The sequence below is a fragment of the Paenibacillus sp. JMULE4 genome (genome assembly GCF_013337105.1).
Taxonomy (GTDB): Bacteria; Bacillota; Bacilli; order Paenibacillales; family NBRC-103111; genus Paenibacillus_G; species Paenibacillus_G naphthalenovorans.
Genome location: NZ_SGWF01000014.1, coordinates 515,971 through 573,641, shown reverse-complemented (window position 1 = coordinate 573,641; position 57,671 = coordinate 515,971). Strand labels below are relative to the sequence as shown.

Below are 57,671 nucleotides of genomic sequence, written 5' to 3'. Positions count from 1 at the left end.
CAATTGGACAAAGGCATGAAGTCATATGCTGACCTGCTGGAGGCCCGAATGTCCCTTAGTCTGCGGGATCAGCCGGGAGCCGGTGCCGCAGGAGGGCTTGGCTTTGCGCTGTTGGCCCTGGGAGCGAATATGGTTCCCGGCGCTCGATTGGTGGAAGAAATGTCCGGTTTGAAGCAGCGGATCGATGAGGCGGATTGGGTGATGACCGGAGAAGGCCGAAGCGACGGGCAGACTTTGTTCGGCAAGCTTCCATATCATGTGGCGCAACTGGCCAAGGAAGCAGGAAAGGAAGCTATCCTGATCTCCGGCAGTCTCGGAGACGGCAGCGAACGGCTTACGCCCCATTTTGCCGGCTGCTTTTCTGTCGTACGCGGCCCCTCGACACTTGAGGAATGCATGGAGGATGCCGAGAACCATTTGTTTCAATGCACGCTGAACGTAGCCCGTTTGTTGTATAAAGCTTCAATCAGATCATAAGGAGGAACCATGCGTACATGAAAATCGTTGTGTTGGACGGATATACCCTGAATCCGGGGGATTTGAATTGGAAGGGTCTGGAGGAACTCGGGGAAACGGTCATTTATGACCGTACCCCTTCAGACGAAATCATTCGTCGGGCCGCGGAGGCCGAGATTGTGCTTACAAACAAGACGCCGCTCTCGGCGGACACGCTTTCGCAGCTGCCGAAGCTGCGCTATATCGGTGTTCTGGCTACCGGATATAATGTGGTAGATATCCAGGCGGCCAAGGAGAGAGGAATTCCCGTTACGAATATACCGGCATACGGAACGAACTCCGTGGCGCAATTTGTATTCGCTCTGCTCCTGGAGCTGTGCCACCGGACACAGTGGCACAGCGATGCCGTTCACGGGGGGGAATGGTCGCGAAGCATTGACTTTTGCTTCACCAAGACGTCCCAAGTAGAGCTGGCCGGCAAGACGCTGGGCCTGATCGGGCTTGGGCGCATCGGTACCCAAACGGCCAGGATTGCCCGCGCTTTCGACATGCGGGTCATCGCAGTCGGCAGCGGCAGAAGCGTACCTCCGCAGGTGGAGGGAGTCGAATGGGTGGAGCTGAATGCGCTTTTGGAGCAGTCCGATGTGGTCAGCCTTCACTGCCCGTTGACACCTTCCACGGAAAAGTTCATCAACGCGGAGCGAATCTCGCGTATGAAGCCTTCGGCTTTTCTGATCAACACCTCGCGAGGTCCTTTAATTGAAGAGAAGGATTTGGCGGCAGCGCTCAATGAAGGGCGTTTGGCCGGAGCGGCTCTGGATGTGCTCTCCGTCGAACCGCCGACGCAGGACAATCCGTTGTTCGGAGCCCAAAACTGCATCATTACTCCCCATATGGCTTGGGCTACTAGAGACGCGAGAGCAAGATTATTGGATACAGCCGTAGGCAACGTGCGGGCTTTTCTTGAAGGCCGGACGGTTCATGTGGTAAATTTGTAAAAAACAATCCTTTTTTATCCAATTTGGAGGGGGAAAAATGACCATGAAACTGGCTTTTATCGGACTTGGCAATATGGGGCTCCCAATGGCTCGGAATTTGGTGAAGGCGAATTACGAAGTGTACGGCGTCAATCGAAGCAAGGCCAAAGAAGATGCTTTCGTGAATGCCGGAGGGAAAGCGGGACGATCCGCAGCTGAATTGGCTCAGGATGTGGATGTACTGATGACCTGCCTTCCCATGCCCGCTGATGTGGAAAAAGTGTTCCTCGGTGACGACGGAGTCATTCCAAACGGCCGGAAGGGATTGATCCTGATCGACTTCAGCACGGTATCTCCCGACCTGAACCGAAAGATCGCAGCCAGAGCGGAAGAAGCCGGCATGTTCTTCCTGGATGCTCCTGTCAGCGGGGGAACCGTAGGAGCCGAGCAGGGCACGCTGTCCGTTATGGTGGGCGGGGAGAAGGCTGTATTTGATCAGGTTCTTCCCATTTTAGAGGTCGTCGGAAAGAACATTTACCATGTTGGCGCGACAGGCAGCGGTAACGTGGTGAAGCTGATCAATCAGCTGATGGTCGGAATACATACCCAGGCCGCGAGCGAAGCGATGGTGCTCGGTGAAGCTATGGGCGTTTCCAAAGAGACGCTGCATCAAATATTAAGCGCCAGCTTCGCTCAGAGCCGGATTTATGACCGGCACTACACGCAATTTGTGCAGAAGAATGCATTCGAGCCGGGCTTCGCTTTAAATTTGCTGCACAAAGACATGACCTTGCTCGAGTCGATGGCTCAGGAAAGCGGCACCCCGATTCCGCTCGGTTCTTATGCCGGGACGATGCTCGCATCCGCGAAGGCCGGAGGATTCGGCGACAAAGATATGTCGTCCATGTACTTATACAACAAAGAACGCGCAAGCGTGAAGACAGAGCGGAAGTATTTTGCCGTGTTCCTTCCCATGAAGGATGCGGAAAAAAGTCAGATCTATCGTCCTCAGCATCTGGCCTTTCTGGAGGAGCAGCGCAATGCGGGCAGGCTCTTTGCGAACGGCCGCTTCGCGGACGGAGGCGGCGGCTTGGTCGTTTACATCGCGCAAAACGAAGAAGAAGTGAAATCGTGGGTGGAACAGGATCCTTATATTGTTCAGGGGGCCAGAAGCTACGAAATTCACGAGTGGGATCTGGTGAAAGGCCACTTGTTTTAAGGTTTCATTGTCCTTAAGGCCGTCCGGTTTCCATACGGTTTCATTCGATAAAAAAAGCCTGCAGCTCCTTCCGTCAGGAAGGTTTGTCTGCAGGCAGGAGGATCCGCTTCGGCGGATCCTTATCATTTTATAAAAGATGATAAAAGCTGGATGTTATTGGTTAGTTCACGATGACATATACCGTCGTTTTCTTCTTGGCATAGCTTACCGTAACCGTCGCCTTCCCTTTCCCGGTAGCTTTGATGATCCCGTCCTTCACATCGGCAACGCGAATGTTGGACGAGGTCCATAGCGCCGGAACGCTAACATCTTCCTCCGACAGGTCAGCAAAGGTAGCGGTCGCTTTTACCTTTGCAGTGGCCCCCTGCTTCAACTCTACCTTAACAACGTCCGTTTTCAAATATTTCAGCTTGTCGACCTCTGTAGGAATCGCAATGCTTTTGCCGCCAAAAGATACGGAGATCGTCGCATTGCCTGCGGATACGCCCGTTACTAAACCATTGTTTACATTGGCGATTTTATAATTGCTTGATTTCCATTGAGCGCTGGCGGTTACGTCTTTTTTGCTTCCGTCCGAAAGCGTGGCGGTCAGCGTAATTTGTTCCGTAGACCCGGATTTCGTGGAAATGAACCGCTTATCCACCTCCAACGTCTGTACGACACCGATCTCTACAGATATCGAGACCGTTTTGCCGCCGTATTTTGCCGTAATCGTAGCTTTTCCGCGAGAGACTGGAGTCACCGTGCCCTTATCCACCGTGACGATCGCGGTATTGCTCGATGTCCAATCCGCTTCCGCCGTTACATCCTTGACCGTTCCGTTTGCATCGGTGGCATTTAACGTAATCGCCCTCGTTTCGTTCAAATCGAAGTGAAGAAAAGCCGGATTTGCCGTCAGCTTGTCGGCCATATCCACTTGAACCGTAAAGGTCACCGTCTTGCTTTCAAATGACGCCGTAATGGTCGCTTCCCCGGAGCCAACAGCAGTAACCACACCCGCATCAACCGATGCCGCTTTGGCATTCGAGCTTGTCCATTCGGCTTCCGTGGAAACCTTCTTTGTCGTACCGTCCGTATACGTTGCAGTCAAGTCAAGAGCTTGAGCCGCTCCTTTTTTTAAAGACAGGATGGTCTGGCTTGTTGTAGTCAAGCTTTTCAGCACGCCGACGGATACTTGGACGGTTGTCGATCTTGTTCCGTACTTGGCCGTAATCGTAACAGCCCCGGTACCTACACCGGTAATCTGGCCTTTGCTTACTTCGGCGATGGCCGAAGAGCTTGTCGACCATTCCGCTTTATCGGTAATATCCACGGTTCTTCCGTCGCTGTAAATGGCGCTTAGTGTAACCTGTTCGTAGCCGCCGACTTGAAAGCTGACGGTTTTCAAGCTTGGCTTGATCGTAATCGGGATGTCCACGGATACTTTAATCGCAACGCTTTTACCGCCGTAATTGGCCGTCACGGTTGCTTCACCGGCTTTATAAGCGGTTACCTTGCCGCTCAAAACGGAAGCGACGGCATCATTGTCAATCGACCATTTGGCCTGGTCCGTTACATCTTCCTGCGTACCATCAGCATATGTGGCCCATAATACGATGGAATCGCTTTTGCCCGTTTGCAGATCCAGCGTATCCTTTTCCGGCTCCAGCCTTTTCGGCACATCGACGTCGACGGTCACGGCCGCTGTTTTCTGACCGTATTTTGCCGTAATGATCGCTTCGCCCGATGCATTGGCAAACAATTTGCCTTTGACGACGCTAACGACAGCTTCATTGCTCGAAGACCATTCCGCCCGGCCGGTAATTTCCTCTGTGTTTCCTTCGGCGTAGCTTGCCGTCAGCTTCAACTGCCGGGTGTCGTTCTTTTTCATTAATATGTTTTCCATTCCGAGATCGAGCTTGATGGCATGATCGACATCCACTTTAATCGTGGCCGATTTCGTTCCGTAAGATCCGGTGATCGTCGCCTGTCCCGGACCGTATCCGGTAATTTTTCCCTTCAGAACGTCGGCGATATCCGGGTTGTCCGATTCCCATTCAGCCTTGTCCGAGACGTCTTCCGAGGACCCGTCCGGATAAGTGGCCAGCAGCTGTACGGTATCCGAATCGTTTAATAATAAAGATACTTTCGATTTATCCGGATCGACGCGCTTCACAATTTCGATATTGACCGGGATAGATACGGACTGGTTGTTATATTTGGCCGAAACGATAGCCGTACCTGAATTTTGCCCCGTAACCAAGCCGTTGACCACCGTAGCGACCTGACCATTATCGATATTCCAATCGGCTTTCGAAGTCACGTCTTCCGAAGCACCGTCATCATAATAGGCGGTAAGGGTGACCTGTTCCGATTTGCCTTTGCGTAAATCGATGGTTTGCTTATCCTTGATCAGCGACCGGACACGCTTGTTCACGGTCACGTTTACGATCACGGTTTTTCCCAGGTAAGTCGCCGTGATGACGGCTTTTCCTTCTTTTTTTGCGGTGACCACTCCCGCGTATACCGATGCGATATCCGATGCTCCTGAATTCCAGTCCGTTTTAACCGTCACCTCTTCTGTCGTTCCGTTAGTATGCACGGCCGTAGCTGTTAAAGCTGCGGTGCTGCCAACCTCCAGCGTCAGCTCGTTTTTATTCAGCACCAGACTGGAAATTTCCGCAGCCATCGCGCTCATTGCGCCAAAGCTGCTTGATACGATCGTCAAAACAAGTAACCCCAGCAAAAGCTTTTTTGCCCGCAAGCCCATATAGTACCATCTCCTTAGTCATTTTTCTGATAGGTCAATCTTTGTCAAAAAAAGACCTTCTCCAGTCTCCCGGCTGCAAGCCCAATTTGGGCATTCTTCGTGACTTTGAAACCGCAATCCTCCTTTTAGATGAAAAGTCTTTCGTCTGAATAGGGGTCTCCATGAGCTCGTTTTCCTGCTTTGATCGACGACATAATTTTGGAAACCTCACCCATCGTATATCGACGGGATTCTTCAAAAATTTTAGTTTTGGAAGCTGAAAGAATGCTGAAAATGTACTCTTCGGATAAAACACTTAAGAAATAACGCCATCAGCATAAATAGAAATCTGTAAACTACCTTCAAAAACAAAAACAGGGCCGTCCCATAAGTCAACCCTGGAGTAACTGGATGACTGAGGGACAGCCCTTGTGATTTTCAGCGTAACAGTGACAATCTGCCGCCGAAGGCGGTTCTAGCCCTTTCAGCTGCTCCGGTTCGAGCGTCCGTGAAGAGAGGCATTGTGTGAGAGGATCCGTTTAATGCCTTCCGCTACACCCGATACAGAGTGCGCCGCTTTTGCCTGAACGTCAGGGTGGCTGGCAGCCATCGCAAAGCTGTGCGGCGTGACTGCGAACATGGATAAATCATTAAACGAATCGCCAAAGCAGGCGGTCTCCTCCAGCTTCATGCCCAAATGTTCAAGAAGCGAGAGCAGTCCGGTGCCCTTGGAGGTGTGCCGCGGCATGACATCCATGCAGTCCACATCAGAGATATAGGCATCAATGGCTTCGCCATACTTGCCTTTCAACACCTTCTGGAACTGCAAAAGCTCGCCGACATCGCCCATGAAGGAGATTTTGCCGCATACCAGCTGCCGGCCCAGCTTTTCCTGCAGGTCGTTCATTTCCACAAGCGGAGCCATCAGACGGCTGCTCAGCTCTTCCGCCCGTTCGCTCCAGCGTTCTACGACATAGCTGTCGGGGGCGGCGATCAGGGTCAGGAAGGGTGTACCGGAAGCCGCCTGCGCAAGATCCGCGATCAGCTCGCGTTCAAATGCGCTTTGATGAATCAGCTTTCCTTCCGCGGTGTGCACGTAAGCGCCGTTTTGGGAGATCGCGTGACCGGTAATCCCCAGCTCCTCCATGACGCTGACGATTTCGGGCCGCATTCTTCCGGAAGCGAATGCAACGGCAATCCCTTGTGCCTTTGCTTCTTGGAGCGCCTGTCTATCTTCCGGACGAACGGCCTTATGGTTGTGCAGCAGAGTGCCGTCCAAATCGCTGACAATCAATCGGATCATGGTTCGTTCTCTCCTTTGGCAATCATGATATTGATATCGTGGCGCAGCAGCGCTTCTTTCATCCCGTCCTCCGGCTCGCGGTCGGTGATCAGAATGTCGATGCTTTCCAGTCCGGCTACCCGGTAAAATTGGCGAAGCCCGAATTTCGTATGGTCCGCCAGCACAATGACCTGATCGCTTCTGCGCATCATTTCTTTCATCACATACCCTTCTTCTTCAAAAGGGTTTGTCAGTCCGTCGGGGGTAATCCCGCTGGTGCCGATGATCAGCTTGTCGGCCTGATAATCACGCAGCATTTCGAGAGTCCGTGCGCCAAAGATAAACCGGTGACGCGGATGCACGACGCCTCCGAGCAGATGGACGGTAATGCCCGGTCTTTGCGAGAGAAGTCCGGCGATGTCGATGGAATTGGTCACGATCACGTGCCCGTCCGTGCGCAGCTCTTCCGCCGCATTCATGACGGTGGTCGAGGCGTCCATGAACAAGTAGTCTCCTGTCTGCACCAAGGAGGCGGCCAGACGTCCGATGGCCCGTTTTACGGCGGGCTCCTCCTGAAGCCGGTCTCCGTAGCCCGAGACATCTTTATTGAGCCCGCGCCATATCGCGCCCCCGCGGGTACGCAGAATCTGGCCCTGCTCCTCAAGCTTGACGATATCCCGGCGAGCCGTATCCCTCGAAACCTGAAACAACTCGCAGATGTCTTCGACGGAGATTCGCTGATGCTGCCGAATATGCTCCAAAATGGCGATCAATCGCTCCTCTTGGTACATGGTCCGCTCCTTTCAACCCTTCGTTTTTATCAATTATAAGCATTATTACTTAAATTGTGCAAGCATTTATAAGTGATTGTAAGTATTTTCTCGCAGATATGGCAAATCAGAGATTCGTTCCATGCTCCCGAATATGTTACAATGTCATGAGAAGTTGCAAAGTGATTATTTTCAAAGGAAGGAAAAACCTGATCGTGGCTACTGCAAAACCGAAATCAAAACCGAAGCTGTTAGAACTGGACGTCGTCCGGGCCATCGCCATACTGGCGGTGCTGATTATTCATTCGACGTCGGATGCTACCGTGGAGCTTCCGATTGGAAGTGGCTCACAGGCCATGTATTTGGCGCTGAACAAGCTGAGCAATTTTGCCGTTCCGGTCTTTATTATCGTGAGTGGAATCGTACTTTTTTACAAATATCAGGGCGAAAGCTTTGGCGGCAAGCAGGTGCTTCAATTTTACGTCAAGCGTGTGAAGCATGTGCTCTTTCCCTATGTGCTCTGGTCGTTGTTCTATTACTTGTACAACCAGTGGATTTTCGACAGGGAAAACTTGCATATGGATTGGTCCAGGTTCGCCGATTTGCTGCCATGGGCCGAGGCATCTTATCATTTGTACTTTATGGTGATTATCGTCCAGTTTTATTTGCTGTTTCCGCTGATGATGTGGCTCTGCCGGTTTGCCTGGTTCAGGAGAAGCCTGATATGGATCGGTCTTGTCATTCAGGCGGTCTTTTACTCCTACAACCATTGGGTGGAGCCGATCAACCACATGCCGTCGCTTTGCGTCAATTATTTCAGCATGTTCACGCTGGGCGGCTGGATCGGTCTTCATTATGAGACGTTTGCCGCCTGGCTGAGAAGACATACCGCATGGGTGCTGCCGGCTGCCGTCGTCATAGGCTGCAGCTTCCTGGGACTGTTCATGCTGGAGGGTCGGACAAGCATTGTTCTTGACGGAGCCTGGTATCATGTGCTCTTCTTCGTTTATGCGGCGTTCGCAGGGCTGAGCTTGATCCGGCTGGGACAATTGCTGATTCGCTTCGCCATGCCTGCGGCCCGGGCGCTAATGGCGCTGGGGGCCGTTTCCTTCGGGATTTATTTGATTCATCCGGCGGTGCTGACTTACTACCGCACTCATTTTCCGAATGAAAGCGGAGCGATCGGGCAGTACCATCTGTATACCTTTACGGCGTTCGCTCTGAGTCTGATCATTCCATGGATTCTGACTTACGCATACGGATTGGCTGTCCGGCTGCTGCGCCGTCCCAAGCCGAAGTCGTCTGCACAAGGAGCCTGAACGGTGATATTCGGACCTCATCCTTCATACAATGGATTGTACAAGTCTTTTGAGAGGGAGGAGGGCATGCAATCATGAAAGGAATCAAAAATATCGTATTTATAGGGCTGACGCTGGGCATGCTGATTTACGCTGTACCGAAGCTTAAAACGACGGGGCTTGACTGGTCGCTTGAATCGGTATTCGGACTCGGCTGGATCGCTTTTGCTCTGCTTGTAGTGGCGGCCCATTTGCATCAGCTGCTGGGCGTGGAGGAAGAAACGAAACGGGAGCTTTTGAAGGTGAAGCGCATGAAGCGGTGGAAGATGGAGCAGGCGCTGCAAGGCAGACGCAAGCTGCTGCAGGTAAAAAAATAATGGATACGCAAAAAAGGCCTTTTTTCCTGTACAGGGTGAAAATGGCCTCTTTTTTGCGTACCGTTGTCCTTGTTCGGTTCTGCCGGATTAAATGAGCAGGGTGATGGCAAGCAGATCGAATAATACAAGAGGTAAAATGACATTGCTGTAGTACGAATAGTACGGAAAGTAAGGATAAGGACCAGGCAGTAAAGCCCGGCTGTGTCCCGGCAGCGTTTGCAGGTATAAGTGGTGGTTGTCGACATGCACGATGATGCCGTCGAAGGTCTGGCCGTGAACGGTTTGTACGCGCACGGGCTTGTGTACGTGTTGGGAGCACACGTGAAGAAGTTTTTCTTTGCACTTGCCGATGACTTCCAAGGCATTGGCTTCCAACTCGTAAATGGGCTGCTGCTGCCCTGCATGGGGAGCCTTCTCCATGATGATCGGACACCTCCTAAGGATGCAAGCTACTTCCATCCTATGCAGGCAAATCACGAAATATTAAGTATAAAATGTTGTAAAACGGTCGTATGAAAAGCAAAAACCGCCGGAAGCCCCGGACGGTTCGTATGGCTTTTAGCGCTTGAAGTGGAAGTAATTGCGAAGACCTGCGTAGAAATTAAACAATCCCAGAAGAAGGCACACCGTACCGAAAATTCGCCTGATAACCGAATCCTCAAAGAAGAACAACTGGGTGATGGAGATGATAATCAGCATGATCCCCATCGCAATATTCATCTTGGATGAGAGCAAGCCTCCGCGCTTCGGGTCCGTCTCTCTGCGGAAGCGATAGCTGTAAAAAACGGAAAAGCCAAGTGCGATGAAAATGAGTGTGCTGAGAGCGATCTGAATATTGGCAATCATGTTGGAAAGGCACATCCTTGTCGACAGGTTACATTCTTTAGTAATCACTTTACCGATTTCCGCCATGAAAATCAACCGGTTACCACCTGATGAATCGGGGGCGATCACGCCATCGGAATTCGTTTCCATTCCTTGACCGTGACCCAAACCTTGAGCTCCGTTTGCGTCAAGACGATCCATCTGACCGATTGGACGATGTAGTCCTTGTCCAGAACCCCTGTATACGGTTTTTCTTTTAGAATCTGCTCGTACACATCCGGCATGGCTGCAAAATCCGAAATTTTGCGGCCGACGATAATTTTTTTGAGCTCGCCGTGGATTCGGCGCTTCAGCTCGCTTTCCGTTATTTTATCCAATGGAGAATCGTCGGCCGATTCCACATAAATATTCAGCAGGTTGATCGTATTTTGTTGATTTTTGTTTTTTTTCAAGTCCTCCACTTCCCCCTCCAATCTGACATTTTCAGACACGAGTTCCCTGTTCTGAACGATCATCATATTAAGGCGCTGGTTATAGATACTTAGAAAAAGTGCGGCGCCGATGATCATGCCGGCAATCAGCAATCCTACCGCACGCAAAACATTTCCTGCCGATTCGTGAGGGGGAATTTTCAACCGCTGCTCCCTCCCTTGCAGATCCATTGAATAAGCGTCGTGCCCATATGGGCCCCGATAAATGCGCACACGATGTACATGATTTGTTGAATGGCAGGAGAAATGTGGCCGTCATGAAAATGAGTTTCGATCGCCCGGATCGGATCAATCGTTCCGCCGATGGCGGCAACCATAGCCCATATTTTGATCTGCTCCGACACATTCATCATTTTGTATACGGGAGGCTCCAATGTAATGACGGCGCTGATTCCCGCCAGCATGGTTCCCCCAAAAACAACCCCGAACGCCACGAAAAAATCCAGCAAGCATTTGGATAAAAATACCGCCATCATTTCCACCCTTTCCCGTTCTTTGACTGTTCGCTATAGGGCGGACCCATGCTGAAAGAGGTTGTCCCCCGTAAGCAGCCTGCCGGCCCCGACCCTCGAATGCTTCTTCATCTAAATATATGGCACACTTGTTCGCCTTATGCTAAAATAGGTACAAGATTTTTTTTGAGGGATTCAGTAAGTATAGGAGGCGGCCCGGATGGGCGATATCGATTTTGTCCATTTGCATGTGCACAGCGAATACAGCTTGCTTGACGGCGCCGCACGCATTCAGGATCTGGTTCAGCAAGCGGCCGAGCTTGGCATGGAGGCTTTGGCGCTTACGGACCATGGCGTGATGTACGGTGTTATTCCTTTTTACCGCGCGTGCAAGGAACGGGGCATCAAGCCGATCATCGGCTGTGAAATGTACTTTACTGCGGGTTCATTACGTACAAAGGGCACCAGACAGGAGCAGCCCATCTATCATTTGATTCTGCTCGCCAAAAATCAGACCGGCTATCAAAACCTGATGAAGCTTTGTTCCATTGCGCATATGGAAGGCTATCATTACAAGCCGAGGATCGATCTCGAACATCTGGAGCGCTATTCGGAAGGACTGGTGTGCACGAGCTCCTGTCTGGGGAGCGAGGTATCCCAGCATTTGCTGCACGGACGCTATGAGGAAGCGAAGGAAGCGGCGCTCAGGTACCGGGCGATATTCGGAGACGATTTTTTTCTGGAGCTGCAGGATCACGGGCTTCCGGAGCAAAAAAAAGTGATGTACGAGATGATCAGGCTTGGCCGTGAGACAGGGATTCCGCTGATCGCCACCAATGACGTGCATTACGTACGGGAGCAGGATCATGCGGTGCAGGATATATTGCTGTGCATCGGCACGGGCAAAACCGTGGAGGACGAAGAGCGGCTCCGCTTTCATTCTTCACAGCTGTATCTCAAGAGTAAAGACGAGATGGCACGGATGTTCGCCCATGTACCGGAAGCGATAGCGAACACGGCGGCTGTTGCTGAACGCTGCAATCTGGAGCTTGAATTTGGGCGGTTCATCCTCCCGCAGTTCGATCCGATTCCGGAAGGGTTAACGGCCGGCGCGTATCTTGCGGAGCTTTGCGGGCAAGGGCTTAAAAGACGCTACTCCGCTCTCAAGGAATGGCAGGACGCGGCGTGGAGGGAAGCGGTGGAGCAGAGGCTTCAGTATGAGCTCGACGTCATCGAAAGGATGGGTTACTCCGATTATTTTCTGATCGTGTGGGATTTCATCCGTTTTGCGCATGAACGGGGCATCGCTACGGGACCGGGACGCGGCTCGTCCGCGGGCAGTCTGGTTGCCTACACGTTGAATATCACGAATGTGGATCCGATTCGCTACAACCTGCTGTTTGAGAGGTTTCTTAATCCCGAGCGGGTGTCGATGCCCGATATCGATATCGATTTCAGCGATCTTAGACGCGATGAAGTCATTGACTATGTGGTTCAAAAATACGGCAGGGATCGGGTCGCCCAGATCATCACCTTCGGTACGATGGCCGCTAAAGCGGCGGTAAGGGATGTGGGACGGGCGCTGAATGTGCCGTATAACGAAGTGGACCGCGCGGCGAAGCTGATTCCCAATCAGCTCGGCATGACGCTGGAGGAAGCGCTGCGCGTCAGTCCCGAGCTGAAAGCGCTGGCCGACAGGCAGCCCAAGACGGCGGAACTGCTGTCGCTTGCCATGAAGGTCGAGGGCATGCCGAGGCATGCGTCTACACACGCGGCGGGCGTCATCATTTCGCGCGAGCCGCTGACCCAGTACGTGCCTCTGCAGGAAGGAAACGAGCAGACAGCGCTGACGCAGTATCCGATGGAGCATTTGGAAGCGATAGGGCTGCTCAAAATGGATTTTCTCGGACTGCGTACGCTTTCCATCATTGAGCGTACAGTGGAGTGGATCCGCGAGCAGACCGGTAAGGCTCCGGACTGGACACAGGTGCCGATGGACGATCCGGCGACCTACGAACTGTTGGGCCGCGGAGACACGACTGGCATATTTCAGCTCGAATCGCAAGGGGTTCGGCGCGTGCTCAAGGAGCTGAGGCCGTCGGATTTTGAAGATATTGTCTCGGTTCTCGCCCTGTACCGGCCGGGCCCGATGGAGTTTATTCCGAAGTATATCGGGGGCAAGCACGGACAACTGCAGGTGGAATATCCGCATGAAGCGCTGGAACCGATTCTTCGGGATACTTACGGCATTATTGTTTACCAGGAACAAATCATGCAAATCGCTTCGCTGATGGCCGGCTTCAGTCTGGGGGAAGCGGATTTGCTGCGCAGAGCGGTCAGCAAGAAGAAACGCGAGGTACTGGATCAGGAACGGTCCCACTTCGTTCAAGGCAGCTTGGGACAGGGCTACAGCGAAGCCGAAGCGAACCGGGTGTACGACATGATCGTCCGCTTCGCGGACTACGGATTTCCGCGGGCTCATGCGACGGCTTACGGCGTTTTGGCGTTCCAGACGGCTTATTTAAAGGCTCATTATCCTGTGCAGTTCATGGCTTCGATGCTTACCGCAGTCATGGGCAGCCACCATAAAGTGGCGGAATACGTGGACGAATGCAGGCGGATGGGCATAGCGGTACTGCCGCCGGATGTGAACGAGAGCGGCTTTTTGTTTACCCCGGTCCAAACCCGGGAGGGCGGCGCCATTCGTTTCGGGCTGGCAGCCATCAAAAATGTCGGCACAACCGCGATCGAATCGATCCTGAAACAGAGGGAATCCGGTCCCTACCAAAGCTTGATCGACTTCTGCCGACGCATCGATCTGCGGGTATGCAACAAGCGCGTGATGGAATCATTGATTCAAGGGGGCGCCTTCGATTCGCTGCCGGGACACCGCGCTCAGCTGCTGGCGATGCTGGAGGAGGCCATCGATGCGGCCGTCAAGTGGCGAAAGGACCGCGAGGATCTGCAGCTCGTTCTGGAAGGATTTGGGTTTACGGAAGAGGTGAATTGGGAGGTAGAATATCCGGATATCCCTCCATTTACGTTGACGCAGCAGCTTGAGCTGGAAAGAGAACTGACCGGTCTTTATATCTCCGGCAGTCCGCTTGACGAGTTCGAGTCCAAACTGCATAAGCTTGAGCTTGATCCTTTGTCATCGCTGCAAGAATATCCTGACGGAAGCGATGTGATGGTAGCCGGGCTGGTCACGGCAAGCAAGACGATCGTGACCAAGAAAGGCCAGCCGATGGCGTTCATGGAACTGGAAGACCGTGTCGGCAAAACGGAGGTTGTCCTCTTCCCGGAGGTGTGGAAAAAATACGCTCCGCTCGTGCAGAAGGGAAAGCCGGTGCTCATCATGGCCAAGCTGCAGCTCGGAGACGAGGACTATAAGCTGTTTGCCAACCAGCTGCTGGCGCTGGACGACCCGCACCTGGAGCAGAAGGCGGTCAAACCCGCTGCTTCCGCGGCGGGAGGCAAGTTTTCCCGAAGCGAACGAGGGCCGTCCCCGCCAGCCCGCAGGCAGCCGGCTGCGCCGAAGGCCGCCGGGGCCTCGGCTGCTCCGGTATCCCAGCGGGTGTATATCCGAATCCCCGCGCAGCATGAGCAGCCCGGCGTTCTCTCCGAGCTGAAGCGGCTGATTGCGCAGCATACAGGGGCACTGCCGGTTGTACTCTACTATGAGAAAAGCCAAAAAACGCTGGGCTTAAGCGATAAATACAAGGTAAGGCCCTCTCCGGAGCTTTTCCGGCGCATTGAAGAGCTGCTCGGTAAAGAATGTGTAAAAGTGAAATAATTCCGTCTTCCTCCGCATACATTTAATAACCCGTACGGCATCGGCGTGCTGCCGACCGATCTGATGGAACTGGAGGAGGCGTTGTTTTTATGCCGCATCAATCAATTGTCGAATATCTGGAGAAGCGGGGCGTGAGTGTCGAAAGTATTGCCGATATCGTGTACAAGCTGCAGCATCCCTATAATCCGGCGCTTTCCAAGCAAGCTTGCGTGAACAGCGTAATGACCGTTTTAAAAAAAAGGGAAGTGCAATATGTGTTGTACACCGGAATTGCGTTGGATGAGTTGGCGGAGAAAAAGCTGCTTCCCGAACCGCTGCAGGGATTGATGGAAACAGACGCCCCCCTGTACGGTGTGGACGAAACGCTCGCGCTTGGGATCGTTCATGTGTACGGAATGATCGGACTGACCAGCTTTGGATTCCTGGACAAGCAGAAAATAGGCATTATCCGGGACTTGAATAACCATAAAACGGGGATTCACGTGTTTCTGGATGACCTTGTTGCGGGACTTGCCGCAGCGGCTTCGGCGCGCATTGCCCACAAGCACCAGGATGAATTGGACGGCCTTCCTCCGGTTGAATGAAGTCTTTTTTGGCGAAATGCCGATGATATTTAAGAAATCAGATCTCCCCGAAAAGCGCTAAGGTTCGGTTGCGGGCAAAAGAGCACTTATGATATCATTAATCCAATATGTCCGTGATTCAGAACGTGGGCCATAAGTTGTATCCACATTACTGAATCACCTTGACAAACGCTCGCGTCCTCAGCTTTCCTTATGAAAAAGGTTGATTTGCCAAGCTTTAGGACAGCGCTGCCGTTTTAACCTTGGGGAGGTCTTTTTTTTCATGTGGACGGTAATCTATATCGCTCCGACAGCCAAAATCGCTGAGAGAATCAAGCAAAGACTGACGGAAGAGGGCTTTCTTGTACAGGTGCGCGCGATCAACATGACAAAAAATCAATTTGAAATTTTAGTTCCCGAAGGCGAATTGGAAGAGGTTCAAGAGGTTCTAAACACCATTTTGCATAGATCATAGCCACAAGTACCGTTTGGGCACGGACAAGTCCATCATTCGCAAGTGAGGTGTAGACGTGCAGTTCAAAGATTTATTTCAGAAAAAAAGAAAATACGCCACTGTTCCATCGGCGGACAGGCCTGCGCCCAATGCTCCGGTTGATGGAGCGATCGACGTTCCCGAGGAGCGTCCGAAACGTGAAATTCCCGAAGGACTGATGAACAAGTGCCCGAGATGCGGGACCATCCAGTATAACAAGGAACTGGACAAGAACCTGAAGGTGTGTGCCGCGTGCGATTATCATTATAAACTCAACGCGGTTGAGCGCATCCAGATGACGATGGACGATGGCGAGTTCACGGAATTCGATAGTGAATTGGGCTCGGAAGATCCGCTGGGCTTTCCCGATTACGTGAACAAATATAACAAAGCTGTTGAAACTACGGGGATGCAGGATGCGGTGATTACCGGCGAGGGAACCATCGGCGGATACCCGGTTATCGTAGCGGTGATGAGCTTCGATTTTATGGGAGGCTCGCTTGGCTCGGTCGTAGGAGAAAAAGTGACAAGGGCTATTGAACAGGCCATTGCCAAACAGCGGCCGGTCATTATTTTCTCGACGTCGGGCGGAGCGCGGATGCAGGAGAGCATTCTCAGCTTGATGCAGATGGCCAAAACGAGCGCGGCCCTGGCCAAGCTGAATGAGCAGGGGGGACTGTACATCTCCGTTATTACGGACCCGACATTCGGAGGCGTGTCTGCGAGTTTCGCTACCTTGGGCGATTATATCATTGCTGAACCGGGAGCGGCTTTCGGCTTTACAGGACGCCGGGTGATCGAGCAGACGATTCGTCAGAAGCTACCGGATAACTTTCAAACCGCCGAATTCAATCTCAAGCATGGACAGGTCGATTTCGTGGTGCACCGAAAAGAAATGCGGACCATGCTGACCAAGCTGCTTAGCATGCATACGGTAAAGGAGGAGACGGCCAGTGGCAAGTGAAATGCCTTTTGAGCTGCCGCTTGTCGAGCTTCGCGCGAAAATCGATGAGCTGCGCAAATTCGGAGAGGAAAAGAAAATTGATTTCTCGGACGAAATTGACCGGTTGGAGCAGCGATATCAGCAGTTGGAAGCCGAATTGTACTCAAGCATGACCACACAACAGAAGATGCAGGTGGCCCGCCATCCTCAACGTCCTACGACGCTCGATTACATTCAATACTTATTCACGGATTTTATTGAGCTTCATGGCGACCGTGTTTATGGGGACGACTTAGCCATCGTTGGCGGAATAGGCCGTTTTAACGGGATTCCCGTGACGGTCGTCGGACACCAGAAGGGCAAGGATACAAAGGATAATATCGCCCGCCATTTCGGCAGTCCTCACCCGGAAGGATTCCGTAAAGCGCTGCGTCTGATGAAGCAAGCCAATAAATTCAACCGGCCCATCATTACATTTATTGATACCAAAGGCGCTTATCCAGGGAATGCGGCAGAAGAACGGGGTCAAGGTGAAGCCATCGCGCGCAATCTGCTTGAGATGGCGTCCATGCGAGTGCCGATTTTATGCGTGGTGATCGGTGAAGGCGGCAGCGGAGGTGCGTTGGCGCTTGGCGTCGGCAATCGCGTGTTTATGCTTGAAAATTCGATCTATTCCGTGATCAGTCCGGAGGGTGCGGCCTCGATTCTATATAAAGACGCGTCGAAATCGATGGAAGCGGCCGAAGCGATGAAGATTACGGCTGATGAAATTTTAAAGCTCGGTGTGATCGACGCGATTATTCCGGAACCGAAGGGCGGGGCTCATCGGGATGTTGTCATGCAGGCTGAATCCATAAAACAAGTATTATGGGCGCACTTGCAGGAGTTAATGAAAATGACAGAGAAAGAATTAATGGAAGACCGTTATAAAAAATTTAGACAAATCGGTCGGTTCACAACCATTCAGGAGGGTAACCACAACCATGCGTAAAACCAAAATTGTTTGTACCATCGGACCGGTCAGCGAATCGCTGGACATGTTCAAGAAGTTGATCAACGCGGGAATGAACGTCGCGCGGCTCAACTTCTCCCACGGCGATTTCGAAGAACATGGCGCCCGGATCGCCAATGCCCGTAAAGCTTCTCAGGAGCTGGGAAAGAACCTTGCGATTTTGCTGGACACAAAGGGTCCGGAGATTCGCACAGGCAAGCTGAAGGACGATCAGAAGGTCGAGCTGATTCAAGACCGGCTGATTACGCTCACGACTGAAGAAGTGCTCGGCGATGCTGATCGCGTGTCTATTACATACAGGGATTTGTACAAAGATGTAAGAATCGGTTCCACGATCCTGATCGATGACGGCTTAATCGGGTTGAGTGTTGAGGATATTCGCGGTACCGATATCGTTTGCCGGATTAAGAATGGCGGATTGCTTGGCAGCAAGAAAGGCGTAAACGTACCCGGCGTCAAAATCAATTTGCCGGGGATTACGGAAAAAGATGCGAACGATATTATTTTCGGTATTCAGCAGGGAGTTGATTTCATCGCTGCTTCTTTCGTGCGTAAAGCGAGCGATGTCATGGAAATTCGTGAAATTTTGGAGCGTCATAACGCTGCTCACATTCAGATCATCTCCAAAATTGAAAATCAGGAAGGCGTAGACAACCTCGATGAGATTCTGGAAGTATCCGACGGACTGATGGTGGCGCGGGGAGACCTCGGTGTGGAAATTCCGGCGGAGGATGTACCGATCGTACAAAAAGCCATGATCAAAAAATGTAACCAGGTGGGCAAGCCGGTCATTACGGCAACGATGATGCTGGATTCGATGCAGCGCAATCCGCGTCCGACCCGTGCGGAAGCAAGCGACGTAGCCAATGCGATTTTCGACGGATCCGATGCCGTGATGCTGTCCGGTGAAACGGCGGCGGGAAAATATCCGGTCGAGTCCGTGCTAACGATGGCCCGGATTGCGGAGCGTGCGGAGCAGGCATTGGAACACCGTGAAATTTTCATCCGCCAAAGCAATGCTCAGCAAACCACGGTGACGGAAGCGATTAGCCAGGCGGTTGCCAACTCCGCTTTGGACCTTGATGCGAAGGCGATTCTGACCGCTACCGAAAGCGGCTATACGGCACGTATGGTTTCCAAATACCGCCCGAAAGCACCGATTATTGCCGTTACCCCGGATGACCGGGTATTGCGCCGATTGTCTCTCGTTTGGGGCGTTATGCCGGTTAAGGGCGAATCTTGCTCCTCCACGGACCAATTGTTCGAGCATGCGGTTGACGCCAGTGTCAAAACCGGTTTAGTCAGCCTTGGCGATCTGGTTATCATCACAGCGGGCGTACCGGTAGGACGTTCCGGAACGACAAACCTGATCAAAGTGCATCAAATCGGCGAAATGATTGCCAAGGGACAAGGAATCGGTACTCAGATCGCTACCGGAAAAGTGATCACGGCTCGCAGTGCGGAAGAGGCGAACGCCAAAGCAACCGAAGGGTGCATTCTTGTCACTCCTACGACAGATAAAGAATATATGCCGGCATTCGAAAAGGCCGCAGCCGTCATTACGGAAACGGGCGGGATTACTTCCCATGCAGCCGTGGTTGGTATCAGCCTTGGCAAGCCTGTGGTCGTTGGTGTAGTTAACGCGCTGGAGATTCTAAAGGACAATGAAGAAGTCTCCATATATCCCGAAGTGGGCGTCATCTACTCCGGACGGGCTCGGGTACTGTAAGAATGCCCCGGGCATACAAAAAGAGCGGACCCGCTTGCGGGTGCGCTCTTTTTTCTATAATATAAGACTTTATAAGTTGATCGGCAGGGTCACGATTCTGATAGTTGAAGAAAAGGTTCATCCAAAACACGGACCGTTCTTCATTGAATGGGCTTCGATCGGAGCATTTATCGAATGAGAGGTGAAAACATAAACTATGAAAACATTTCGTCATCACATACGTGTGCGGTATCAGGAAACAGACCAAATGGGAGTCGTGTATCACGCCAATTATTTAAACTGGTTTGAAATCGGCCGAACGGAGATGATCCGGGAGATGGGCATGCCGTATCGGACTTTAGAGGCCAAGGGGCTGCTGCTTCCTGTTATTGAAGCGGATTTGAAGTTTCATCAGCCGGCCCGTTATGACGATTCGATTACAATCCTTACCCGGATTGCAGAGTTTAGTCACCTGCGCATTCGTTTTGAGAGCGAAGTTCACAGGGAAAGTGAGCTGCTGGTCAGCGGAGGCACCCGGCATGTGTGGCTGAACCGCGATTGGAAACCGGTCCGAATCGATAAAGAAGCGCCGGATGTATACACGCTGATCAAGGAATGGAGCTGATCCGTCCATGTTACGTTATGTTGTCATCGCATTGATTGTGATTCCGGCTTTGGAGCTGATCGTTATCTTTCAAATGGGTAAGCTGATTGGCGGTTGGCCCACCTTCGGATTGATGATCGTGACCGGTTTTTTGGGCGCATGGCTTGCGCGCAGAGAGGGCCTCAAGGTGTGGCGGCAGGCACAGAATCAGCTTTCTCTGGGCCAGCTTCCCGGGGATTCGATTGTGGACGGAATATGTGTGTTTACCGGAGGAATACTGCTGTTAACTCCCGGCCTTTTGACGGATGTGCTTGGATTTCTTCTCGTGTTTCCGCTTAGCCGTCCAATGTTTAAAGGTTGGATATACGCGTTATTACGCAAAATGGCAGACCGGGGAAATACTTATTTTTTTTGGCGCAGATAGGTCCTGACTATTTTTTCAGACATTTACATAAAATTAACAAAGTCTGCATCATCTCTTAACAATATCGAATTATGATGAACAATGTAGAAAAGGACAAGCGAAAACGGTGGATTTTCATGGAGGTCATAATGCGAATATGAAAGATACAACGGTCCGTGAAACGTCGAACAACTATTTGAATCGTGATTTGAGCTGGATTGAATTCAACAGACGTGTGCTTGAAGAAGCGCAGGATGCGGGGACGCCGCTGCTGGAGCGGGTAAAATTTCTATCTATCGTATCCTCCAATTTGGATGAGTTTATGAGTGTGCGGGTAGCGGGGATCATCGAGCAGATGAAAGCGGGTCATACCAAAAAAGATTTTACGGGCTACACTCCTGCCGGATTATTCAAGCGAATCATGAAACGGACGGCAAAGATGGTCGCGGATCAGTACAAGACTTATCGGGATCTCATGAGACAATTAGCCAAAGAAGGCATTATCTTTACGCGATATGATGATTTGAATGCAACGCAGCGTAAAGCCATGGACGAATATTATCACGAGATCGTTTTTCCCGTGCTGACTCCGATGGCGGTGGACCAGGCGCGGCCGTTTCCGCTGGTGCACAGCCAAGCGCTTTATTTGGCGGTGGTCTTGATGAAAGAAGGAGATAGCGAGGAGGAGGAACCTTATTTTGCCATTGTTCAGGTACCTTCGATTTTGAGCCGTTACATTGCCGTTCCGGGGCGGACCAACAGGAAGAAGCATGAATTTATTCAAATGGAAGATTTGATCGAAAAGCACATCCAGACCTTGTTCAGCGGCTATATTCCGGTGTCGGTACACGGCTTTCGGGTGACGCGAAATGCAGATCTTACGCTCAATGAAGAAGACGCGGAGGACCTGCTGGAGGAAATTGAAAACCAGCTGCGTAAGCGGCGTTGGGGGGATCCTGTTCGTTTGGAGGTTCAAAAAGGGATTCATCCTTACGCTCTGAACAAGCTGATTGACGAATTCGAAATCATTTCGGAATACATATTTGAAATCGACGGTCCGCTTGACTTGACCTATTTCATGAAGCTTGCAGCCTCGGTGCAGGGATACGATCATCTCCGCTATCCTCCGATTAAGCCGGTATATCCGCATGAGCTGGACGATGTCGAGGATTTGTTTGCCAAGCTTCGCGGGCAGGATGTGCTCGTCTATCATCCGTACGAGTCGTTCGATGCCGTTACCGACTTTATATGCGATGCAGCCTACGATCCTCAGGTCCTCGCGATCAAAATGACATTGTACAGGGTCAGCGGCAATTCCCAGCTTATTCAGGCGCTTGCACGCGCGGCTGAATCCGGCAAGCAGGTGACGGTCGTGGTGGAACTGAAGGCGCGCTTTGATGAAGAGCGGAATATCGCGTGGGCGAGAAAGCTGGAGCAGGCTGGTTGTCATGTGGTATACGGTCTGGTAGGGTTAAAGACGCACTGTAAAATCACCTTGGTCGTTCGTCAGGAAGCGGACGGACTTCGGAGGTACGTACACGTGGGTACAGGCAATTACAATGATAACACGGCTAAGCTTTATACGGACGTGGGATTATTTACTTCTCATAAAATCATAGGGGAGGATGCTTCCGCACTGTTTAACGAGGTAACCGGTTATTCCGCTCCCCATAATTGGAAAGCTTTCGGTGTGGCGCCGACCGATATGATGGAGAAGTTTTTCGAGAAAATCCGACGGGAGAAGAATAACGCCGCTGAGGGCAAGCCGGCTCACATTATTGCGAAGCTGAATTCGCTTTCGAACCAGCAAATGATCGATGAGCTGTATGCGGCGTCCCAGGCCGGCGTCCGCATCGATTTGATCGTTCGGGGAGTATGCTGCTTAAGACCGGGGGTTCCCGGCTTAAGCGAACATATAACGGTGCGCAGCATCGTTGACCGTTTTCTTGAGCATTCGCGTATTTATTACTTCGAGAACGCAGGCGACCCCGAGGTCTATATTGCCAGCGCGGATTGGATGACGCGGAATTTAACCCGCCGGATTGAATTGATGTGTCCTGTGTTCGATAAACAGAATGTGCAGTCGTTGATTAACGTTTTGCAGTTAAGCCTGCGGGACAATGTGAAGGCGAGACAGCTTCAATCGAACGGCATGTATGAACCCGTTCGATTGAAGGATGCTCCCCCGAGGCGGAGTCAATTCGAAGCGATGCGCATCAGGTCGTGGAAAACGACGTTTCCTGACAATGAAGCTGAAGACCCCAAATCTTCTTGAACTCCTTTTGCAACCCCTCGACCTCTCTGTATTCGGCAGAGGGGTCGTGTTTTCTTTTTAGGCGCAAATTCAATGAAGGGCCTTCGATGGAGACGGATTCAAGTTCAAGGGCCTGTGTTTCACTGGCATCCAGAGCAATGGCGAGACGAACCAGGGTTCCCAGCTTGCATATGAGCTCGATATCTGAATCCGAGATAATATCCTTGTGTTGAAGAACCGCTTGCAGCGTTCTGTTTTTTGCTTTGTATGTGGCGATCAGAGCGCAGAAAAGCAGCTCACGGTGGGTAAGTCCGTCGATTCTCGTATAAGCGATCATGTGAAACGTGTGCTTGGGAAATTGGTAATATTGCACGGAGGCGCCGATTCGGTACAGCTTGGATGCAATGCTGAGGCAAAGCCTCATTTTTGAATCGTGAAGCTGCAGCAGCTTGGTTTGAGCCAAAACGTCAAAAAGCTTCAGCGCGTTTTCATTTACACGGGCAATATGCACTTGGGGAGCCGTTGAATGCAGGCTTAAGAATTGGTCCGCACTGCGTTCTGCGATATGCAAATGCCCCGTATCCGGAGGACAGAAGCTCTCGAAAAAGAGTCCGTCCCGGAGGCCGGCCCCGCTAACAACATATTGCAATGCGCCAGTTGCCTGAAAGACCGTTTGCAGGATAATGACACCCGGCACGATAATATCGTAACGGTCCTTGGAAAGACCATCGACTTTTTTTCTCCTCTCTCCGGGCAAGTTCGAGAGCCATAGAGCCAGCTCGTCCATATCCTCAGGAGATATGACGTAGTTATGCGGGATAGGCAGTGAATATTTACGCTTGCGTTGGTTGATTTTACTAAGCGTTCGAACCCCGCCCCCAAGCCCGACAAGCGGAAGTCCGGGGTTTTGGCTGATCCAGGAATGCGCAGAGAGCGCCCGCTGGACCATTTGCCGGATACCGTTCAGTTGTTCTGCCTGGAATTCACCGTCCGGTGCAAACTTGCGGGTCGTATTTACGGCGCCGAATGGAAAGGAGACGCTGCGGAGCAGCTTCCGGTCGCGAAATAGGCTGATTTCCGTGCTGCCGCCGCCGATATCGACGAGATAACCGTCCGATATGTCCATCGTCTGGATCATTCCCAGAAATCCGAGCCGGGCTTCGTCCTCTCCGGACAGGATTTCAATGTGAAAGCCGGTTTGCTTCGTTAGGGCATCGACAATTTCCCGCGCATTTGTAGCGTTCCGGATCGCAGCCGTGGCAGCAGCGCGGCAGTCTGTGACGCCATGGGCATCACAGATGCGTTTGAAATGCGACAGCATGCGTACGATGTTTTGTATTTCAGCAGGAGGCAGGCCCCCGTCAGGTCCGATCCGCTGACTCAGCCGGGCAGATTCCTTGAATTCACCGATAACCCGATAGGCCCCGGTTTCGTGAAGCTCGTAGATGGCCAAGCGGATGGAGTTGGAACCGATGTCGATGATGCCGATTCTTCGGCTGTTGTTCATGGCTTTCTCCTCCTAGAGTTTTGCCGGAGCAAGACTTGATGCGTAACGAAAAAGATAAACTTATTTTAACATCGTTTGTCCAGCCTGCAAAACTTTGAAGAATGTGTTTACATCGGTTAAGAAATGTTTTGTACAGGGCCGTTTTCTTCGTTATGAGAATATTGGAAAGATAAAAATAGCATAATATCAAGTGTTTGAGTCCATACGAGTCATCAAGAAATGACCATGGGATAGCATATGTTTATTGTGCTGATAATGAACTTTTATGTCCAAATTTGTTCACATCGGTAGATAAATCCTTTATATTAGACTTATGTGAAATCGAACGCAAAAGGAGAGATTAACTTGACTGCTACCAAAGGATTGGAAGGAATTGTCGCTACTACCTCCTCCGTTAGCTCCATCATTGACGGTGTGCTCACCTATCGCGGTTATAATATCGACGACCTTGCGGAGAATGCAACATTTGAAGAAGTCGTATATTTGTTATGGTATGGCAAGCTGCCTAATCGCTCAGAACTGGACCGGTTGCTAAAGGATTTAAGTGAAAACGCTGCGATTCCTGCAGAAATCATCGACCAAATCAAATTATATCCAAAAAATGTAAATTCCATGGCTGCTCTGCGCAGTGCTGTTTCCAGCCTGGCTCTTTACGACGAAGAAGCAAATGATATGAGCAAAGAAGCCAACCTGCGTAAAGCGATCAAGCTGCAGGCCCAAATTCCGACGATTATTGCTACGTTTGCCCGTATTCGTGAAGGGAAAGAGCCGATCGCTCCGAAGGCCGGCGTTTCCATTGCCGAGAATTTCTTATATATGCTAACCGGCAAAAATCCTGAAAAAATTGCTGTTGAAGCGTTGGACAAAGCTCTTGTTCTCCACGCTGATCACGAGCTGAATGCCTCCACTTTTGCGGCTCGTGTTACCGTTGCCACGCTCTCCGATATTTATTCCGGCGTTACTTCTGCGATCGGAGCGCTCAAGGGACCTCTGCACGGCGGAGCAAACGAGGCGGTTATGGCGATGCTGGAGGAAATCGGTACGGTTGATAACGTTGCAAACTATATCAATGAGAAGCTGGCTAACAAGGAAAAGGTCATGGGCTTTGGCCACCGCGTATATAAAAATGGCGACCCGCGCGCGAAGCATCTTCAGAAGATGTCTCAGGAATTGGGTAAAATTACAGGCAATTTGAACTGGTATAACATGTCCATTCAAATCGAGGAAATGGTTACCGGTCAAAAAGGCCTGAAACCAAATGTGGACTTCTACTCCGCATCGGTGTATACTTCACTGGAAATCCCGCGCGACCTGTTTACCCCAATTTTTGCGATCAGCCGTACTTCCGGCTGGACAGCTCACATTCTGGAGCAGTATGATAATAATCGTCTGATCCGTCCACGTGCTGAATACACGGGTCCTTTGCATCAAGTCTTTGTTCCGATCGAGAAGCGCTAATGATCGGAGATTGAAATTTTTGCTTGATACCTAAACGGGCTGCTGCGGCGTCTTTTTTACCTCGGCTTTCATAGTAAGGCTTGAGACAAGCGCCGCGGCTCCCGTATGTTTTTGAGGGTATCCCTAATTCTCGGGTCAGTGCAAACTGGCTCCAATTTTACGAGGAGGTTTATATATCTATGGTACAATTTGAACAATATGCGCAACCGACAGAAGGCGAGCGTATCACGATCACGAACGGTCAATTGAACGTTCCGAACAATCCGATTATTCCTTTCATCGAAGGCGACGGTACCGGTCCGGACATCTGGGCGGCAGCCCAACGCGTGTTGGACGCAGCGGTAGAAAAAGCGTACAAAGGCGAGAAAAAAATCGCGTGGTATGAAGTGTTTGCCGGAGAGAAAGCTTTCAATAAATTTAACAACTGGCTTCCGGCCGATACACTTACTGCTATTCGTGAATACATTGTTGCCATCAAAGGGCCTTTGACTACTCCGATCGGCGGCGGTATCCGCTCCCTGAACGTAGCTCTTCGCCAAGAGTTGGATCTGTATGTATGTTCCCGCCCGGTTCGCTACTTCAACGGTGTACCTTCCCCTGTGAAACGTCCTGAGCTCGTGGACATGGTTATTTTCCGTGAGAACACAGAGGATATCTACGCAGGGATCGAATGGGCTTCAGGCTCGGAAGAAGTGAAAAAAGTCATTGCGTTCCTGCAAAACGAAATGGGCGTGAAAAAGATCCGCTTCCCGGAAACGTCCGGCATCGGTATCAAGCCTGTATCTTCCGAAGGTTCCAAGCGTCTGATTCGTGCGGCAATCGAATATGCGATCCGGCATAACCGCAAGAGCGTAACCTTAGTTCACAAAGGTAACATCATGAAATTTACGGAGGGTGCGTTCAAAAACTGGGGTTATGAGCTTGCTGAACAAGAGTTTGGCGACAAAACCTTCACATGGGCGCAGTACGATAAAATTAAAGAAGAGCAAGGCACAGAAGCAGCAAACAAAGCGCAAAAAGATGCGGAAGCCGCCGGTAAAATCATCATCAAAGATGCGATTGCGGATATCGCTCTGCAGCAAGTACTGACTCGTCCGACTGATTTTGACGTCATCGCCACACTGAACCTGAACGGCGATTACCTGTCCGATGCATTGGCGGCTCAAGTAGGCGGAATCGGTATCGCTCCTGGAGCGAACATCAACTATGTGACCGGCCATGCCATTTTCGAAGCAACTCACGGTACGGCTCCTAAATATGCAGGTCTCGATGTAGTTAATCCAGGCTCCGTTATTCTGTCCGGCGTTATGATGCTTGAGCATCTGGGTTGGCTGGAAGCGGCTGAACTGATCTACAAAGGTATGGAAACCGCGATCAATAATAAAACGGTAACTTACGACTTTGCACGTTTGATGGAAGGCGCAACCGAAGTGAAATGCTCGGCGTTTGCGGATGAGATCATCAAAAACTTCTAAATCGATTGCACCTTGATCCCTTTCTAAAGGAGTAAATTGGGTTTTATATCCTTTGAACGGCGAAAGCTTGTCCGAGGATATGAACCCATCAACAATATAATTTCGGGAGGCAACCAAATCATGGCGATTCAACGCAAAAAGATTACGGTTGTAGGCGCTGGTTTCACAGGTGCAACTACGGCGCTAATGCTGGCTCAAAAAGAACTTGGTGACGTGGTATTGTTGGACATTCCCCAGCTTGAGAACCCGACAAAAGGAAAAGCGCTGGACATGCTGGAGGCTTCTCCGGTACAAGGATTTGACGCTAACATCATCGGTACTTCCAACTATGACGATTCGAGCAACTCCGATATCGTCATCATTACTGCAGGAATTGCTCGTAAGCCGGGGATGAGCCGTGACGACCTCGTGACTACGAACGCCGGCATTGTAAAATCCGTTTGCGAAAACGTCAAAAGAACAAGCCCGGAATCGATCGTTATTATCCTCAGCAATCCGGTAGATGCAATGACTTATGTTGCTTTCGAGACACTCGGTTTCCCTAAAAACCGTGTTATCGGTCAATCCGGTGTTCTGGATACAGCACGTTACTGCACATTCATCGCACAAGAGCTGAACGTGTCGGTTGAAGATGTCCGCGGCTTTGTGCTTGGCGGTCACGGCGATGATATGGTACCTCTCATTCGTTACTCCAACGTTGGCGGTATTCCGATCGAGAAGCTGATTCCTGCTGACCGCATCGAAGCCATCGTGAAGCGTACGCGCACCGGCGGCGGCGAAATCGTCAATCTGCTTGGCAACGGTTCGGCTTACTATGCGCCTGCGGCCTCACTTGTGCAAATGACAGAAGCGATTCTTAAAGACAAGAAGCGCATTCTTCCTTCCATTGCTTTGCTCCAAGGCGAATACGGCTATGACAACCTGTTCATGGGTGTTCCGACGCTTCTTGGAGGCAACGGCATTGAGAAAGTATTTGAACTGGAACTGCTTCCCGAAGAAAAAGCGGCGCTGGACAAATCTGCCGAATCCGTACGTAATGTAATTAAAGTCGTAACCAGCTAATTAAAAAGATTATACTTCAAACCAGCCTTCCGGCCCTTGCCGGAGGCTGGTTTTTTAATTGAAGTTTGATGAGGAGGGGCAGAAATTTCTGCCCTTCACTCTAGATTTGTGGAGTCGCCTTGAGGCGCTTTTCTCTTTAGAGACTGCTGCAAAGCTGAAAATCAGCGCAGCAGCGAGCGGAGACGCAAAAGCCTCTCTGTAAGGTCGATTTTCAGCGTAGTGGCCCGCGGCGCGGTTTTTCTTGTAAACTCCCTTATTGAAATTAATGGTAAATCATGATACCATCAGAAATGACTGACTAGTCAGTCATAACATTTCAATTGCAAAAATGTTTTCACAACATGTTTTTGCAATTTTATTTTTTATAGGGGGAAATGGCGTGGCAGCAGACAAGAGAGACAGCATTATTAAATCGGCGCTTAAGCTTTTTGAAGAAAAAGGCTACCACAGCACGAAAATTTCGGATATTGTGCAGAACGCGGGAATGGCGCAGGGAACGTTTTATTTATATTTCAAGAGTAAAGAAGATATGTTCCGCCAAGTGGCCGAGGCTTGCCTGGATGAAATTGTGGGCGCTTTGGCACAAGGGCCTTCAGTAACGGAAGGTTTTGATTTAGATCGAATGCTGTACCGGATCATCCGTCAAACGCTTGTTATTTACTATGAGAACCGGACGATTTTAAATATTATAAACCAGCATGGTTCCGCGTCTCCTGAGATAGCCGATATTTACAAGCTATTTTATGATAGAATGGCAAGCGTTATCAAAGGTAAGCTTGTACAGCTTCAGGCGTATCCGGGCTACACGGATGAACAGCTGGAAATGACCGCATATGCCAAAATCGGTATGGTAGAGTTGGCTGCGTACCAGTGGTTTGTTGAGAGGAAATGCGGTCCGGAGCACATTGACTCGCTCACAGAGGTATTGGTCGGCGTAAATATCAATTGCAAGCCGGGAACGGATGTGAAGGGGGGATGATCGGCAAAATCCTGAAGTATCGAAAAGTGACGCTGCTTTTTTTTGTCATGGCGGTGCTGCTTGGCATATTCAATATATCCACGATGAAGCAGAGGGAAAATCCGGAGATTGATCTGACCGTAGCGGTCGTCAAGACGATTTATCCCGGAGCTTCACCGGAAAAAGTGGAGCAGTTCATTACCCGGCCTTTAGAGGATAAAATCAAGGAGATGAGCGATATTTCCGTGATCAGCTCCACTTCGTCGGCGAACGTCTCGGTCATTCAAGTGGAGGTCAAAGCGGATACGGACATCAAACGGGCATGGGACACGCTGCGGCAGAAGGTGCAGTCCGCGTCAAGCGAGCTGCCTCAGGACGCGCATCAACCAGAGGTGAATGACGATCTCGGTAAGATTGCAGAGCAAATCCTCCATTTCGTGGTGGAGACTCCCGAGGAGCTTGAACCGCTCAGGCCGGTCATGGAAATGTGGAAAGAACAGCTTGGCACGGTTCCTGGCGTCAGCAATGTAGAGATCGTCGGCTTGCAGGAACAGGAAGTGGCTGTAACGCTGGATACCGACAAGCTGAACACCTTCCGGCTGCCTTGGGGAGTCGTGGCGCAGGCGCTTCAAAACAAACAGAATCGTATTCCATTAGGAATGGTCGATAAAGGCACGAAGCAATATTTCGTGAACATGAGCGGAGAATGGAAATCGGCGGAGGATATCGCAAATACGGAAATTTACGGTCTGCCGGGCGGAAAAACGCTGAGAATCGGAGATATTGCCGACGTCAAGCTGCAGCCGAAGAAAAGGGAAGTCAGCATCATACATAACGGGAAACCTGCGCTGGACTTGGTTATCAATGCGGCAAAGGGCGCGGATATACCGGATCTGCAAAAGCGGATTGACCGGAAGGTGTCCGAGCTAAAGCCGAAACTTCCGGAGAATGTCGAGCTGCAATCGCTTTTTACCCAGAAGGAAAGCCTGGATCATTTGTTTAAAGAGCTGATAAAAGAGCTGTTGATCGGCATCATGGCGGTTATCGTCGTTTGTTCGATGGGTCTTGCGTTCGGGACCGCTCTGATCGTTGCGCTGGCCATTCCGATTTCGATCACGGTCGGCTTTATTCCGGTGGAATTTATGGGGATCGATTTAAACCAAATCACCATTGTGGCGATAGTGATTGTGCTGGGAATTCTAGTGGATGACGCCATTGTCGTCAACGATAATATTCAGCGCCGGCTCCAACTGGGAGATGACCCTCGGACTGCATCGCTTGAAGGAAGCCGTGACGTCGCCATCTCCATCCTGACGGCGACGATCGCCACAGCCGCAGCTTTCCTGCCGCTGTTCTTTTTGAAAGGAAATATCGGCAGTTTTATACGTCCGCTGCCTGTAGTGATCTCGTTCACGTTGGCCGCGTCGATGGCCATGTCGCTTACCATCATCCCCATTTTCCGTACATGGGCAGCCGAACGCAGGCTCCGCCGCCGGAGCCTACAATCGACAGATGCCGTCGACACTTCCCGTAAGGCGCATGCCGATCCGGAATTACAGCAGGCTCCCGGTCTGCTCGGCAAACAGATCCAGCGGTTGAGTATAGTGTACAGCAAGCAGATTCACCGCTTTTTGCAAAGACCGCTGCTTACAGGAATGGCCGCGCTTTTGGTGGGAACAAGCGCCTTTGGTCTGCTTCCGCTGCTGGGTGTGCAGTATTTCCCGCCTGCGGAGAAAGAAGAAATGCTGATCGACATTAAGCTTCCAAAGAACAGGTTGTTTGCGGAAACCGAGTATACGGTATCTAAAGCGGCAGCTTGGGTAGGGCAGCAGCCGGGTGTACGTTTCGTCTCGTCGTATGCAGGCCGTTCCACTCCAAAGTTTTATTATTCCGAAGCCGATGTATCCGGGACTCATGTGGGCCAGCTATTCGTAAAGATTGATCCTAAGGTCATTCAAACGAAGGAAGTGGTTTCTGCATGGAGGGAAGAGCTCAAGGCGATGTTCCCGCCTGATGTGGAGATTACGCCGCGTGAGCTGGAGCAAGGTCCGCCTGTAGGAGCGCCGATCGCTTTGCGCATCAGCGGAGGAGAGCTGTCACAGCTTCGGCAAATCTCGTCGGACATCCAAGGCATGCTTGAGGAAATCCCGGGCACGGTCAGCGTATCCGACGACGTTGGAGACGATATGAACACGGTCGAGATTGATCCCGATCCGGCCAAGCTGAGTCTATTTGGAGTAAACGAGAACGATCTCTCTATGACCCTTCGCATTGCCACAGAGGGTCTGGAGGTGGCGGAGATGCAGAAAGGTAAGGATTTAATTGATGTGACCCTGTATGCTAAGAAGAAGACCCATGATCCTGTGGAAACCATGAAAGACATGTACGTGCCTGCGCTGCAGGGCGGCACCGTTACCATTGGTGAACTGGGTGTGATCAAGGAAAGCCGGATGATCCAAACCATACATCACCGCAACTTGACCCGTACGATCACGGTTCGAAGCTTTGTACAGGATCGTCTTGCGGATGACATTGTAAAGGAGCTTCAAGTCAAGCTGCAGCAGTATTCTCTGCCTGCGGGCTATTCCATCGAATTCGGCGGAGAAAACGAGGAGCGCAACGATGCGTTCGCTTCCATCGGAATGCTCTCTTTGATCGTTCTTCTTTTGATTTATGTGATTATGGTCATGCAGTTTTATTCTCTCTCCATACCGCTGCTGATTCTGTCAACCGTTTATCTGGCTGCCGGAGGAGCGGTCATCGGTTTGTTTCTGACAGGGTCGCCTATAGGGTTTATGGCGCTGATGGGACTGGTCAGCCTGGCCGGGATCGTGGTGCGGAACGGGATTATTCTCATTGAATTCATAGAACAGGCGAGGGAGCGCGGACTTCCGCTGTACGAGGCTGTGGCGGAAGCAGGGAAATCCCGTCTGCGGCCCATATTGCTGACGACGGCAACGGCGATCGGCGGCTTGCTTCCGATGACCATCATGGGTGGGAACCTGTGGCGGCCGATGGGCATCACCATCATCTCCGGCTTGCTTTATTCGACCTTGCTGACCTTGATCGTTGTTCCATCCTTGTTCGTGATACTGGCCAAGCGGCGGGATCAGAGGGCAGCCAAAGCGGGCATAAGCGAGCATGCGTAGCGCTGCCGGTTCATTTGCTTCAAGGCATCGCATTCCGTTATACTAGGAATAATCAAAAATAATGGAAAATTGGGGAGGCAACACGAATTATGCTGGATTTTATATTGTACTTGCATGTGTTAAGTGCGGTTATGATGGGGATTTACCTGCTGCTCCCGTTTCTGGCCCAGCGCGTTCAGGCTCTGGACTCCACAACGGCGCAGTACGGTTTTTTGCATGTGCTGTTCGCGATGAACCGCGCTGCGCAGTTTGCGCTGATCATTGCATTCTTAACCGGAGGCTATATGGTGAGTAAAGCTCCCTATTCCATACTGTGGATGGTGCTTTCAATCGTGTTGTTCCTGGCTATTGCGGCGCTTTCGGGGATCATGGGCAAAAGGATGAGGCTGGCTTTGGCCGAAGAATCTGGCAGCACGATCCCCAAACAAATCGGCTCGATCAAGACGCTCAGCCTCATCAACGGTATTCTATTTTTCGTCGTTCTTACATTGATGAATTTTCCGTTTATGCGGTAAGTGCTGAACTTTAAAAGACCGGGTGATCATCATCCCGGTCTTTTTTCTGTACACATAAGGCGGGATTCCCCGGCCTTGGGCCTTGCATTACAGTTCATCCAGCGTTTTTTCCAAACTGGGGGCCATGTGCTGCAAAAAATATTGGATTTCCTGCATATTCATAGCGTCCATCGAAGCTTTGATTTGCTTTTTCGCCGTCGCGAACTCCCGGTTGCCTGCAGACAGCTCGGTGACGCATTTCAGATAGGCATCCAGAAGATCTGCGGCTTTGACGTATTTTTTCAACTCCGCGTCGGCTTCCGTCTTCATACCGATAAGCGGGTCATAGACGCTTCGAAGCGGCTCCGGCACCATGTCAAGCAGCCGCTCGGCGGCCAAATGCTCGATCTCGCGGAAGTTGGACAAAATCTTCGGATTGTGATGTTTTACCGGAGTCGGTATATCGCCTGTAAACACCTCGGTGGCATCGTGAAACAGGGCCATGCTGACCACACGGTCCGTCGGCACCTGCCGCTCAAATACCTCGTTTGCGATCGTGCACAAAACATGGGTCAATATCGCAACATGAAACGAGTGCTCGGCAACATTCTCCTTGACGATGTTTCTCATCAGACTCCAGCGTTCGATATACCGAAGCCGGTACATATAGGCAAAAAAGTGGCTGTCCATTCTATCATCATCCTAATAGAGAATAGCTTTCTATACGATTGGTCAAGCAGGCCGTTATGCTTCCGTTCCTGCACCGGAAATATGATCCTGAGAAGCTCTGCTATAGTAGGATTATACACGATTTGTCCGCTGATTGCTCGTCCGGATTCTCATTACACCGGGGATGCGGCCTGATGAAAACGATATTTTGGTACCGGCGGTAATATGCTATTATTAAGAGAGTTGTGTAGTTTTATAATAGAAAGTTTCTTTTTACGAATCGAAAGGAGTTTTTCTACATCATGCAGCATTTTCAAGAGAGCATTTATAAACTGATCGTCGAAACGTCCACGAACCTTCCGGCCGACGTGCGCCAAGCGATTCAGAACGCCCGGGCCAAAGAAGACGCAGGCACGCGTTCTGCGCTATCCCTCTCCACCATCGCTGACAATATTCATATGGCGGAGTGCAACGTATCTCCGATCTGTCAAGACACGGGAATGCCGACATTCATCGTACATACACCGGTCGGAGCTAACCAGATCGAGATGAAAAAACAAATTATAGCGGCGGTTGCCCAAGCTACCAAGGACAGCAAGCTGCGGACGAACTCGGTCGATTCCTTGACCGGGGCGAACAGCGGCGATAATGTCGGCCCGGGCACTCCGGTTATCCACTTTGAACAGTGGGAAAAGGACGTGATCGAAGTCAAGCTGATCCTTAAAGGCGGCGGCTGTGAAAATAAAAATATCCAATACAGTCTTCCGACTGAATTGGAAGGACTCGGCAAAGCCGGACGTGATTTGGACGGTATCCGCAAATGTATTATGCATGCCGTATATCAAGCGCAGGGGCAGGGCTGCAGCGCAGGCTTTATCGGAGTAGGCATCGGCGGTGACCGTACAACGGGTTACGAACTGGCCAAGCATCAGTTGTTCCGTGCTGTGGACGACGTGAATCCGAATGAAGAGCTGCGCAAGCTTGAGGAATATGTGATGGAAAACGCCAACAAACTCGGCATCGGTACGATGGGCTTCGGCGGTCAAGTCACATTGCTTGGCTGTAAGATCGGAGTCATGAACCGTTTGCCGGCCAGCTTCTTCGTATCGGTGGCCTACAACTGTTGGGCATTCCGCAGACAGGGCGTGCTGATTGATCAGAGCACCGGCGAGATTACGGATTGGGTTTATCCTAAGGGAGAGGAGCTGCCGATGCAAAAGGACGAGCCGGCAGCCGCGGCGGCAGGCCAGCAGGAGCGGCGCGAAATCGTGCTGCAGACGCCGATTTCCGAAGAGCAAATTCGCCAGCTTCGCGTAGGGGATGTGGTCATCATCAACGGACCTATGCATACGGGACGGGATGCGCTGCACAAATATTTGATGGACCATGATTCTCCAATCGATCTGAACGGCGCTGTCATTTACCATTGCGGACCCGTCATGGCCAAAGATGAGAATGGCGAGTGGGTTGTGAAAGCGGCCGGACCGACTACAAGTATCCGCGAGGAGCCTTATCAAGGAGATATCATCAAAAAATTCGGTATTCGTGCTGTCATCGGTAAAGGCGGAATGGGTCCGAAAACGCTCAAGGCGCTTCAAGAGCACGGTGCCGTATATTTGAATGCCATTGGCGGCGCCGCCCAATATTATGCGCAATGCTTCAAAAAGGTGGAAGGCGTCGATTTCTTGGAGTTCGGTATACCGGAAGCGATGTGGCACCTGCAGACTGAGGGCTTTGCGGCCATCGTCACGATGGATTCCCACGGAAACAGCTTGCACGCTGATGTTGAGATGGATTCGCGCGATAAGCTGGCCCAGTTCAAAGAACCTGTATTCGCATAAAATCGTAAAGAACTTCTATACGGTTATAACCTATAAAGCCATGAGAGCCCCGGTATCTGTTATACTTGGGGCTCTTTATTATGATAGGAGAATGAAATAGGGCTGCGCCTCACTCATTCACAGGTTGGCCCCTTTCTTTACAAAAAAATAACTGGAGTTCCACTTCCGGAACAGGTACGATATAGAGTGATATGTCCTTTGGAAGAAATACGCATGAATGAAATTTGCCCCATACAGGAAATTCTTTGTAAATGGGAGTTTTTCTTGAAGCGTATGGCCTCAGCTGCGGGAGGATGACTTCATTGTTGAACAAGTTCCGGACACGGTTAACCCTGATTTTTATTGCCTTGATCGGCTCTTCGGTGCTGATCGCGGGTATTTTTGTAGCTCAAATGATGGAGCGATCCCATATTGATACCCTTACTACTTATATGGAGCGGGAACTTCGCATCTTGCTGGTCACGATGAACTGGAACAGACAGGGTCCGGAATCCGAACAAATTCATTATTATTCGGATATGGCCGCTAAGCTTAAGAAATCGGCCGATGCGCGGGTTACCTTTATCCGTGCGGACGGCAAAGTGCTGGGCGATTCCGATAAAGATCCTTCTCAGATGGAGAATCATTTGAACAGGGAGGAAATTATCGATGCGGAATCGTCGGGAATAGGCTTTGTCACGCGTTACAGCAGCACATTGAACCGAAACATGATTTATGCCGCCGTTCCGGTCAAGGACCAGGACCAAACGATCGGCTACCTGCGGTTAGCCATGAGTCTTGAAGAAGTGGAGAAATCGATCCGTAACGTTTGGATTATGCTGATTGGCGGCCTTTTGACGGTGTTTGCCATCGCGGGCTTGCTCAGCTACCGTATCGCTTATGGCATTACCAGACCGATCGAGCTGATGACCAGTGTGGCACAGCAAATTACGGATATGAACTACAAGTATCGCGTACAGCTGAATAAAAAAGATGAAATCGGCAAGCTCGGCGATGCGATAAACCATATGGCGGATAGTTTGCAGCTGCAGATGAATCGCATTCTGGAAGATGAAAACCGGCTCAAAAACGTGCTGGAGAATTTGATTAGCGGCGTTGTCATGATCGATGGGGAAGGGAAGATTGTTCTGCTTAACCGGTCGGCTGAAGAATTTCTCGGTTTTTCCTCCAAAGAGCTGTTAGGGAAAAAGTTTGACGAAGCCAAGCAGCAGATCGAATTTACGCAGCTCATACAGGAATGTATCGATACCCGGGAAAATATTCGTGATGAAATGATCTTTTATTTTCCGGAAGAGCGCATACTGGAGATCAACCTGAATCCGATCTTTCAGTCGAATAACCAGTGGGCCGGGATGCTTATTGTTCTGCATGACATTACATCCGTGCGGAGACTGGAGAGAATGCGTTCCGAATTCGTGGCCAATGTATCGCATGAGCTGAAGACGCCGATCGCCTCAGTCAAGGGCTTTGCAGAAACGCTGCTCGCCGGAGCGCTCGATGACAAAGAGACAGCCAGGTCGTTTCTGAAAATCATCTTTGATGAAAGTGAACGGTTAAACCGGCTGATTGGAGATATTCTGGAGCTGTCCAAAATTGAGTCCAAACGGATACCGCTTCAATTCTCTCCGGTCCATCTCGAATCGTTTGTTGAAAACTGCCTTCATGTGATGAAAACGGAGGCCGAGAAGAAATCGATCGAACTGAAGATGGAGGTGCCGGAAGACGTCTACATGGAAGCGGATGAGGATCGGCTGCGTCAAATTCTGATCAACCTGCTCTCCAACGGCATCAACTACACGCCTGAAGGAGGCAAGGTGAAGGTGAAGGTAGAACAGCTGGCCAGCGGTTCGGAGGCTGGAGAGGTGGACACGGTCCGGTTTACGATCTCGGATACGGGGATTGGCATCCCGAAGAAGGACCTGCCGCGGATATTCGAGCGCTTTTACCGCGTGGACAAGGCCAGGTCGAGAAGCTCAGGCGGCACGGGACTCGGGCTGTCGATCGTGAAGCATTTGGTTGAGCTGCACAAAGGCACGATCCGTGTGGAGAGCGAGGTCTTCGTCGGCACCAAGTTTATCGTTGAGCTGCCGTTAATCCAGTAACACCGGGAGCTTTACAAAATCTTAACAAAAGCTTCTTAACAATTTGTCAACAATTCATGCTATGATTAGTATGAAATATAGAATGGGGTTGGGGGTTTTCCCATGTCACATAAAATATTAGTCATAGAGGATGAGCCTACGTTAGCCAGATTGCTTTCTTATAACTTGACGCAAGAAGGCTATGATACCAAAGTCATCGATCATGGCAGCGACGGTTTGCAGGCCGCCCTGCATCAGCCGTTTGATTTAATTAGGGCTTGCTGAATAATCAAAAAATCCTTATCGTACAAGGATTTTGAGGCACTTTTGTCGAATTCATCTGCAAGGAAAATACGGGAAATCGGTAAAAAACCTTGCAGATGGAGTGAGCGAAAATGTTCGTGTTGAATCGAGATATGGCAGACCTGCTGGAAAACTTCTATTTGCCCTTTGGCGGGAAATTAAATCCAACCAATCGTTGGGTCCAGCTTGCGTCGATCATTCCTTGGGACAAAGTAGAAGAAAAATACGTGAGCTCGTTCCAGTCACCGATCATCGGCCAAAAGGCGTACCCTGCACGTATCGCTCTCGGCTCGCTCATTATCAAGGAGCGCCTTGGTTTAAGCGACCGCGAGACGACCTTGCAAATCCAAGAGAATCCGTATTTGCAGTTCTTCTTGGGCTACACCGCGTATGTCGATGAAGTGCCGTTTCATCACTCCCTGCTCACGCATTTTCGGGAACGGCTCGGCCTGGAAATCCTGGCTGAAGTGAACGATTGGATCGCCCAAGCCGCGCTGCAAGCAGAACGAGAGGCCGAGGCGAAACCGAAATCGTCCAAACGAGATCGTGATGACGACGACAACGATGCGGGTGGCTCGCAGCTCACCATGGAAGTAGGGGAAGCCCTCACCATTCCTGAGGAAACTCCCGCAACAGCTAAGAAATCCCGTAACATAGCTAAAAGGTTCCATGTCTTGCCACCAGCATCAGCACCGACTGCGAACGTGAGGAATAAGGGGACCCTCATGCTGGATGCGACATGCGCACCTGCAGACATCAAGTATCCGACGGATTTGGGGTTGCTGAATCACGCGCGTGAGATCCTCGAAGACATCATTGACATACTGCACCATCCCCATATTGGAGTGATGGAGAAGCCGCGCACATACCGCGAGAAAGCCAGAAAATCATATCTGGGCGTATCCAAACAACGCAAGGCATCGGGCAAGGTGATCCGCAAAGCGATCAAAAAGCAACTGGGCTACGTGGGACGGGATCTGCGGATCATTGAAGCACTCGTGGAGCATACGCCTCTCACGGAGCTGAGCAAAAGACACTATCGTCAGCTTCTGATCATCTCGGAACTCTACCGTCAGCAGCGCGAAATGATGGAGAAGAAAATACACGTCATCGCTGATCGTATCGTGAGTATCCAACAGCCGCATGTCCGTCCGATGGTTCGAGGCAAAGCTGGAACGAACGTGGAGTTCGGCGCCAAAATCGCCGCCAGTCTGGTGGATGGATACGCTTGGATCGAAACGGTTGAGTGGGACAGCTTCAACGAGGCAACAACGCTGCAAGCATCGGCGGAAGCGTACAAACAGCGATTTGGGTATTACCCCGCCGTCATTTTGGCTGACAAAATCTATCGCAATCGAGACAATCTGAACTATTGCAAAGAGCTTGGGATTCGCCTTAGTGGCCCAAAGCTCGGTAGGCCCTCGAAGGAGCAAAGTGAAGTCGCCGATCGTCGGCAAGAGCGGCAGGACGCCGCACAGCGCAATGCAATCGAAGGAAAGTTTGGAGAAGGCAAGCGCAAATTGGGACTGGGTCGCATTCATGCACGTGGTGCCGAAACCAGTTTAACCGTCATCGCCCTTCAATTTCTGGTCATGAATTTGGAGCGACGACTACGGGTTCTCTTTTTGCCTTTTTTCAAACTGCTTGGGTTTAGAGGCTTACGTTGGGTGTAGACTGGGATGGATCTTGTTCAGCAAGCCCTAATTAGGGCTTGCTGAAAAATCAAAAAATCCTTATCTCACAAGGGTTTAGAGGCACTTTTGTCGAATTCATCTGCAAAGAAAACACGGAAAATCGGTAAAAAACCTTGCAGATGGAGTGAGCGAAAGTGTTCGTGCTGAATCGAGATATGGCAGACTTGTTGGAAAACTTCTATTTGCCCTTTGGCGGAAAATTAAATCCAACCAATCGGTGGGTGCAGCTTGCGGCGATCATCCCTTGGGACAAAGTAGAAGAGAAATATGTGAGCTCGTTCAAGTCCCCAGCCATCGGCCAAAAGGCGTACTCGGCACGTATCGCCCTCGGCTCGCTCATCATCAAGGAGCGCCTTGGTTTAAGTGACCGCGAGACCACCTTACAAATCCAGGAAAATCCATATTTGCAGTTCTTCTTGGGCTACACTGCGTATGTCGATGAAGTGCCGTTTCATCACTCCCTGCTCACGCATTTTCGGGAACGGCTCGGCTTGGAAATCCTAGCTGAAGTCAACGACTGGATCGCCCAAGCCGCGCTGCAAGCAGAGCGAGAGGTCGAGGCGAAACCGAAATCGTCCAAGCGAGATCGCGATGACGACGACAACGACGCGGGCGGCTCGCAGCTCACCATGGAGGTAGGGGACGCTTTCTCTATTCCCGAGGAGCCCCCTGTTGTGGCGAAGAAACCCCGCAACATGGCGAAAAAGCTACACGTCCTGCCATCTACAGCCGCACCGACAGCGGAAGTCATGAACAAGGGCACCCTCATGCTGGATGCGACATGCGCGCCTGCGGACATCAAGTATCCGACTGACTTGGGGCTGCTGAATCACGCCCGTGAAATCCTGGAAGACATCATCGACGTACTGCACCGTCCCCATGTCGGAGCGATGGAGAAGCCGCGCACGTACCGCGAGAAAGCCAGAAAATCGTACCTGAGTGTTTCCAAGCAACGCAAGGCATCGGGCAAGGTGATCCGCAAAGCGATCAAAAAGCAACTTGGCTACGTGGGACGGAATCTGCGGATTATTGAAGCCCTCGTGAAGTATACGCCTCTCACGGAACTGAGCAAAAGACACTATCGCCAGCTTCTGATCATCTCGGAGCTCTACCGTCAGCAGCGCGAAATGATGGAGAAGAAGACACATATCGTCGCCGATCGCATCGTGAGTATCGAACAGCCGCATGTACGTCCGATGGTTCGAGGCAAAGCTGGAGCGAACGTGGAGTTCGGCGCCAAAATCGCCGCCAGTCTGGTGGACGGTTACGCTTGGATCGAAACGGCACAATGGGACAGCTTCAACGAGGCAACCACGCTGCAAGCATCGGTGGAAGCGTACAAACAGCGATTCGGGTATTATCCCGCCGTCATTCTAGCCGATAAAATCTACCGCAATCGAGACAACCTGAACTATTGCAAAACGCTAGGGATTCGCCTTAGTGGCCCGAAGCTCGGCAGACCCTCGAAAGAGCAAAGTGAAGTCGCCGATCGTCGGCAAGAGCGCCAGGACGCTGTACAGCGTAATGCGATCGAAGGAAAATTTGGAGAAGGCAAGCGCAAATTGGGCCTAGGTCGCATTCGGGCGCGTGGCGCCGAAACCAGTTTGACCGTCATCGCCCTTCAGTTTCTGGTCATGAATCTGGAGCGGCGACTGCGTGTTCTCTTTTTGCATTTTTTCAGACTGCTTGGGTTTAGAGACTTACGTTGGGTGTAAATGGAACGAATCTTGTTCAGCAAGCCCTAATTATTCTGGACATCATGCTTCCGGGAATGAACGGCTTTGAAATTTTGTCGAGATTGCGGCAAAAAGGAATTAAAACGCCCGTTATCATTCTGACTGCACGCAACGCCGAAGAGGAGATTGTACAAGGGCTTAAATACGGCGCTGACGATTATATTACAAAGCCTTTCGGAGTAGCGGAGCTTCTTGCTCGCGTATCGGCGGTACTTCGCCGCACCTTGTCGGACGATGCGTTTGCGGACAAGTCCGGAAATGATGATAAAGTCATTACTGTAGGGGAGCTGAAGATTTATCCGGAGAAATACGAAGTGATCCTCCATGGCGAATCCATTCCGCTTAGACCCAAGGAATTTGAGGTGCTGCTTCATCTTGTGCAGCGTCCCGGTGTTGTAGTTACACGGGATGACCTGATGAATATTGTATGGGGCTTTGATTATATCGGAGGACAGCGGACTGTAGATGTACATGTCAGTTCGCTGAGGAAAAAATTGGAAATGAACCAGCAATCCGTCCAAATCGAATCGATTCGCGGTGTAGGTTACAAGCTTGTTCATGCGGCAGCTAAAAAAGGATAAAACCTGGAATAAAAGAGACTGGCATCGGGCCGGTCTTCTTTTTTTGCCTAAAATGGAAAAGACAAAATCGTATAAAAGTAGCGCCAGATATGAAATATCTTTTTGAGATCAATTTGTCTATACTATACTTCAGAGTTAATCAGAAGAACATTACGATTTGTGGAATCAGGGAGGTTGTTACAATGTCTAAAGTCTATAGAATCGGAATTATCGGTTGTGGCGGGATTGCAACCGGCAAGCATATGCCCGCTTTGAAAAATCAGCCCAATGCGGAAATGGTGGCCTTCTGCGATATTGTGGAAGAAAGAGCGCAAGACGCGGCTAAAAAGTTTGGGACGGAAGACGCCAAAGTATATACGGACTATCGTGAGCTGCTTGCGGATCGTTCCATTGATATCGTACATGTGTGTACGCCTAATGATTCTCATGCGGATATTTCCATCGCGTCCCTGGAGGCCGGCAAGCATGTCATGTGCGAGAAGCCGATGGCCAAAACCGCTGCCGACGCCAGACGCATGGTTGAAGCTGCAAAGCGCACGGGCAAAAAACTGACGATCGGTTATCAGAACCGCTTCCGTCCGGACAGCCAATATCTAAAACGCGTTTGCTCCGACGGTGAACTCGGGGACATTTATTTCGCGAAGGCGCATGCGATCCGCCGCCGCGCCGTTCCGACCTGGGGCGTGTTCTTGGATGAAGAAAAGCAAGGCGGGGGGCCGCTTATCGATATTGGTACTCACGCGCTGGATTTGACGCTGTGGATGATGGACAATTACAAGCCGAAGGTTGTGCTTGGAACGGCATTCCACAAGCTCTCCAAAAAAGAAAACGCAGCGAATGCATGGGGACCGTGGGATCCGAAAAAATTTACGGTAGAGGATTCGGCCTTCGGTATGATTATAATGGAAAATGGAGCAACGATCATGCTGGAATCCAGCTGGGCGATCAATATGCTGCAGACCGGAGAGGCCAAAACGACGCTGTGCGGCACGGAAGGCGGGGCCGATATGCTCGACGGGCTTCGGATTAACGGCGAGAAGCACAGCCGGCTCTACATGAATGAGATCCAATTGGATGCCAAAGGCGTAGATTTCTATGACGGCCAGACGGAAAGCCCGGCCGATTTGGAAGCGCGTTTGTGGCTGGAGGCCATTGAGAAAGATATCGATCCTGTCGTAACGCCAGAGCAGGCGTGCGTCGTATCCGAAATTCTCGAGGCCATTTACGAGTCCTCCAAGACCGGTAAAGCCGTATATTTCAACTAATGTCCAAAAACACCCTGTTCGATTTTTGTATCGAGCAGGGTGTTTTGCGTTGCAACCACGACCATACCATTGAAGAAACGCCGGGAATGGGATGTCCGTTAAGCCAAAATCACCCCAAGGGTGGTCGCGTCTCTCCACAGGCAGCGACAGATGGATTTTCAGCCCAACAGACCGTTAGACCGACACTCTGTTTTCTCGTATGCTGTGTTCCTCGGACGCTTCTGGTGCAATGATCATCTCTTCGGGGTTCGGTTTCTCGATTACGCTTTGATCGAGTATTTCCGTCCCGTCGGAAATTTTGAATCGGTTGATTTCATCGAATAACTGCTGAGCGAGTGATAATATATCGTCGGATTGTGAAGCGATCCGGTGAATGGCCGAATCCTGATGCTGCGATGCCGAATTCACTTCCTCGACGCCGGCGGCCGTTTCCTGAGCGATGGCGGCAATGTGCTGCACGGAAGAGGCAAGCTTGCTGTTTTTGTCTTCTGCTGCGGAAACAAGGGTATGTATCTGTTCAATATGGTCTGAAAGCTCATCCATAGATAGTCGGATGTCCATAAACGCGTCCATGCTTTCGTTAATTTTGCCGGTCTGGTTCTCGAAAGAAAGCTTCATCTCGTTTAACGAAGCTTCCATCTCGCTTATTTGCGCCTGCAGCGTTTGCACGATCCGGGTGATTGTTTTGGAGGATTCGTTGGTTTGAGCCGAAAGCTGCCGCACTTCATCCGCGATCACGGAAAACCCTTTGCCGTGCACACCCGCTCTGGCCGCTTCAATGGCCGCATTCAGCGCCAGTACATTGGTTTGGGCGGATATTTCGGTAATGCTTCCGACGATTTTACCGATTCGGGCGGAGCTGCGGGATAAGGTTTCCATCGTCAGATAAACCTGATGCAGTACTTTTTCGGATTGCTCTGCGGCTGATTTCAACCCTTCCATCACTTGGGATCCCGTATGGGTATTGGATGAGGCTTCTTTACTCTTGCGCTGCATCATCACGGTATATTCGGTTATTTGACGTATTTCCCTGGTGGTTTCGGTAATAATATAGGCACTGTTTTCCGAGAAACGGGCTTGTTCCTCGCTTCCTGACGATATTTCCTGAATAGCCCGGACGATGTCCTTGTTAGCGGCCGCGGTTTCTCTGGAGAACTCGTGAAAGGAACGCGAATGTCTGGATAGGGATGAAGCAACGGTTTGAGTATTCGACAGCATTTCTTTGATTCGGTCAATCATCTCATCGAAGCTTTGACTGAGCCTGCCAAGCTCGTCGGAGGAGGAGTTGTTAATTTTATGGCGGAGATCCCCTTCGGCAACCTGCATTACAGCATGCTGCAAACGCTGAATCGGCTTCATAAATGATCGGATGAGCAAAAATGCGGTTATGCTGCTGATGATCGTAACGAGCAAGGTTGTGATAACGGCAAACCGGGCAGAATCATTCAATTGACGATGGGTACTGCTCACAGCCGTCAAGGCGTATTGATTGTAAGCTTCATTGAAGAGATCAACATGTTCAAATATGTAATCTTTAAACAGCTCTGATTCATTATGCGCGGATTTCAACTGTTGGTCCTTCTCTTGAGACTGGAGCGATGAGTTCATCACAATCTGCTGCGCCTTATCGAAAGTGCCTGCAAATTCTTTGGAGGTGTTCGTCAGCTTGGCACTCCAATTGCGTTCATCCGCGTTGGATGCGGTAAGAGCCATCCTTTCCACCGACCGCAAAAATTCCTCTTTTTCCTTATTGTATGTATCAATCAGCTCGGTTTTTTTGGTCAACACATAAGCCGCATAGATGGAAGCCAGCGAATTAGCCTGCTGCTTTAACTGCAGAGCCAACTTTTGTTTATCCGTCTGCTCGTTCTGATATTGGAGATGCTGCTTGATGCTGTCTACTTGCCATAGATTAAAGACCGAAACTCCGGCAAAGAGAAGTGTAATAAAAGAAAATGTCATAATCAGCTTTGTTTTCATAGATAACCGCACATCTCTGATGCTTTTTAGTCTCTTCATAGTACCCTCCATATATCGGTTGTCTTGTGTATATACTACGAATGTACTATGGAATAATTAAATCCAGGTTCGTACAATGTAAATCTTTTGTAAAACCTGGCGAAAAAACGCTGATTTCAAAGGATGGTATCACCGTCCATTTCATAGATTTCGATATTTTTTACATTCCGTTAACAAATCTTTGAACTGACGAAAACAAAAGGGGCGTAACATGGTCATTGTGAACGACAAACAAAAATTATGAGGAGTGGTCATGTTGTTTAAAGGTTTTGCACGTAAAGGTACACTCGCATTATCTTCTATCGTTTTGGCATTATCTCTGGCCGCATGCGGAACACAAACGGAAAGCCAGCCGAACCAAGGCGCGGCGCCATCTGACGGTAAAACAGCTCCTGCTCCGGAAGGCCTGAAAGGCGAAATCAAAATCGACGGCTCTTCCACAGTGTTCCCTATCTCTCAAGCCGTAGCTGAAGAATTTATGAAAAAGCATAAAGACGTAAAAATTACGGTAGGTGAATCCGGATCCAGCAACGGAGTCAAGAAGCTGCTTGCCGGGGAAATTCATATCGCGGACATGTCCAAAAAATTCAAGCCTGAAGAATTGGAAGAATTGAAGGCAAAACAAAACACGGAAGCTGTTGAAATGCCGATTGCTCTTGACGGTGTCACGGTTGTGGTTAATAAGAAAAATACCTTTGCCAAAGAAATGACAGTGGAAGAATTGAAGAAAATCTGGTCCAAAGACAGCCAGGTAAAAAAATGGAGCGATGTTCGTCCTGAGTGGCCGGATAAAGAAATCAAGCTGTATGGTCCCGGTACGGCATCCGGTACGTTTGAGTTCTTCACGGAAGCGATCAATGGTAAAGCGAAAGAGTCCCGTTCGGATTATACGCCTTCCGAAGACGACAATGTATTGGTTAAAGGCGTACAAGGCGACGAATTTGCAATGGGTTATTTCGGTTTCTCTTACTACAAAGCGAATGAAGCTACTTTGAATGCTGTAGCTATTAAGAAAGACGCTAACTCTCCTGCGGTAGCACCTACCAAGGAGACCATCGAAAAAATGACTTATGCTCCATTGTCCCGTTATCTTTATGTGTACCCGACGAAGAAAGCCATCGCCGAGCCTCACATTAAAGAATTCCTGAAATACTATAACAGCGAAGAAGGCGCTAAAATGGTTGAAGCAGTTGATTACATCAGGCTTCCTCAAGATGTTATCAATAAAAACCTGGAAGCACTGAAGTAAACCATCAAGCAGAATGATTTTGGTTTAAAAACCGCGGCACCTAAGCGATCATATGCGCAGGAAGCCGCGGGTTTGCCAAAATCATTGCTTTACACGGGGGTTAAGCTATGGAAATGAAAACACCGAGAGTGAATTACAAAAAGAAAAAAAGTATGATTTCGTCGGACGTGCTAATACCCAAAATATTAGCTTTTTTTGCTGTTATCTCCATTCTTACAACAGTAGGTATCGTCTTGATTCTCGTATTCGAGTCGCTCGGTTTCTTCAGAGAAGTCCCATTTTGGCAGTTTATTACCGGGACGGAATGGACGCCCCTTTTCTCCGATCCGAAATTTGGAGTACTGCCGCTTGTGACAGGAACCCTGCTTGTCACCTTGATTGCAAGCATCGTGGCGATTCCGATCGGACTGGGGAGCGCGATTTATTTAAGCGAGTATGCGCCGTCGAAAGTACGGAATATCGTAAAGCCGATTCTGGAAATATTGGCCGGTATTCCTACGATCGTTTACGGTTTTTTCGCATTAAATTTTGTAACTCCGGTATTACAATTCATTATCCCGCAAACGGAAATCTTTAATGCGCTCAGCGCGGGCATTGTCGTGGGGATCATGATCATTCCCATCATTTGCTCCCTCAGTGAGGATGCTATGATGGCCGTTCCCAATTCGCTCCGCAACGGCGCTTACGCGCTGGGGTCTACAAAGTTGGAGGTTGCCCTTAAAATCGTAGTGCCTGCTGCCTTGTCGGGGATTATCGCTTCCTTCGTGCTCGGCCTGTCCCGTGCCGTAGGGGAAACGATGATTGTCACCCTGGCCGCGGGAAATTTGGCCCAAATGGCTTATAATCCTTTGCAAAGCATTCAAACCCTTACTGCTTATATCGTTTCTGTCAGCTCGGGAGATACAAGTTACGGTTCTGTAGAATACATGACCATTTATGCCGTAGGGATTACCTTATTTGTTATGACACTAGCGATGAATATTCTGGCGAGAACGATTTCCAAAAGGTTCAGGGAGGAATACTGATGGCAACGAAAGAAAGCATGCAGCATGTCGCTCAAAGGAACAGAAAAAACAAGTTCTTTCATCAGTTGTTTTTTGTCTCCACCTGCTTTGGGATTTTAGCGCTCGCTTTATTGTTAATACAAGTGATTGTTCAAGGGGCGGGGTGGCTGGATTGGCAGTTTTTGACGAGTTATGCATCCCGAATCCCGGAAAATGCCGGGATCAAGGCCGCCTTGGTCGGCACATTCTGGTTGATGATGATCACCGCGCCGTTGACATTCATTATCGGTGTCGCGACCGCAATTTATTTGGAGGAGTACGCCAAGGATACGCGCTTCAGCCGTCTGGTTCAAACAAATATCGCTAACCTGGCGGGCGTCCCTTCGATCGTTTACGGATTGCTTGGATTAACCGTGTTCGTTCGGATGCTTCAGCTGGAGCGCAGCTTATTGTCCGGGGCGCTGACGATGACGCTGCTGGTGCTGCCCATTATCATCGTCGCATCCCAGGAAGCGATCAGAACGGTACCTCAATCGCTTCGCAATGCCTCGTTCGCTATGGGGGCCAACCGTTGGCAGACGATTGTACGGGTTGTATTGCCCTCCGCACTTCCGGGGATATTGACCGGATCCATTCTTTCGATGTCCAGGGCGATTGGAGAAACGGCGCCCCTCATCGTCGTCGGAGCCGTTGCTTACATCGCTTTTTTGCCTAAATCGCCTTTTGACAGCTTTACGGTAATGCCGATTCAAATTTACAACTGGGCAAGCCAACCGCAAGCGGAGTTTCAAAATGTGGCTGCGGCCGGCATTATTGTCCTGCTGATCATGCTGCTTAGCATGAATGCATTCGCCATTTATTTACGCAATAAATATCAGAAGAAGTTGTAAACCAACGGGCCACAGGAGGAAAGCATGATATGTCCATTGTAAGCATCAATAAATTGAATCTGTATTACTCCGAGTTCCATGCTCTGAAGAATGTCGATATGGAAATACAAGAAAATTCCATCACCGCCTTTATCGGCCCGTCCGGCTGCGGGAAATCCACGCTTCTCCGTACATTAAATCGCATGAATGATATGATCAAAGGCATACGTATAGAAGGAAACGTAATTATCGACGGCCAGAACATCTATGATCCGGACGTCAACGTAGAGCTGCTGCGCAAAAATATAGGCATGGTGTTTCAGCAGCCTAATCCTTTTCCCAAATCGATCTACGAAAATATTGCTTACGGTCCTCGCATTCACGGCATCAAGGACAAGGAGCAGCTCGACCACATCGTCGAAAGCAGCTTGAAGGCGGCCGCGTTATGGACCGAAGTCAACGGTAATCTGAAAAAGTCCGCCTACGGCTTGTCGGGGGGACAGCAGCAGCGTCTATGCATCGCCCGGGCGCTGGCGGTAAATCCCAGGATTCTGCTCATGGACGAACCGACGTCCGCGCTGGATCCGATCTCTACTTTGAAAATTGAGGAGCTGATCCGCGAGCTGCGCGATAAATATACGATTGTTATCGTGACTCATAACATGCAGCAAGCGGCGAGAATCTCGGATTATACGTCCTTTTTCCTGAATGGTGAAGTCATCGAATCCGACCAGACGGAAAAAATCTTCACGACGCCGACGGACCAAAGAACAGAAGATTATATTACCGGCCGTTTCGGTTAATCGATCATTCTATAAAGGAGCTGCTTTTATGGATACAAGATCCAATTTTCACCAGGCAGTAGAAGAATTGCAAGAGGATTTGCTCAAAATGGGCGGGCTGGTTGAAAACCACATCTCCCTGGCGGTAGAGGCTCTGGGAACAAGGGATGAACAGCTGGGAAGAAGAATCATCGAGCAGGACGACCGGATCGACGAACTGATGCTTCGGATCGAGGAAAATTGCCTGCGTCTGATTGCGCTGCAGCAGCCGATGGCGAGCGACCTGCGGATTATCGGTATGGCGCTCAAAATTTCGACGGACCTTGAACGAATTGGAGATCATGCGGTAGATATCGCGAAAATTGCGATCCGCATGTCGGGAGATGCGCTTGTGAAGCCGCTTGAAATCATCCCCAATATGGCACTGCTGGCGAAGGATATGCTTCATGAAAGCCTGCTGGCTTACACTGAGCGGGACATTCACCGTGCCGCCGCACTAGCGGAAAAGGATGATCAGGTCGATAAGCTCTACAGCTCCGTAGTTGATGAAATCATAGGGATGATGAATAACGATCCCGGCCGTAACCGCCAGCTGTCTCAGTTGATGATGGCTGCTCTCTACCTGGAGCGTGTAGCGGATCATACGACGAACATCGGAGAAGGCGTTATCTATATGGTGACGGGGAAACGTAAAGACTTGAATATTTAGCGAAATACAGCCGGATTTCCGCGGATGCGGAATCCGGTTATTTTTGTTCAATGGCGTCGTGGCCGCGCATCCATCTGTACTAAATTTTAACATTCCGATAGCCCGAATTTAACATGGGGTTGAAATTCCTATGCTATCTTAGGAATAAAGAAACCGGATAAGTAGGGATGCCCATGCCAATCGACGCCATGCCCGGATTTGATAATGAAAATCGGGAAAACCTGCGTACAGAGCTGCTGCATATTATACGGAACCAAACCATCAAGTCCGTTTATCAGCCTATCGTTTCGTTAAGCGAGGGAATCGTCATGGGATATGAGGCGCTGACCCGGGGACCGGAGCACTCTTCGATCCATTCGCCGATTTCATTATTTGCTGCAGCCAAAGCGGAGGGCTTGTTATATCCTTTGGATAGGCTGGCGAGATCCAGGGCGATTGAGGGAGCTTTCACAAAGACGAAAGAGCAGCTCCTGTTTCTCAATGTATCGGCAGAAATTTTGAATGATCCGGATTTTGTGCCCGGAAGAACACTGGAGCTTTTGGAAAAGCGGGGGCTATCTCCCGGCCAAGTGGTTTTTGAGATTACAGAACGGAGCTCCATTGAAGATTTTGAATCGGCCAAACAAATTCTCGGCCACTACCGGCAGCAGGGCTACCGTATTGCGATCGACGATGCCGGAGCAGGCTATTCTTCGCTTCAAGCGATCGCAGAGCTGCAGCCTGATTTTATTAAAATGGATCGATCTCTCGTACATAACCTTCACTTTAATAAAACGAAAGAGTACATTCTTGAGACGATGCTCACTTTTGCGCAGAAGCTGGGCATTTACTTGATTGCTGAAGGAATAGAAACGCGCGAGGAACTGATGAAGCTTACCCGCATGGGGGTACATTACGGGCAGGGATACCTGCTGGGGCATCCCGGGCCGGAGGAGGCTGTTTTGCCCCCGGAGCTGACTGATCATATTATGATGCATCGTAAAATTGTCGAGGCAAGCAGTGTCTGGACCATCGGAGACATTTGTGTGCCGTGTCAAACTTTTGATTACAGGGATCCCATTTCGATCGTTGCGAATTATTTTAAGAACCATACGGATGCGGCGGGTGCCGTGATCGTTAACGGGCAAACGCCGGTCGGCTTGATCATGCGCGACAGGCTGTTTCAACAGTTGGCGGGTCAATACGGCTATTCTTTGTTTTGGAACCGGCCGATCGATCAGCTGATGGACGCTCAACCGCTCATCGTAGATGAGCAAGCCCCGGTAGAACAAGTATCCCAATATACGACCTCTCGCGATCTCCAGACTTTTTATGATTTGGTCATCATTACATCCGGGGGCCGGGTAAAGGGGACGGCCTCCATACGTTCCATTCTGGAATGCATCACTACCGCAAAGATGGAAAGGGCGAAAGTGGCTAACCCGCTCACCGGTCTGCCCGGGAATATGCAAATTCACCGGGAGATCAACAAGCGGCTTCTCGACCACAAGAAGTTCTCCGTCATTTACGGGGATATTGATTATTTTAAATGGTTTAACGACCGGTACGGATTTCACCGAGGGGACCAGCTTATCCAGTTTACTGCCGATTGCATTCAACAGGTGATTGGCCTGCTCGGCCATCCTTATGATTTTGTAGGTCATATCGGGGGCGATGATTTTATCGCCATCACCGGGAGCGAGGACCCTGAAAAGCTTTGCGAAGAGATGCTTCGGCGTTTTGATCTGGGGGTCAAAGCATTCTATGACTATGATGACTGGACTTATGTCGAGGACCGGCATGGCAGACGCCTGGAGAGCGAAGGGGTTACTCTGTCGCTATCTCTTGTGATCTGCCATACGGGTGCGGGTGTAAGCCTGGAGCAAATTTCCCGTACGGCAGCCATGGTGAAGAAGCGTTCGAAGGCACACCGCGGCAGCGTTGTTGTTTGCGATTGCGTCGGTATGCCGTTCACAAAGAACCGTGCTCAGGAAAATAATTCGGACAATTGATCCAACCGCTTGATCAAATACACTTTACGCTTCCCCAGCCGCTGCTGGGTTATTTTTTTGGCATCGGGACCTGCTGCGGAGCCGGATGTGCTCAGCCATACGGCGTCCAGACCCGCTTTCACCGCGCCGCACACATCGTGTCTCCAGGAATTGCCTACCATCACGGCTTGTTTGGGGGAGAACTGCATCGTCTTTAGAGCTTTTTTGAATAGATAAGGAGCCGGTTTCTTGTCGGCCGGCTTTAGCGCAGTAAACACATGCTCGGGAGGAAAGAACGTACCGATATCGAACCGTTTCAGCATCAGCAGCACCTCGGAACGCGGGCTATTGCTGATAATGGCAAGCCGGTAGTTTCGAGACAGACGCTCGAGCACCTCCCGAGTATGCGGAGGCATGGTTTTGGCTTCAACCTGAAGCCGCCTGATTTCCTGAATGAACCCGCGCTTCATAGCACCGGATACTGGTATGTCCATCGCTTCCATGGCTTCTTGCAAGCACTGCTGCTGAAGCTCGTCAAGCTGCTGGAAGGTAATCCTGGACTTTTTTCGTTGCTGCCACCTGGTGATGTACTGGGTCCATACTTGCTCTGCACTTGGTTTTTCATCCCGGGACCATCTGCCGGTGAAATTTTCCCATACACGCCGAAACCCATCCTCGAAGCTTAAATTTTGCTGCACCAGCGTTTGGTTTACATCGAAAAAAATAACGCGTTTGCCAATAAGTCGTACCGTTTCGTTCATAGACGGTTCCTCCGATCTCCCTTTCACGCTTTGAACGTGCCATTCGTGCAGACGGGTAGGGATCAAAGTTAGTACATTTTATGCGGCAAGGAAGGAACACACACCCTTTTTTCGGGAAGGAAGGTAAGGTTTTTTTCTATGGCCGTCCTATGCTATCATGTAAGAAGCAGATAGTTTCACGAAAATGGGGTGTAGTCTTTGTCCAAATTGATTTTGATCGATGGCAACAGCATTGCGTATCGCGCATTTTTTGCGCTGCCGCTGCTCAGCAATTCCAAGGGATTGCATACGAATGCGGTCTACGGCTTTACGACGATGCTGTTGAAGCTGATAGAAGAACAAAAACCGACGCATTTTCTCGTGGCATTCGATGCCGGGAAAACGACGTTTCGACATAAAGACTACGCAGAATACAAAGGAGGAAGGGAAAAGACGCCTCCTGAGCTTTCCGAACAGTTCCCTGTGCTGAAGGAACTGCTGGAATCGTTTGGCATTCGCCAATTTCAAATGGACGGCTATGAAGCCGACGATATCATCGGCACACTGACGCGTACCGCAGACGAGCAGGACGGTATGGAAGTCCTGGTAGTGACCGGGGACAAAGACATGCTGCAGCTTGCTTCCGACAAAGTGAAGATCGCGCTGACGCGCAAAGGGATCAGCGAGGTGGAGCTGTACGATCCTGCCCATATCGAAGAAAAATACGGGCTGAAGCCTGCTCAAATCATTGATCTTAAAGGTCTCATGGGCGATGCCAGCGATAATATTCCCGGCATTCCGGGTGTGGGCGAGAAGACGGCTCTGAAGCTGCTGCACGAATACGGCTCGGTCGAGAAGGTGCTTGAGAACGCGGCGGGCATCAAGGGGAAGCTGGGCGAGAAGGTCGCCGCTCACGCGGAGGATGCGCGGATGAGCAAGGAGCTGGCGACGATTTTCCGCGAGGTTCCGGTGGAGATTCCTTGGGACGATCTGGCATACGGCGGGTATGACGGACAAGTTTTGGGCGACATGTTCCGCAAGCTGGAATTTAAATCGCTGCTGGAGCGGTTGAATCTGCCCGGCGGAGGAAACCAAGCCGCTTCTGCGGACGCTGAAGCCGAGGCCAAGGCTGAGGCCAGGATTCAGTCGGTTCAGGTGACGCCGGACAGGCTGGGAGAGCTGGTCGAAGCGCTGCCCGGCGTTCGGGCGCTGCATGTCGAGGTCATAGGGGATAATCCGCATACGGGGGAAGTGCTCGGCTTGTCCTTTTATACCGAGTCGGACTCCGGGACGGATCCGATCGGCTATTATTTGCCGTTTGAGCTCCTTAAACAGGAGGCTGAAGAGGCTGAGCGCGTGCGCGCATGGCTGGCAGACGAGAAAAAGTCCGTCGCCGTCTACGATCTGCACCGCGCGCTGGTGGCTCTCTTTTGGCAGGGGCTGGAGCTGCGGGGGGTCAGCTTTGATGTGCTGCTTGCCGGTTATTTGCTCGATCCGACGGAATCTGCGCTGACTTTACACGGACTCACCGCCCGGTATGGCTTGACTGCCATCCCCGCCGATGAGGACGTTTTCGGCAAAGGCGCCAAATTCAAGCTTCCGGAGGCGGATGTTCTGTTAAGCTTGATGAGCCGTAAGGCATTGGCGGTAATGGAGCTGGCCAGGGCATTGCAAGCCGAGCTGGAGGCCAGCGGGATGAATGAGCTGTTTCACGAGCTGGAGCTTCCTTTGGCGCTGGTGCTTGCCTCGATGGAACGCAAAGGGATTAAAGTGGATGTGGAGGAGCTCCAAGCTTACGGTGCCGAGCTGGGCAAACAGCTTGAGAAGATCATGCAGTCCATTTATGACGAGGCGGGGATGGAGTTTAACATTAATTCTCCAAAACAGCTTGGAGAAATCTTATTTGAGAAGCTTCAGCTGCCGGTGATCAAGAAAACGAAAACGGGCTATTCCACCGACGCTGAAGTGCTCGAAAAGCTCGAGCCTTATCATCCGTTGGTCGGACATATACTCCATTACCGGACGCTGTCCAAGCTCCAGTCCACCTATGTGGAGGGCTTGCTGAAAGAGGTGCGTCCGGACACCGGGAAAGTGCACACTTATTATAAACAGACGATTGCGGCGACAGGCCGTCTAAGCAGTCAATATCCGAATCTGCAAAATATTCCGATCCGCCTGGAGGAAGGGCGTAAAATCCGCAAGGTGTTCAAGCCCTCGGAGCCCGGCTGGCGTATTCTGACCGCTGACTATTCGCAGATCGAGCTGCGTGTGCTCGCCCATATTTCCCAGGACGAGAAGCTGATCGAAGCGTTCCGGCAGAACATGGACATTCATACGAAAACAGCGATGGATGTATTCGGCGTACCGGAGGATAGTGTCGATTCGAACATGCGCCGTCAGGCGAAGGCCGTGAACTTCGGCATCGTTTACGGCATCAGCGATTATGGTTTGTCACAAAATTTGAATATCACCCGCAAGGATGCGGCGAAGTTTATCGAGCAATATTTTGCCGTCTTCCAGGGGGTTCGCCGATATATGGACGATATTGTCAAGAAAGCCCGCGAGGATGGTTTCGTTACGACCCTTCTTCACCGCCGCCGGTATTTGCCGGAAATCAAGGCCTCCAATTTCAATCTCCGTTCGTTTGCCGAGCGGACCGCGATGAATACGCCGATCCAGGGCACCGCGGCGGATATCATTAAGCTGGCTATGGTGCAGCTGGACAAGCGGATGAAAGAAGAGGGAGTACGGAGCAGACTGCTGCTTCAGGTGCATGACGAATTGGTGCTCGAGGTGCCTGAGGATGAGCTGGAGGTCATGAAAAAGACGGTTGCCGAGGTGATGGAAAACGCAATTGAGCTCGACGTGCCGCTGAAGGTGGATGTAGATGACGGGGCTAACTGGTACGAGGCGAAGTAATCTGCAAGGAGGGAAGACACCATGCCGGAGCTGCCAGAGGTAGAAACGGTCCGAAGGACGCTGAATCAACTGGTGATCGGCAAGACGGTGGAACGGGTTTCGGTTAAGCTGCCGCGAATCATTCAGTATCCGGAGGACATTGAGAGATTTCAACTGCTGCTCAGCGGGGAAACCATTCAGTCCGTCGAACGCAGAGGCAAGTTTTTGCGGTTTATGTTCGACCATTATACGCTGGTCTCGCATCTTCGCATGGAAGGCAGGTACGGTGTGTATCGCAGCGGGGAGCCAGAGGAACGGCATACCCATGTCGTGTTTTATTTTACAGACGGTACCGAGCTGAGATATAAGGATGTGCGCCAATTCGGGACAATGCATCTTTACCCGAAGGATCAGGATTTGCAGGAAGCCCCGCTGAAGAAGCTGGGGCTGGAGCCTTTGGACGAAGCATTTACATTCGAGGCTTTCCGGGACCGGATCGGGTCGCGTCCGACCAAAATCAAACCGCTGCTGTTGAATCAGGAATATATTGTAGGGATCGGGAATATCTATGTAGACGAATCGTTGTTTCTGGCCGGCATTCATCCCGAAAGGGAGGCCAGAAGCTTAAGCCGGCATGAGCTGGCCAAGCTGTATGAGGCGGTTGTGACGACCTTGAAGGAGGCAGTGGATGCAGGCGGCTCTACCATCAAGTCCTATGTGAACGGCCAGGGCGAAATCGGTATGTTTCAGCATCAGTTCAAAATGTACGGCCGAAAAGACGAACCTTGTTTCCATTGCGGGCATAAAATCGAAAAAATGGTTATAGGGGGACGAGGGACCCATTATTGCCCCAAGTGCCAGCCTCTAAAACGCAGGAGAAGCAAAGGGGCTTTAAAACGCTAAAGTACGCGGATCATGGGAAGAATGCCTGACATGCACCCTCCGCCCAGACCTTCCATATAGTAAGAAGTAAAGTCGATCTGGTTAGGGAGGGAAGGGCATGCTGCCTGTCGTCTCATTGATGCTTCTGGCGTTTGCCGTCAGTCTGGACGGTTTCGGAGTCGGCGTGATGTACGGGCTTCGTAAAATCCGCATTCCGCCTATGTCCATTGCTATTATTTCATTTTGTTCCGGCTTTATTATTTACATGTCCATGCAGGTCGGCGTGCTGATGAGTCAATTGATTGACCCGGCGGTCGCCAGGTACGTCGGAGCTTTTATTCTGATGGGCATCGGCGTATGGGCGATATATCAGATGTTTTCGGATAAAAAGGAGGAAGAGGGAAAAACGGAGGCGGCAAAAACGCCCGGGGAAATGGAGCCCGGGACTGCAGGGGCCAAAGCCATATGGTATATCGAACTGAAAAGGCTGGGGCTCGTCATTCAAATCCTGCGCACCCCGTCCATTGCCGATGTGGACCGGTCAGGGATCATTTCGGCTTACGAAGCCGTACTGCTGGGCGCCGCATTGTCGCTGGATGCGTTCGGCGCGGGCATCGGGGCGGCACTGCTCGGATTCACGCCGTGGCTTACCGCTGCCGTTATTGCACTGGCCAGCGGGACGTTTCTCGGGCTTGGCCTGCAGATCGGCTTCCGGTATGCTGAGCTGAAATGGATTCGCAAGCTTTCCGTTTTACCCGGATTTCTTCTGATCTTCATGGGCATTATGAAATTGTTGTGATCATTATTTTGATTTAGGGGGAAACCCATTGAACATCGGATTAACCGGGGGCATTGCCTGCGGCAAAAGCACTGTCGCTTCCATGCTTGTCCGCCGCGGCGCGCTGTTAATCGATGCGGACCGCATTGCCAGGGAAGTGGTAGAGCCAGGCACCCCCGCCCTTACTCAAGTTATCGAAAGATTCGGAGCCGACCTGCTGCTGGAGGACGGTTCCCTGGACCGGAAAAAACTCGGGGAGCGCGTCTTCGGGAATACGGCTGCGCTCAAGGATCTCGAAGCCCTGCTTCATCCGCCGATTCGGGCGGCTATGCGCGAGCGGATGGAGGCTTACGAGACACAGCATCCGGACAAGCTGGTCGTCGTAGATGTGCCGCTTTTGTACGAATCCCATCTGCAGGCGATGTACAGCGAGGTGATGGTCGTCTATGTGCCACGGCACGTCCAAATGGAACGTCTGATGAAGCGGGACGGGTTAACCGAGGAACAGGCGAACAAACGGCTGGATGCGCAAATGCCGATCGAGAAGAAAAAAGAACTGGCCGATATCGTTATCGATAATTCGGGCACGATAGAAGAAACAGAACAGCAGATTGAACAATTTTGGTCGGAGAGGGGACTGTCATGAGCTTTTTGCGCAAAAAGCGAGTCTTCGCCCTGCTTCTGTTGACTTTTTTGCTATTTTTGTTTCTGGGCACGAGTGTATTGGGACGTATGTTGTATCCGATCCATTATGAAGAGGAAATTCGCCAAAGCGCAGAGAAGTATCAGCTTGACCCTTTGCTCATTGCTGCCGTTATCCGGGTAGAAACCAACTATAAGCCTGACGCGA

General features: G+C 50.8%; 49 protein-coding genes and 1 pseudogene (2 of these 50 only partly in view). 39 read left to right on the top strand and 11 right to left on the bottom strand.

Features of this window, described 5'->3' with window-relative positions:
- The 3 genes in view from EXW96_RS15675 to EXW96_RS15665 are tightly spaced (at most 37 nt apart) and all read left to right on the top strand, a layout consistent with a single transcriptional unit that may run on beyond the window.
- Positions 1-477, top strand: the final stretch of a protein-coding gene (locus EXW96_RS15675) for a glycerate kinase (RefSeq protein WP_307722566.1). Its footprint begins 669 nt before the window's first position; only the last 477 of its 1,146 coding nucleotides appear in the window; the start codon falls outside the window, past its left edge; its stop codon occupies positions 475-477.
- Between the two features lie 17 nt (positions 478-494).
- The gene (locus tag EXW96_RS15670) at positions 495-1,454 is read left to right on the top strand and encodes a D-2-hydroxyacid dehydrogenase (RefSeq protein WP_174350926.1); all 960 of its coding nucleotides are present in this window, start codon (positions 495-497) and stop codon (positions 1,452-1,454) included.
- 37 nt (positions 1,455-1,491) lie between these two features.
- Positions 1,492-2,652, top strand: coding sequence for an NAD(P)-binding domain-containing protein (locus EXW96_RS15665; RefSeq protein ID WP_254611397.1), 1,161 nt, complete (start codon positions 1,492-1,494; stop codon positions 2,650-2,652).
- 160 nt (positions 2,653-2,812) lie between these two features.
- Here EXW96_RS15665 and EXW96_RS15660 read toward each other — a convergent pair whose 3' ends face one another.
- The 3 genes from EXW96_RS15660 to EXW96_RS15650 form a co-directional block, all read right to left on the bottom strand.
- On the bottom strand, positions 2,813-5,401 hold the full coding sequence (locus EXW96_RS15660) for an Ig-like domain-containing protein (protein ID WP_074727245.1): 2,589 nt from the start codon (positions 5,399-5,401) through the stop codon (positions 2,813-2,815).
- 463 nt (positions 5,402-5,864) lie between these two features.
- A complete protein-coding gene (locus tag EXW96_RS15655) occupies positions 5,865-6,683 on the bottom strand; it encodes a Cof-type HAD-IIB family hydrolase (protein WP_062406945.1) in 819 nt (272 codons plus the stop codon).
- A complete protein-coding gene (locus EXW96_RS15650; protein ID WP_074727244.1) occupies positions 6,680-7,453 on the bottom strand; it encodes a DeoR/GlpR family DNA-binding transcription regulator in 774 nt (257 codons plus the stop codon). The genes EXW96_RS15655 and EXW96_RS15650 overlap by 4 nt, the downstream gene beginning before the upstream one ends.
- A 194-nt stretch (positions 7,454-7,647) precedes the next feature.
- On the opposite strand from EXW96_RS15650, the gene EXW96_RS15645 reads away from it, so the two are divergent.
- Positions 7,648-8,751 carry an acyltransferase gene (locus tag EXW96_RS15645; protein WP_309225112.1) on the top strand — a complete coding sequence of 368 codons (1,104 nt, stop codon included), beginning with the start codon at positions 7,648-7,650 and terminating at the stop codon, positions 8,749-8,751.
- 74 nt (positions 8,752-8,825) lie between these two features.
- Positions 8,826-9,107 carry a hypothetical protein gene (locus EXW96_RS15640; RefSeq protein ID WP_074727243.1) on the top strand — a complete coding sequence of 94 codons (282 nt, stop codon included), beginning with the start codon at positions 8,826-8,828 and terminating at the stop codon, positions 9,105-9,107.
- A gap of 87 nt (positions 9,108-9,194) precedes the next feature.
- Here the strand turns inward: EXW96_RS15640 and EXW96_RS15635 are convergent, their stop codons facing one another.
- The 4 genes from EXW96_RS15635 to EXW96_RS15620 form a co-directional block, all read right to left on the bottom strand.
- Positions 9,195-9,527: a hypothetical protein gene (locus EXW96_RS15635; RefSeq protein ID WP_074727242.1), complete on the bottom strand. Its 333-nt coding sequence runs from the start codon at positions 9,525-9,527 to the stop codon at positions 9,195-9,197.
- A gap of 138 nt (positions 9,528-9,665) precedes the next feature.
- On the bottom strand, positions 9,666-10,019 hold the full coding sequence (locus EXW96_RS15630) for a YtpI family protein (RefSeq protein WP_235594323.1): 354 nt from the start codon (positions 10,017-10,019) through the stop codon (positions 9,666-9,668).
- A 38-nt stretch (positions 10,020-10,057) separates the two neighbouring features.
- On the bottom strand, positions 10,058-10,567 hold the full coding sequence (locus EXW96_RS15625; RefSeq protein ID WP_062406949.1) for a sporulation membrane protein YtrI: 510 nt from the start codon (positions 10,565-10,567) through the stop codon (positions 10,058-10,060).
- Entirely contained in the window at positions 10,564-10,896 is a 333-nt protein-coding gene (locus EXW96_RS15620) for a YtrH family sporulation protein (RefSeq protein WP_062410828.1), read from the bottom strand. Before EXW96_RS15620 ends, EXW96_RS15625 begins: the two co-directional genes overlap by 4 nt.
- 199 nt (positions 10,897-11,095) lie before the next feature.
- On the opposite strand from EXW96_RS15620, the gene EXW96_RS15615 reads away from it, so the two are divergent.
- From EXW96_RS15615 to EXW96_RS15575, 9 genes are all read left to right on the top strand, one after another.
- The gene (locus tag EXW96_RS15615) at positions 11,096-14,668 is read left to right on the top strand and encodes a DNA polymerase III subunit alpha (RefSeq protein WP_174350925.1); all 3,573 of its coding nucleotides are present in this window, start codon (positions 11,096-11,098) and stop codon (positions 14,666-14,668) included.
- An 89-nt stretch (positions 14,669-14,757) separates the two neighbouring features.
- Complete coding sequence (locus EXW96_RS15610) at positions 14,758-15,252, top strand: phosphatidylglycerophosphatase A family protein (RefSeq protein ID WP_054819142.1); 495 nt, start codon at positions 14,758-14,760, stop codon at positions 15,250-15,252.
- 262 nt (positions 15,253-15,514) lie between these two features.
- Positions 15,515-15,706 carry a hypothetical protein gene (locus EXW96_RS15605; RefSeq protein WP_054819143.1) on the top strand — a complete coding sequence of 64 codons (192 nt, stop codon included), beginning with the start codon at positions 15,515-15,517 and terminating at the stop codon, positions 15,704-15,706.
- A gap of 55 nt (positions 15,707-15,761) precedes the next feature.
- A complete protein-coding gene (accD, locus tag EXW96_RS15600; protein WP_074727240.1) occupies positions 15,762-16,688 on the top strand; it encodes an acetyl-CoA carboxylase, carboxyltransferase subunit beta in 927 nt (308 codons plus the stop codon).
- The gene (locus EXW96_RS15595; protein ID WP_062406956.1) at positions 16,678-17,658 is read left to right on the top strand and encodes an acetyl-CoA carboxylase carboxyltransferase subunit alpha; all 981 of its coding nucleotides are present in this window, start codon (positions 16,678-16,680) and stop codon (positions 17,656-17,658) included. The genes accD and EXW96_RS15595 overlap by 11 nt, the downstream gene beginning before the upstream one ends.
- Complete coding sequence (pyk, locus tag EXW96_RS15590; RefSeq protein WP_074727239.1) at positions 17,651-19,408, top strand: pyruvate kinase; 1,758 nt, start codon at positions 17,651-17,653, stop codon at positions 19,406-19,408. The genes EXW96_RS15595 and pyk overlap by 8 nt, the downstream gene beginning before the upstream one ends.
- A gap of 196 nt (positions 19,409-19,604) precedes the next feature.
- A complete protein-coding gene (locus EXW96_RS15585) occupies positions 19,605-20,012 on the top strand; it encodes an acyl-CoA thioesterase (RefSeq protein WP_074727238.1) in 408 nt (135 codons plus the stop codon).
- Between the two features lie 7 nt (positions 20,013-20,019).
- Positions 20,020-20,415, top strand: coding sequence for an FxsA family protein (locus tag EXW96_RS15580; RefSeq protein WP_062406962.1), 396 nt, complete (start codon positions 20,020-20,022; stop codon positions 20,413-20,415).
- Positions 20,416-20,551: 136 nt separating this feature from the next.
- A complete protein-coding gene (locus tag EXW96_RS15575; protein ID WP_062406963.1) occupies positions 20,552-22,669 on the top strand; it encodes an RNA degradosome polyphosphate kinase in 2,118 nt (705 codons plus the stop codon).
- Here EXW96_RS15575 and EXW96_RS15570 read toward each other — a convergent pair.
- A complete protein-coding gene (locus EXW96_RS15570) occupies positions 22,611-24,155 on the bottom strand; it encodes a Ppx/GppA phosphatase family protein (RefSeq protein ID WP_074727236.1) in 1,545 nt (514 codons plus the stop codon). The genes EXW96_RS15575 and EXW96_RS15570 overlap by 59 nt on opposite strands.
- Positions 24,156-24,500: 345 nt before the next feature.
- Between EXW96_RS15570 and citZ the strand changes: the two genes are divergently transcribed.
- The 7 genes from citZ to EXW96_RS15535 all read left to right on the top strand — a co-directional run bounded on the left by citZ (position 24,501) and on the right by EXW96_RS15535 (position 32,772).
- On the top strand, positions 24,501-25,613 hold the full coding sequence (citZ, locus tag EXW96_RS15565) for a citrate synthase (protein ID WP_074727235.1): 1,113 nt from the start codon (positions 24,501-24,503) through the stop codon (positions 25,611-25,613).
- A 179-nt stretch (positions 25,614-25,792) separates the two neighbouring features.
- Positions 25,793-27,088, top strand: a complete 1,296-nt coding sequence (gene icd, locus EXW96_RS15560) for an NADP-dependent isocitrate dehydrogenase (protein WP_062406969.1) — start codon at positions 25,793-25,795, stop codon at positions 27,086-27,088.
- Between the two features lie 120 nt (positions 27,089-27,208).
- A complete protein-coding gene (mdh, locus tag EXW96_RS15555) occupies positions 27,209-28,150 on the top strand; it encodes a malate dehydrogenase (protein WP_054819145.1) in 942 nt (313 codons plus the stop codon).
- 58 nt (positions 28,151-28,208) lie between these two features.
- Positions 28,209-28,352, top strand: a complete 144-nt coding sequence (locus EXW96_RS15550; protein ID WP_174350924.1) for a hypothetical protein — start codon at positions 28,209-28,211, stop codon at positions 28,350-28,352.
- A 177-nt stretch (positions 28,353-28,529) separates the two neighbouring features.
- Positions 28,530-29,129 carry a TetR/AcrR family transcriptional regulator gene (locus EXW96_RS15545; protein WP_062406970.1) on the top strand — a complete coding sequence of 200 codons (600 nt, stop codon included), beginning with the start codon at positions 28,530-28,532 and terminating at the stop codon, positions 29,127-29,129.
- Complete coding sequence (locus EXW96_RS15540; protein ID WP_074727234.1) at positions 29,126-32,257, top strand: efflux RND transporter permease subunit; 3,132 nt, start codon at positions 29,126-29,128, stop codon at positions 32,255-32,257. Before EXW96_RS15545 ends, EXW96_RS15540 begins: the two co-directional genes overlap by 4 nt.
- A gap of 89 nt (positions 32,258-32,346) precedes the next feature.
- Complete coding sequence (locus EXW96_RS15535; RefSeq protein WP_062406974.1) at positions 32,347-32,772, top strand: hypothetical protein; 426 nt, start codon at positions 32,347-32,349, stop codon at positions 32,770-32,772.
- Between the two features lie 87 nt (positions 32,773-32,859).
- Here the strand turns inward: EXW96_RS15535 and yfbR are convergent, their stop codons facing one another.
- Entirely contained in the window at positions 32,860-33,441 is a 582-nt protein-coding gene (gene yfbR / locus EXW96_RS15530) for a 5'-deoxynucleotidase (protein WP_062406977.1), read from the bottom strand.
- Positions 33,442-33,722: 281 nt separating this feature from the next.
- Between yfbR and EXW96_RS15525 the strand changes: the two genes are divergently transcribed.
- The 7 genes and pseudogenes from EXW96_RS15525 (at position 33,723) to EXW96_RS15495 (ending at position 42,921) form a co-directional block, all read left to right on the top strand.
- Entirely contained in the window at positions 33,723-35,261 is a 1,539-nt protein-coding gene (locus tag EXW96_RS15525; protein WP_062406979.1) for a fumarate hydratase, read from the top strand.
- A 305-nt stretch (positions 35,262-35,566) separates the two neighbouring features.
- Entirely contained in the window at positions 35,567-37,363 is a 1,797-nt protein-coding gene (pnpS, locus tag EXW96_RS15520; RefSeq protein WP_174350962.1) for a two-component system histidine kinase PnpS, read from the top strand.
- A 102-nt stretch (positions 37,364-37,465) separates the two neighbouring features.
- A pseudogene (locus EXW96_RS15515) lies at positions 37,466-37,615 on the top strand (response regulator); the annotation flags it as partial.
- Between the two features lie 122 nt (positions 37,616-37,737).
- Positions 37,738-39,318: an IS5 family transposase gene (locus tag EXW96_RS15510; RefSeq protein ID WP_074729564.1), complete on the top strand. Its 1,581-nt coding sequence runs from the start codon at positions 37,738-37,740 to the stop codon at positions 39,316-39,318.
- Between the two features lie 155 nt (positions 39,319-39,473).
- Positions 39,474-41,054: an IS5 family transposase gene (locus EXW96_RS15505; protein ID WP_375256423.1), complete on the top strand. Its 1,581-nt coding sequence runs from the start codon at positions 39,474-39,476 to the stop codon at positions 41,052-41,054.
- Positions 41,045-41,656 (top strand): response regulator transcription factor, encoded by a 612-nt coding sequence (locus EXW96_RS15500; RefSeq protein WP_302621124.1) that lies wholly within the window; start codon positions 41,045-41,047, stop codon positions 41,654-41,656. Before EXW96_RS15505 ends, EXW96_RS15500 begins: the two co-directional genes overlap by 10 nt.
- 182 nt (positions 41,657-41,838) lie before the next feature.
- Positions 41,839-42,921, top strand: coding sequence for a Gfo/Idh/MocA family protein (locus EXW96_RS15495; RefSeq protein ID WP_062406983.1), 1,083 nt, complete (start codon positions 41,839-41,841; stop codon positions 42,919-42,921).
- A 174-nt stretch (positions 42,922-43,095) separates the two neighbouring features.
- Here the strand turns inward: EXW96_RS15495 and EXW96_RS15490 are convergent, their stop codons facing one another.
- Positions 43,096-44,940 carry a methyl-accepting chemotaxis protein gene (locus EXW96_RS15490; RefSeq protein ID WP_174350923.1) on the bottom strand — a complete coding sequence of 615 codons (1,845 nt, stop codon included), beginning with the start codon at positions 44,938-44,940 and terminating at the stop codon, positions 43,096-43,098.
- Positions 44,941-45,193: 253 nt separating this feature from the next.
- Between EXW96_RS15490 and EXW96_RS15485 the strand changes: the two genes are divergently transcribed.
- From EXW96_RS15485 to EXW96_RS15460, 6 genes are all read left to right on the top strand, one after another.
- Positions 45,194-46,189, top strand: a complete 996-nt coding sequence (locus EXW96_RS15485) for a PstS family phosphate ABC transporter substrate-binding protein (protein ID WP_074727230.1) — start codon at positions 45,194-45,196, stop codon at positions 46,187-46,189.
- Between the two features lie 107 nt (positions 46,190-46,296).
- On the top strand, positions 46,297-47,214 hold the full coding sequence (gene pstC, locus EXW96_RS15480; protein WP_062406988.1) for a phosphate ABC transporter permease subunit PstC: 918 nt from the start codon (positions 46,297-46,299) through the stop codon (positions 47,212-47,214).
- On the top strand, positions 47,214-48,083 hold the full coding sequence (pstA, locus tag EXW96_RS15475) for a phosphate ABC transporter permease PstA (protein ID WP_062406990.1): 870 nt from the start codon (positions 47,214-47,216) through the stop codon (positions 48,081-48,083). The genes pstC and pstA overlap by 1 nt, the downstream gene beginning before the upstream one ends.
- A gap of 29 nt (positions 48,084-48,112) precedes the next feature.
- Positions 48,113-48,865, top strand: a complete 753-nt coding sequence (pstB, locus tag EXW96_RS15470) for a phosphate ABC transporter ATP-binding protein PstB (RefSeq protein WP_054819150.1) — start codon at positions 48,113-48,115, stop codon at positions 48,863-48,865.
- A gap of 28 nt (positions 48,866-48,893) precedes the next feature.
- Entirely contained in the window at positions 48,894-49,553 is a 660-nt protein-coding gene (gene phoU / locus EXW96_RS15465; RefSeq protein WP_174350922.1) for a phosphate signaling complex protein PhoU, read from the top strand.
- A 167-nt stretch (positions 49,554-49,720) separates the two neighbouring features.
- Positions 49,721-51,544, top strand: coding sequence for a GGDEF domain-containing protein (locus EXW96_RS15460; RefSeq protein WP_174350921.1), 1,824 nt, complete (start codon positions 49,721-49,723; stop codon positions 51,542-51,544).
- Here the strand turns inward: EXW96_RS15460 and EXW96_RS15455 are convergent.
- The gene (locus tag EXW96_RS15455) at positions 51,520-52,284 is read right to left on the bottom strand and encodes an HAD family hydrolase (protein ID WP_074727228.1); all 765 of its coding nucleotides are present in this window, start codon (positions 52,282-52,284) and stop codon (positions 51,520-51,522) included. The two genes, EXW96_RS15460 and EXW96_RS15455, sit on opposite strands and share 25 nt — an antisense overlap.
- Positions 52,285-52,482: 198 nt before the next feature.
- On the opposite strand from EXW96_RS15455, the gene polA reads away from it, so the two are divergent.
- The 5 genes from polA to EXW96_RS15430 all read left to right on the top strand — a co-directional run.
- Positions 52,483-55,182 (top strand): DNA polymerase I, encoded by a 2,700-nt coding sequence (gene polA, locus EXW96_RS15450; RefSeq protein ID WP_062406996.1) that lies wholly within the window; start codon positions 52,483-52,485, stop codon positions 55,180-55,182.
- 21 nt (positions 55,183-55,203) lie between these two features.
- Positions 55,204-56,064 carry a DNA-formamidopyrimidine glycosylase gene (gene mutM, locus EXW96_RS15445; RefSeq protein ID WP_174350920.1) on the top strand — a complete coding sequence of 287 codons (861 nt, stop codon included), beginning with the start codon at positions 55,204-55,206 and terminating at the stop codon, positions 56,062-56,064.
- A 97-nt stretch (positions 56,065-56,161) separates the two neighbouring features.
- Positions 56,162-56,842, top strand: a complete 681-nt coding sequence (gene ytaF / locus EXW96_RS15440) for a sporulation membrane protein YtaF (RefSeq protein ID WP_054819154.1) — start codon at positions 56,162-56,164, stop codon at positions 56,840-56,842.
- A 28-nt stretch (positions 56,843-56,870) separates the two neighbouring features.
- Positions 56,871-57,467: a dephospho-CoA kinase gene (coaE, locus tag EXW96_RS15435; RefSeq protein ID WP_062407002.1), complete on the top strand. Its 597-nt coding sequence runs from the start codon at positions 56,871-56,873 to the stop codon at positions 57,465-57,467.
- Positions 57,464-57,671: the 5' portion of a lytic transglycosylase domain-containing protein gene (locus EXW96_RS15430; RefSeq protein WP_062407004.1), read on the top strand. The gene runs 368 nt beyond the window's last position; only the first 208 of its 576 coding nucleotides appear in the window; its start codon is at positions 57,464-57,466; the stop codon falls past the right edge of the window. Before coaE ends, EXW96_RS15430 begins: the two co-directional genes overlap by 4 nt.

What these genes read in the sequence shown, in the direction of transcription:
- mutM (WP_174350920.1), top strand. Translation starts at nt 55,204, where the DNA reads ATGCCGGAGCTGCCAGAGGTAGAAACGGTCCGAAGGACGCTGAATCAA.
- EXW96_RS15575 (WP_062406963.1), top strand. Translation starts at nt 20,552, where the DNA reads ATGAAAGATACAACGGTCCGTGAAACGTCGAACAACTATTTGAATCGT.
- EXW96_RS15485 (WP_074727230.1), top strand. Translation starts at nt 45,194, where the DNA reads ATGTTGTTTAAAGGTTTTGCACGTAAAGGTACACTCGCATTATCTTCT.
- EXW96_RS15455 (WP_074727228.1), bottom strand. Translation starts at nt 52,284, where the DNA reads ATGAACGAAACGGTACGACTTATTGGCAAACGCGTTATTTTTTTCGAT.
- yfbR (WP_062406977.1), bottom strand. Translation starts at nt 33,441, where the DNA reads ATGGACAGCCACTTTTTTGCCTATATGTACCGGCTTCGGTATATCGAA.
- EXW96_RS15660 (WP_074727245.1), bottom strand. Translation starts at nt 5,401, where the DNA reads ATGGGCTTGCGGGCAAAAAAGCTTTTGCTGGGGTTACTTGTTTTGACG.
- EXW96_RS15525 (WP_062406979.1), top strand. Translation starts at nt 33,723, where the DNA reads ATGCAGCATTTTCAAGAGAGCATTTATAAACTGATCGTCGAAACGTCC.
- EXW96_RS15630 (WP_235594323.1), bottom strand. Translation starts at nt 10,019, where the DNA reads ATGGCGGAAATCGGTAAAGTGATTACTAAAGAATGTAACCTGTCGACA.
- EXW96_RS15635 (WP_074727242.1), bottom strand. Translation starts at nt 9,527, where the DNA reads ATGGAGAAGGCTCCCCATGCAGGGCAGCAGCAGCCCATTTACGAGTTG.
- icd (WP_062406969.1), top strand. Translation starts at nt 25,793, where the DNA reads ATGGTACAATTTGAACAATATGCGCAACCGACAGAAGGCGAGCGTATC.
- EXW96_RS15510 (WP_074729564.1), top strand. Translation starts at nt 37,738, where the DNA reads ATGTTCGTGTTGAATCGAGATATGGCAGACCTGCTGGAAAACTTCTAT.
- EXW96_RS15535 (WP_062406974.1), top strand. Translation starts at nt 32,347, where the DNA reads ATGCTGGATTTTATATTGTACTTGCATGTGTTAAGTGCGGTTATGATG.
- EXW96_RS15605 (WP_054819143.1), top strand. Translation starts at nt 15,515, where the DNA reads ATGTGGACGGTAATCTATATCGCTCCGACAGCCAAAATCGCTGAGAGA.
- EXW96_RS15460 (WP_174350921.1), top strand. Translation starts at nt 49,721, where the DNA reads ATGCCCATGCCAATCGACGCCATGCCCGGATTTGATAATGAAAATCGG.
- EXW96_RS15580 (WP_062406962.1), top strand. Translation starts at nt 20,020, where the DNA reads ATGTTACGTTATGTTGTCATCGCATTGATTGTGATTCCGGCTTTGGAG.
- EXW96_RS15670 (WP_174350926.1), top strand. Translation starts at nt 495, where the DNA reads ATGAAAATCGTTGTGTTGGACGGATATACCCTGAATCCGGGGGATTTG.
- pstB (WP_054819150.1), top strand. Translation starts at nt 48,113, where the DNA reads ATGTCCATTGTAAGCATCAATAAATTGAATCTGTATTACTCCGAGTTC.
- mdh (WP_054819145.1), top strand. Translation starts at nt 27,209, where the DNA reads ATGGCGATTCAACGCAAAAAGATTACGGTTGTAGGCGCTGGTTTCACA.
- EXW96_RS15615 (WP_174350925.1), top strand. Translation starts at nt 11,096, where the DNA reads ATGGGCGATATCGATTTTGTCCATTTGCATGTGCACAGCGAATACAGC.
- ytaF (WP_054819154.1), top strand. Translation starts at nt 56,162, where the DNA reads ATGCTGCCTGTCGTCTCATTGATGCTTCTGGCGTTTGCCGTCAGTCTG.
- pyk (WP_074727239.1), top strand. Translation starts at nt 17,651, where the DNA reads ATGCGTAAAACCAAAATTGTTTGTACCATCGGACCGGTCAGCGAATCG.
- EXW96_RS15495 (WP_062406983.1), top strand. Translation starts at nt 41,839, where the DNA reads ATGTCTAAAGTCTATAGAATCGGAATTATCGGTTGTGGCGGGATTGCA.
- EXW96_RS15650 (WP_074727244.1), bottom strand. Translation starts at nt 7,453, where the DNA reads ATGTACCAAGAGGAGCGATTGATCGCCATTTTGGAGCATATTCGGCAG.
- pstC (WP_062406988.1), top strand. Translation starts at nt 46,297, where the DNA reads ATGGAAATGAAAACACCGAGAGTGAATTACAAAAAGAAAAAAAGTATG.
- EXW96_RS15655 (WP_062406945.1), bottom strand. Translation starts at nt 6,683, where the DNA reads ATGATCCGATTGATTGTCAGCGATTTGGACGGCACTCTGCTGCACAAC.
- pstA (WP_062406990.1), top strand. Translation starts at nt 47,214, where the DNA reads ATGGCAACGAAAGAAAGCATGCAGCATGTCGCTCAAAGGAACAGAAAA.
- EXW96_RS15490 (WP_174350923.1), bottom strand. Translation starts at nt 44,940, where the DNA reads ATGAAGAGACTAAAAAGCATCAGAGATGTGCGGTTATCTATGAAAACA.
- EXW96_RS15640 (WP_074727243.1), top strand. Translation starts at nt 8,826, where the DNA reads ATGAAAGGAATCAAAAATATCGTATTTATAGGGCTGACGCTGGGCATG.
- EXW96_RS15570 (WP_074727236.1), bottom strand. Translation starts at nt 24,155, where the DNA reads ATGAACAACAGCCGAAGAATCGGCATCATCGACATCGGTTCCAACTCC.
- EXW96_RS15610 (WP_054819142.1), top strand. Translation starts at nt 14,758, where the DNA reads ATGCCGCATCAATCAATTGTCGAATATCTGGAGAAGCGGGGCGTGAGT.
- phoU (WP_174350922.1), top strand. Translation starts at nt 48,894, where the DNA reads ATGGATACAAGATCCAATTTTCACCAGGCAGTAGAAGAATTGCAAGAG.
- EXW96_RS15620 (WP_062410828.1), bottom strand. Translation starts at nt 10,896, where the DNA reads ATGGCGGTATTTTTATCCAAATGCTTGCTGGATTTTTTCGTGGCGTTC.
- EXW96_RS15585 (WP_074727238.1), top strand. Translation starts at nt 19,605, where the DNA reads ATGAAAACATTTCGTCATCACATACGTGTGCGGTATCAGGAAACAGAC.
- EXW96_RS15665 (WP_254611397.1), top strand. Translation starts at nt 1,492, where the DNA reads ATGACCATGAAACTGGCTTTTATCGGACTTGGCAATATGGGGCTCCCA.
- EXW96_RS15540 (WP_074727234.1), top strand. Translation starts at nt 29,126, where the DNA reads ATGATCGGCAAAATCCTGAAGTATCGAAAAGTGACGCTGCTTTTTTTT.